43 protein-coding genes and 1 pseudogene (1 of these 44 cut by a window edge) are annotated in these 51,690 nt (G+C 59.8%); 29 read left to right on the forward strand and 15 right to left on the reverse strand.

Going from position 1 to position 51,690, the window contains the following annotated elements:
* Nucleotides 1-463 carry the 3' end of a radical SAM/SPASM family putative metalloenzyme maturase gene (locus NY78_RS16750; protein WP_047960252.1) on the forward strand. Its footprint begins 971 nt before the window's first position, so 463 of the gene's 1,434 nt are visible here — the last part of the coding sequence; the start codon falls outside the window, past its left edge; the stop codon is at nt 461-463.
* 10 nt (nt 464-473) lie between these two features.
* On the opposite strand, the gene NY78_RS16755 is transcribed toward NY78_RS16750, so the two are convergent.
* The 8 genes from NY78_RS16755 to NY78_RS16790 form a co-directional block, all read right to left on the reverse strand.
* On the reverse strand, nt 474-2,585 hold the full coding sequence (locus NY78_RS16755) for a molybdopterin-containing oxidoreductase family protein (RefSeq protein ID WP_043638393.1): 2,112 nt from the start codon (nt 2,583-2,585) through the stop codon (nt 474-476).
* A gap of 160 nt (nt 2,586-2,745) precedes the next feature.
* Entirely contained in the window at nt 2,746-3,174 is a 429-nt protein-coding gene (locus NY78_RS16760) for a DUF1772 domain-containing protein (protein ID WP_043638396.1), read from the reverse strand.
* A 15-nt stretch (nt 3,175-3,189) separates the two neighbouring features.
* Nucleotides 3,190-4,302, reverse strand: coding sequence for a DegT/DnrJ/EryC1/StrS family aminotransferase (locus tag NY78_RS16765; protein WP_043638398.1), 1,113 nt, complete (start codon nt 4,300-4,302; stop codon nt 3,190-3,192).
* Nucleotides 4,303-4,502: 200 nt separating this feature from the next.
* A complete protein-coding gene (locus NY78_RS16770) occupies nt 4,503-5,450 on the reverse strand; it encodes a Gfo/Idh/MocA family protein (protein ID WP_043638399.1) in 948 nt (315 codons plus the stop codon).
* Nucleotides 5,447-6,868, reverse strand: coding sequence for an NDP-hexose 2,3-dehydratase family protein (locus tag NY78_RS16775; RefSeq protein WP_043638402.1), 1,422 nt, complete (start codon nt 6,866-6,868; stop codon nt 5,447-5,449). The genes NY78_RS16770 and NY78_RS16775 overlap by 4 nt, the downstream gene beginning before the upstream one ends.
* Nucleotides 6,865-7,275: a sugar 3,4-ketoisomerase gene (locus tag NY78_RS16780; RefSeq protein ID WP_043638404.1), complete on the reverse strand. Its 411-nt coding sequence runs from the start codon at nt 7,273-7,275 to the stop codon at nt 6,865-6,867. The genes NY78_RS16775 and NY78_RS16780 overlap by 4 nt, the downstream gene beginning before the upstream one ends.
* A complete protein-coding gene (locus tag NY78_RS16785) occupies nt 7,269-8,243 on the reverse strand; it encodes a glycosyltransferase family 2 protein (RefSeq protein ID WP_043638405.1) in 975 nt (324 codons plus the stop codon). The genes NY78_RS16780 and NY78_RS16785 overlap by 7 nt, the downstream gene beginning before the upstream one ends.
* Before the next feature lie 8 nt (nt 8,244-8,251).
* The gene (locus NY78_RS16790) at nt 8,252-9,025 is read right to left on the reverse strand and encodes a class I SAM-dependent DNA methyltransferase (RefSeq protein WP_043638407.1); all 774 of its coding nucleotides are present in this window, start codon (nt 9,023-9,025) and stop codon (nt 8,252-8,254) included.
* Between the two features lie 130 nt (nt 9,026-9,155).
* Between NY78_RS16790 and NY78_RS16795 the strand changes: the two genes are divergently transcribed.
* The 14 genes from NY78_RS16795 to NY78_RS16860 all read left to right on the forward strand — a co-directional run bounded on the left by NY78_RS16795 (nt 9,156) and on the right by NY78_RS16860 (nt 22,760).
* Nucleotides 9,156-9,917 (forward strand): TIGR04283 family arsenosugar biosynthesis glycosyltransferase, encoded by a 762-nt coding sequence (locus tag NY78_RS16795; protein WP_047960253.1) that lies wholly within the window; start codon nt 9,156-9,158, stop codon nt 9,915-9,917.
* A complete protein-coding gene (locus NY78_RS16800) occupies nt 9,914-10,609 on the forward strand; it encodes a TIGR04282 family arsenosugar biosynthesis glycosyltransferase (protein WP_043638409.1) in 696 nt (231 codons plus the stop codon). The genes NY78_RS16795 and NY78_RS16800 overlap by 4 nt, the downstream gene beginning before the upstream one ends.
* Before the next feature lie 80 nt (nt 10,610-10,689).
* Nucleotides 10,690-11,424: a PTS system mannose/fructose/sorbose family transporter subunit IID gene (locus NY78_RS16805; RefSeq protein WP_231584027.1), complete on the forward strand. Its 735-nt coding sequence runs from the start codon at nt 10,690-10,692 to the stop codon at nt 11,422-11,424.
* 55 nt (nt 11,425-11,479) lie between these two features.
* A complete protein-coding gene (locus NY78_RS16810; RefSeq protein WP_043638503.1) occupies nt 11,480-11,803 on the forward strand; it encodes an HPr family phosphocarrier protein in 324 nt (107 codons plus the stop codon).
* 72 nt (nt 11,804-11,875) lie between these two features.
* Nucleotides 11,876-13,657 carry a phosphoenolpyruvate--protein phosphotransferase gene (gene ptsP / locus NY78_RS16815; RefSeq protein ID WP_043638413.1) on the forward strand — a complete coding sequence of 594 codons (1,782 nt, stop codon included), beginning with the start codon at nt 11,876-11,878 and terminating at the stop codon, nt 13,655-13,657.
* Nucleotides 13,658-13,771: 114 nt separating this feature from the next.
* Nucleotides 13,772-14,236: an SsrA-binding protein SmpB gene (gene smpB / locus NY78_RS16820; RefSeq protein WP_043638415.1), complete on the forward strand. Its 465-nt coding sequence runs from the start codon at nt 13,772-13,774 to the stop codon at nt 14,234-14,236.
* Nucleotides 14,237-14,299: 63 nt separating this feature from the next.
* Nucleotides 14,300-14,803: a hypothetical protein gene (locus NY78_RS16825; RefSeq protein ID WP_043638418.1), complete on the forward strand. Its 504-nt coding sequence runs from the start codon at nt 14,300-14,302 to the stop codon at nt 14,801-14,803.
* A gap of 4 nt (nt 14,804-14,807) precedes the next feature.
* The gene (locus tag NY78_RS16830; protein ID WP_043638421.1) at nt 14,808-16,196 is read left to right on the forward strand and encodes an FAD-binding oxidoreductase; all 1,389 of its coding nucleotides are present in this window, start codon (nt 14,808-14,810) and stop codon (nt 16,194-16,196) included.
* 1 nt (nt 16,197) lies between these two features.
* Nucleotides 16,198-17,385 carry a (Fe-S)-binding protein gene (locus tag NY78_RS16835; RefSeq protein ID WP_043638423.1) on the forward strand — a complete coding sequence of 396 codons (1,188 nt, stop codon included), beginning with the start codon at nt 16,198-16,200 and terminating at the stop codon, nt 17,383-17,385.
* A gap of 72 nt (nt 17,386-17,457) precedes the next feature.
* Complete coding sequence (gene secA, locus NY78_RS16840) at nt 17,458-19,974, forward strand: preprotein translocase subunit SecA (RefSeq protein ID WP_043638425.1); 2,517 nt, start codon at nt 17,458-17,460, stop codon at nt 19,972-19,974.
* A gap of 174 nt (nt 19,975-20,148) precedes the next feature.
* A complete protein-coding gene (gene motA / locus NY78_RS16845) occupies nt 20,149-21,003 on the forward strand; it encodes a flagellar motor stator protein MotA (protein WP_043638427.1) in 855 nt (284 codons plus the stop codon).
* Nucleotides 20,990-21,778, forward strand: coding sequence for an OmpA/MotB family protein (locus NY78_RS16850; protein ID WP_043638429.1), 789 nt, complete (start codon nt 20,990-20,992; stop codon nt 21,776-21,778). The genes motA and NY78_RS16850 overlap by 14 nt, the downstream gene beginning before the upstream one ends.
* A gap of 153 nt (nt 21,779-21,931) precedes the next feature.
* Nucleotides 21,932-22,273 (forward strand): DsrE family protein, encoded by a 342-nt coding sequence (locus NY78_RS16855; RefSeq protein WP_043638430.1) that lies wholly within the window; start codon nt 21,932-21,934, stop codon nt 22,271-22,273.
* 19 nt (nt 22,274-22,292) lie between these two features.
* Nucleotides 22,293-22,760: a hypothetical protein gene (locus NY78_RS16860; RefSeq protein ID WP_043638433.1), complete on the forward strand. Its 468-nt coding sequence runs from the start codon at nt 22,293-22,295 to the stop codon at nt 22,758-22,760.
* A 153-nt stretch (nt 22,761-22,913) separates the two neighbouring features.
* Here NY78_RS16860 and NY78_RS16865 read toward each other — a convergent pair whose 3' ends face one another.
* The 3 genes from NY78_RS16865 to NY78_RS16875 form a co-directional block, all read right to left on the reverse strand.
* Nucleotides 22,914-23,222 carry a hypothetical protein gene (locus NY78_RS16865; RefSeq protein WP_043638435.1) on the reverse strand — a complete coding sequence of 103 codons (309 nt, stop codon included), beginning with the start codon at nt 23,220-23,222 and terminating at the stop codon, nt 22,914-22,916.
* Nucleotides 23,223-23,315: 93 nt separating this feature from the next.
* Nucleotides 23,316-23,789 (reverse strand): hypothetical protein, encoded by a 474-nt coding sequence (locus tag NY78_RS16870; RefSeq protein ID WP_043638436.1) that lies wholly within the window; start codon nt 23,787-23,789, stop codon nt 23,316-23,318.
* A gap of 205 nt (nt 23,790-23,994) precedes the next feature.
* Nucleotides 23,995-24,786, reverse strand: coding sequence for a MogA/MoaB family molybdenum cofactor biosynthesis protein (locus tag NY78_RS16875; RefSeq protein ID WP_043638438.1), 792 nt, complete (start codon nt 24,784-24,786; stop codon nt 23,995-23,997).
* 99 nt (nt 24,787-24,885) lie between these two features.
* On the opposite strand from NY78_RS16875, the gene rfbA reads away from it, so the two are divergent.
* Nucleotides 24,886-25,755 carry a glucose-1-phosphate thymidylyltransferase RfbA gene (rfbA, locus tag NY78_RS16880; RefSeq protein WP_043638442.1) on the forward strand — a complete coding sequence of 290 codons (870 nt, stop codon included), beginning with the start codon at nt 24,886-24,888 and terminating at the stop codon, nt 25,753-25,755.
* Between the two features lie 179 nt (nt 25,756-25,934).
* On the opposite strand, the gene NY78_RS25290 is transcribed toward rfbA, so the two are convergent.
* Entirely contained in the window at nt 25,935-26,084 is a 150-nt protein-coding gene (locus NY78_RS25290) for a hypothetical protein (protein WP_197084268.1), read from the reverse strand.
* A gap of 199 nt (nt 26,085-26,283) precedes the next feature.
* Here NY78_RS25290 and NY78_RS16885 point away from each other — a divergent pair, with 199 nt between their 5' ends.
* The gene (locus NY78_RS16885) at nt 26,284-28,860 is read left to right on the forward strand and encodes a GAF domain-containing hybrid sensor histidine kinase/response regulator (RefSeq protein WP_043638444.1); all 2,577 of its coding nucleotides are present in this window, start codon (nt 26,284-26,286) and stop codon (nt 28,858-28,860) included.
* Here the strand turns inward: NY78_RS16885 and NY78_RS16890 are convergent.
* Nucleotides 28,857-29,357 (reverse strand): annotated as a pseudogene (locus NY78_RS16890) (ATP-binding protein); the annotation flags it as partial. The gene NY78_RS16885 and the pseudogene NY78_RS16890 overlap by 4 nt on opposite strands.
* A gap of 32 nt (nt 29,358-29,389) precedes the next feature.
* Here NY78_RS16890 and NY78_RS25900 point away from each other — a divergent pair.
* The gene (locus NY78_RS25900; RefSeq protein WP_156180973.1) at nt 29,390-29,659 is read left to right on the forward strand and encodes a helix-turn-helix domain-containing protein; all 270 of its coding nucleotides are present in this window, start codon (nt 29,390-29,392) and stop codon (nt 29,657-29,659) included.
* 702 nt (nt 29,660-30,361) lie between these two features.
* On the opposite strand, the gene NY78_RS16895 is transcribed toward NY78_RS25900, so the two are convergent.
* Nucleotides 30,362-32,281, reverse strand: a complete 1,920-nt coding sequence (locus NY78_RS16895; RefSeq protein ID WP_043638451.1) for a DUF927 domain-containing protein — start codon at nt 32,279-32,281, stop codon at nt 30,362-30,364.
* A gap of 133 nt (nt 32,282-32,414) precedes the next feature.
* On the reverse strand, nt 32,415-33,890 hold the full coding sequence (locus tag NY78_RS16900) for a hypothetical protein (protein WP_043638453.1): 1,476 nt from the start codon (nt 33,888-33,890) through the stop codon (nt 32,415-32,417).
* Nucleotides 33,891-34,117: 227 nt separating this feature from the next.
* Between NY78_RS16900 and NY78_RS23215 the strand changes: the two genes are divergently transcribed.
* The 11 genes from NY78_RS23215 to NY78_RS16955 all read left to right on the forward strand — a co-directional run.
* The gene (locus tag NY78_RS23215; protein ID WP_053062252.1) at nt 34,118-35,707 is read left to right on the forward strand and encodes a DNA methyltransferase; all 1,590 of its coding nucleotides are present in this window, start codon (nt 34,118-34,120) and stop codon (nt 35,705-35,707) included.
* A gap of 273 nt (nt 35,708-35,980) precedes the next feature.
* Nucleotides 35,981-36,364: a hypothetical protein gene (locus NY78_RS16910; protein ID WP_047960254.1), complete on the forward strand. Its 384-nt coding sequence runs from the start codon at nt 35,981-35,983 to the stop codon at nt 36,362-36,364.
* A 194-nt stretch (nt 36,365-36,558) separates the two neighbouring features.
* Nucleotides 36,559-37,179 (forward strand): DUF1819 family protein, encoded by a 621-nt coding sequence (locus tag NY78_RS16915; RefSeq protein ID WP_043638455.1) that lies wholly within the window; start codon nt 36,559-36,561, stop codon nt 37,177-37,179.
* A gap of 20 nt (nt 37,180-37,199) precedes the next feature.
* Nucleotides 37,200-37,790, forward strand: a complete 591-nt coding sequence (locus NY78_RS16920; RefSeq protein ID WP_043638512.1) for a DUF1788 domain-containing protein — start codon at nt 37,200-37,202, stop codon at nt 37,788-37,790.
* A 14-nt stretch (nt 37,791-37,804) separates the two neighbouring features.
* Nucleotides 37,805-41,353: a BREX system P-loop protein BrxC gene (brxC, locus tag NY78_RS16925; protein ID WP_043638458.1), complete on the forward strand. Its 3,549-nt coding sequence runs from the start codon at nt 37,805-37,807 to the stop codon at nt 41,351-41,353.
* Complete coding sequence (locus NY78_RS16930; RefSeq protein WP_047960255.1) at nt 41,350-42,417, forward strand: AAA family ATPase; 1,068 nt, start codon at nt 41,350-41,352, stop codon at nt 42,415-42,417. The genes brxC and NY78_RS16930 overlap by 4 nt, the downstream gene beginning before the upstream one ends.
* Nucleotides 42,410-42,943: a hypothetical protein gene (locus NY78_RS16935; RefSeq protein ID WP_053062253.1), complete on the forward strand. Its 534-nt coding sequence runs from the start codon at nt 42,410-42,412 to the stop codon at nt 42,941-42,943. Before NY78_RS16930 ends, NY78_RS16935 begins: the two co-directional genes overlap by 8 nt.
* A 4-nt stretch (nt 42,944-42,947) precedes the next feature.
* Entirely contained in the window at nt 42,948-46,394 is a 3,447-nt protein-coding gene (gene pglX / locus NY78_RS16940) for a BREX-1 system adenine-specific DNA-methyltransferase PglX (RefSeq protein ID WP_043638463.1), read from the forward strand.
* Nucleotides 46,395-46,406: 12 nt separating this feature from the next.
* Nucleotides 46,407-48,905, forward strand: coding sequence for a BREX-1 system phosphatase PglZ type A (pglZ, locus tag NY78_RS16945; RefSeq protein ID WP_043638465.1), 2,499 nt, complete (start codon nt 46,407-46,409; stop codon nt 48,903-48,905).
* Between the two features lie 14 nt (nt 48,906-48,919).
* Nucleotides 48,920-50,989: a BREX system Lon protease-like protein BrxL gene (gene brxL, locus NY78_RS16950; RefSeq protein ID WP_043638467.1), complete on the forward strand. Its 2,070-nt coding sequence runs from the start codon at nt 48,920-48,922 to the stop codon at nt 50,987-50,989.
* A gap of 1 nt (nt 50,990) precedes the next feature.
* Nucleotides 50,991-51,690 (forward strand): hypothetical protein (locus NY78_RS16955; protein ID WP_043638470.1); only part of this gene is annotated, 700 nt, incomplete at its 3' end.

A 51,690-nucleotide genomic window follows, 5' to 3' on the forward strand; every position in this document is an offset into this window, starting at 1 on the left:
CATCAAGCATGGCGGCATGTTCATTACCTGGGATGGCAAGGTCTCCCCGTGCCATTTCCTCTGGCGCAATTCCAGCTGCCATTTATACGGACGGGAAAAGCAGGTCTCGCAACGATTTTTCGGCGACCTGTCCCAGGGCAGCCTCCTGGGAATCTGGAACGATCCGGCCTACAGGCAATTCCGGACCGATGTGCTGCGGCGGCGCTATCCCCATTGCCCCGGCTGCAACGTGTATCCCTGCGAAGACATTGACTCGGCAGATTTCGCCAATGATTGCTACGGAGAGACCGTTCCGTGCGGCGACTGTCTGTGGAGCATGGGCCTGCTCCAGTGTATGGGCCAGGAGGATGTCGGGGAGGAACTCACGCAGCAGAATCTGGCGGAACTAGCCGCCGTGCGGCAGCAACTTGGGGAAGCTTCCAGGGGATACCCCGGCGGCGGCAAGGCCAGCGGGGCTCCTTAAACAAACCGCCTCACTCCTTCACAACCGCACACAGCAGTCCCCGCAGCTGGTACGAACCAAAGGCCGGGTCATAGGGCGGGCCGGCGTTGGTCAGAACGTTGGCCGCCGACTCCAGCTCGCCGAAATGGCCCGCGCCCCGTTCCGGGAACCACCAGCCGTGGTCGACGCTTACCACCCCGTCCATGATGTCCGGCGTCACCCGCACCCGCATACGGATGCTCCCGCGCGGACTCGATACCCGCGCCCAGTCGCCGTCGGCCACGCCGCACGCGGCCGCCGTCCCCGGCGAAAGCTCCACCAGCGGATCGGGCCGCCTCTTGCGCAGAAAGTCGATCTGCCGGCCCTCGCTGTGGAAAAATTCCAGCCGCCGCGCCCCGGTGGTCAGGACCAGCGGAAACTCCCGGGCCGTGTCCGGCGTCGAGACCGGGCTTTCCGGCGGTTCGTAATAGCTCGGCAGCGGGTCGTAGCCAAGCCGGGCCAGCGGCTTGGAAAAAAGCTCCACCCGGCGCGAGGGCGTGCGAAAGCCTTTTTCCAGGTAACGGCGGTAGCCCGGTGGGGCCAGGACCAGACCGCGCTCGGCCAGCTCGGCAAAGGTCACCCCGGCCGGGCGCAGCCGGGCGTCAAAGATGGCCTCCAGGGGCTCGTCCGCCCCGGTTAGCCCCAGGCGGCCGGCCAGATCGTTTAAAATATGCTCAATCTGCCGGCACTCGCCTGTCTGCACCAGCTTGCGGTGGGCGCCAACGCCGCGCGGCGCCACCAGCGGCAGCTCAATAATGCCGTCGATCTCCGGCCACATGGCCCCAGGCAGCACGTAATCGGCCAAGGCCGCCGTTGGCGTCAGGAAATGATCCGTGACCACCAGCAGATCCAGGGCTGTAAGCGACTCCAGCACAGCCCGGGAATCGGCCACCGTGGCCAGCGGATTGTTGCCAAAGAGCAACAGCGCCCGCACCCGATACGGGTCGCCCGTGCGCATGGCCGCAAAAAGCCCGGGAATATGGGCCGAAGGCATAAAGGCCCGGAAGCCGCCCAAAAGCTTGAACTGCTGCGCCCCGATGCGCCGCCCCAAGGCCTCGGCCGGCAACTCCTGGCGCAAGACCGGATACGCGCCGATCAGGTCTTCGCCAAAGACGTCCCCGCCCGGCACGTCGAGGTTGCCGGTCAGTCCGCGCAAAATGGCCACCGCCCGCACCGTCTGCAGGCTGTTGGGGTTCTGCTCGATGGACACGCCCCAATCGAGAATGGACGGCTTGTCCAGGGCATAGCGCCGGGCCGCTTCCAGCATCGACGCCGCCGGCACCCCGGTCACCGCCTCGGCCCAGGCCGGCGTATACCCGGCCACGGCCTGACGCAGTTCGACAAAGCCCGTGGTATGCTGCTCCACAAACTCCCGGTCGTACCAGCCCTCTTCGATGATCGCCCGGATCATGGCCAGGGCCAGCCCGGCGTCGGTGCCCGGCCGGATCGGCAGCCACAGGCCGCAGAGCTTGGCCGTCTCGCTCCGCCTGGGGTCCACGGCAATGCCGAAGGCCCCGGCCGCCAGGGCCTTTTTCACCGGAAACGACAGCTCCCCGTCCGGTCCCGAGACCAGAGGATTGTGGCCCCAGAACAAAATGGTGCGCGGCGGCGTGTCGCCGTAATAATCCCCAACCACAAAGCCGCCGTAGGTCAGATTGGAGACGGTGATGCGCGGGATAAAGCAGTTGGCCAGCCCCGGCTCATACCAGTTGGGCGTGCCAAAGGTGTTGGCAAAACGGATGACGTGGAAATAATGCGGCCGCCCGGTCCCCTGGCCCAAGGCCACCGACTCCGGCCCGGTCTCCCGACGAAAGGCATCCAGCCGCGCCGCTATGTCGCCCAAAGCCTCGTCCCAGGACACCGGCGCAAAACGTCCGCTCCCCCGCTCCCCAACCCGCCGAAGCGGCACGGTCAGCCGGTCCGGGTGATACAGCATCGCCGGCACGGACAAGCCCTTGACGCACATCCGCCCCAGATTAAACGGCGAGCCCAAGCCCGGCCGCACCCGCACCACCCGCCCATCCGCCACCGTCACCCGGGCGGCGCAGCCGCCGTGACAGCCGCGACAGATAGTAGAGTGGTCGCCGTCGTGGAAAGTCGTCATGGAAGAGTGCCTCCGGCGGCCGGGGGCGGCGAGAGCAGAAAAGGCAAAAGAGGCCTCCGGCGGCCGGGGGGGATAATCCCCCCCGAACCCCCTTGATGGGAAAGGGTATTGAGGAGGGGTGCGGTCTGGGCAAGGGGCGGGGGCATGGCCGGTTGTGCAATCAGGTCAGCGCCAGGAAGAAACAGACCACGGCCAGAAAGCCCAGGGCCGTGCGCGAGGCGTGGAGCAGGTTCCACTTCTCCAACAGTGCCCGGGTGACGGCGTCGGCCGTGTCCGGGTCGGCGGCCATGAGTGCGCGGTTGACCGGCATGATGTAGCGGTAGGTCACCACCCAGTTGGCAATGGAAAAGAGCGCGCCGGTGACGTAGAGCGCCTTGCCGGCCCAGTAGGCGGCCAGCAAACCGAAGAAAAAGCCGCCGATGGCCAGACTCGCCTGCATCCGCAGGGCTCGCGGGTAGCTGGCCTGCCACTGGGCCAGCATCTCGCCGTCCAGGAGCACCCGCCGGGCCGGATGCTCGACCAGATTGATGTACAGGGCCGCGCCGGTAAAGGCGGCCATCATGGCCAGGGCAATGGCTCCAAATTCCATACAGGCAGTCTCCGCTTACGCGCCGACCGCAGCCAGGGTGTCGCACAGGGCGGCAATGGCCGTGTCCTGTTCGGTATCGGTCAGCGACGGGTACATGGGCAGGGAGAAAATCTCCCGGGCCGCCAGTTCGGTGTGCGGCAGGTCGCCTTCACTGTAGCCCAGATGGGCATAGCCCGTCATGGTGTGGATGGGCCAGGGATAGCTGATATTGACGTTGACGTCCCGGGCCTTGAGCCCGGCCATGACGGCGTCGCGCTGCGGATGGCGCACCACGTAGAGATAGTAGGCGTGCTCGTTGCCCGGGGCGGTTTGGGGCAGGGTCAGCGACGTGCCGGCCAGGGCGGCGTCATAGCGGGCGGCCAGTTCCCGGCGACGGGCGATATAGGCCGGCAGATGGGCGAGCTTGCCCCGCAGAATGGCGGCGTGGATTTCGTCGAGCCGGCTGTTGTAGCCGTGCTCCAGGGCGTAATAGGTCTTTTCCATGCCGTAGAAACGCAGCTTGCGCAGCTTTTTGTCGATGGCCTCGTTGCTGGTCAGGACCATGCCGCCGTCGCCGTAGGTCCCGAGGATCTTGGTCGGGTAAAACGAAAAGGCGGCGGCATCGGCCAGGGAGCCGCAGACCTGGCCGTGGCGGGTCGCGCCGTGGGACTGGGCGCAGTCCTCGATGACCAGCAGGTTGTGGCGGGCGGCAACCGCAGCCACGGTCTCCATGGCCACGCACTGACCGAAAAGATGGACAGGCACAATGGCCCGGGTGCGCGGCGTGACGGCCGCTTCCAGTTTGTCGACGTCCATCAGGTAGGTGGCCGGGTCGATATCGACGAACCGAGGCACGCCTCCGGCGCTGACAATGGCCGAAACCGTCGGCACGGCGGTGTTGGAGACGGTGATGACCTCGTCGCCGGCTCCCAGGCCGGCGGCCAGCAGGGCCAGCATGACGGCGCTGGTGCCGTTGTCCACGCCAACGCCGTGGGCCGCGCCGCAGTAGTCGGCAAATTCCCGCTCAAAGGCGGCCACATTGGGGCCGAGAATGAGTTTGCCCGAGGCCAGCACCGCTTCCACGGCCGCCAGGATCTCGCCGCGCTCGGCTTCGTATTCTTTCAAATATCCCCAAACATTCACGGGCATAGTGTACACTCCTCACTCTCGTCATTCCCGCGCCGAAGCAGGCGGCGGCTCCGCATCAAGCATCAGCTTCGGCTGCCCCGGTCCCCAGCCGACCGGATTGCCGACCACCACCAAAACCCCTTAAAAAACTTCTCCCGTCGAGGGGTCCGGGGGGATCATCCCCCCGGCCGCCGGAGGCATCTTCGTCTTTCCCCCCTTCTCTACCCTTCTGCCGCAGCCTGTCGCAGACGCGCCAGGGTGCGGGCGTCGGCGAGCAGGGCGTCGGCGAAGGGCTGACCGTGGCCGGTGCGGATGGCGGCGAAGATGCGTTGGAAAAAGCGGGTGAAGGCGTCGGCCGGCGGGCTGGTCTGGGTTGACGGGCCGGCGGGGGTGTTGAGCTCCAGGGCCAGGGCCATGTTGGGCGGCGGGGTAAAGGCCCGGTCCATGGCGGCGGCCAGGGAGGGGCCGAGGATGTCCAGGCGGTTGGCGTAGCCGGTATCAAACCCGAAGGTGCCGGTGAAGCTTCGCCCTCCCGGGTAGGTCATCTGGCAGACGAAGGCGGTATCCACCTCCGGACCGCGCGACAAGATGCGGCAGGCGACGTGGTCCGGCTCGGCCGCAAAAAAGACCCGGCCGGGACTGGCGGCGTAGGCCCCGAGGTCAAAAAGCGCCCCGCCGCCGCAGTCGGCGCGGTGGCGGAAATTGCCGGCCGGCAGCGGCGGAAAGGAGAAGACGGCGGACAGGCGCGCGGGGGCGCTGCCGGCGGCGGCAAAAGCGGCCAGGGCGGCGGCCGGGCGCGGATGGTCGGCCCAGACCGTGGCTTCGGCCAGGACCAGATTTTTTTGGGCGGCGAGATTGGCGGCCTGCCGGGCGTCGGCCAGCTCGAGGAAGGCCGGCTTGTCCACAATGACGTGGCGGCCCGATTCCAGGGCGGCCAGGGCCAGGGCGGCGTGGCGGCTGTTTTCGGTGGAGACGTAGACGACCTCGGCTAGGCTGTGGGCCAGGGCGGTGGCCGGGTCGTCCTGCCAGGCCACGGGCAGCCCGGCCGGGATGTCGGGACGCCGGCCGCTTTGCGAAGCCACGGTCAGGGCCGTGACGCCCAGGTCCGGCAGGTTTGGCAGCACCCGGCGGGCAAAGATGTCCGATGCGCCAAGGACAAGCAGCTTCACGGCAGGGTCTCCAGCAGACCCAGGCAGGCCATGAGGTTTCGGGCCTCAATGCTGACGTGGCCATGCCGGGCCATGCGCCACAGTTGCCCAAGCGTCATCCAGATAAAGTGGCCGGGGAGGTCGAGGTGTTTCCCGGGCGGCAGTTCCACCACCATGTAGCGGTTCTGGAAATGGTGAAAGCGCCCGCCCTCTTCGGACTGCACAGCGTCGTAGCGCACAACGAGGTCCCCGGGATCGAGAAACTGCTTGAGAAAACGCGGGGCGCCCGCCCGTCGGGACCGGGCGGCCACTTCGGAGCAGGCCACGGTGGGACCGATTTCCATGCCGTCGCGGTTGCCGGGCTCCAGGCTCCCCCGGACCAGGAAATGGAGCACGCCGCCGTGGCGCTGGCACAAAAATCCGACCAGCCCTTCGCCCTTGTGGTGCAACAGCGGCTGGGACCAACGGGTGGATTCCCGGGTCTTGGCGGCCACGTCCACGCCGATGACGGAGAAATACAGTCCCGACTCGTGGCGGATGTCCGTATCCGTGACCATCCAGCCGCGCAGGGCGTCCAGGGGCAGGGGCGAGACGTGCATGGCGTGACGGGCCTTGCCGTCGGTCAGCCAGGCCATGAGGCGGTCCATGGTGTGTCGTTCCTTGTCCGAACGGCAAAACGACAGATAGATGTCCAGGCCGAAACCGGTGACGCCGTCGACCAGGCCGTAATTCGGCGGTTCGTCGGGATCGGCCAGGGGAATGAGCGAGACCACGGTGCGGGCGTCCATGTTGACGATGTTGTCGTGGGCCAGAAGGGCCTTGATCTGCCCGAGCGTCAGCCAGCAGAAATCCTCGTGCATGGGCACGGGACCATCCACGGCCACCACCATGTTGCGGTTTCGCTTGCGCAAAAACCGCGCCCCCTGTTCCGGCTGGAGCTGGTCGAGCAGCACCCGGGCCAGACCGGGCTCGGTGAAATATTCGAGGTAGCGCGGGGTGCTGCCCTGGTGCACCCGGGAATAATTGCTGTGGGTGGCCTGGACCGTGGGCGAGAGCTGGAGAATGTTGACGTTGCCCGGCTCCATCTTGGCCTGCATGAGAAAATGGAGCACGCCGTCGATTTCCCGGGCGAGCAGGCCCAGGATGCCCACTTCGGGCTGGTTGATAATGGGTTGGTCCCAGGTCGGCGCGGGACCGAAGTCGGTTTCCACCCGGATGCCCTCAATGGAGAAGAACCGGCCCGTGCGGTGGACCAGTCGCAAGGGCCCCGGGGCGTAGCTCCACTGGTCAAGGCCGGCCAGAGGGACCTGGCGCACCTCGAAACGATGGCAGCGGTCCTTGGCGGCGAACCAGTCCCTGACGGCGTCGAGACTGGGAAACACACCGGCCATGGCCCGGCACGATCCCAGAAACGCCCGACAAACAGCAGCGGTGCTCATGGCTTGGCTACCGCGGCCAGATAGTCTTCGTAGCTGCGGATCGAACGGCCCATGTCGTAGTGGGTGCTGGCCAGGACCAGACAGACCGCCCCGGGGGAAATGTCGCGGATGTCAATGAAGACCATGGCCGGAATGAAAAGGCCCCGGGCCGGATCGTCCAGGCGATGGGAAACGCGGGCAAAGCCGTCGGTGAGGTCGAGGCGCAGCGAACCGGCCACGCAGACCACCAGCTGGTCGGTGTCGCGATGGGCATGGCCGCCGCGCTCGGCCGTCATGTGGTGCATGTAAAAGACCCGGCGAATGGGAAAGGGGATGGTCTGGCCGGCTTCCACGGCCGACAGCGCCCCCCGGTCGTCGCCGACGGTCGGCACGTCGATGCTGCGGACCAGGGTGAGCGGACTTACCATCGCCGGGGCTCCCGGCCGCCAGTCTCCCCGCCGCCATGGACCTCGCGCACCACGAACTGCGGCGCGCGGTTGGCCTCAAGCAGTCCCCGGCCCACGTATTCGCCAAGCAGGCCAAGCATGACGAGCTGGATGCCGGCGAAAATGACCACCGTGACGTAGAGCGTGGTCCAGCCCGTGGGCACGTCCACGCCGAACAGCTTTTCCAGCAGGCTCCAGGCGGCCATGACCAACCCGAAGGCGCTGACCGCCAGCCCAAGCACGGCCGACAGGCGCAGCGGGGCCACGGAAAAATTGACGAACATGGTCAGCCACAAGCGCACGAGCTTCCACAGGGTGTAGCCTGAACGACCGGTCTGGCGCTGGCAGTGGGTCACCATCACCTGGGCGATATTGTCCGTAACCCGCAAAATCAGGCCATCGACATAGGGAGACGGGCCGGCGTAGTCGATGATGCGGTCCACCACGAAGCGGCTTAAGCACTTGAAGCTCGACAGATAGAGATGGGGCGGTTTGCCAAGCAGCCAGGTGGCGACCTTGTCGTGAAAGGCGCTGCCCCAATTGCGCAAGGGGTGGTGGCATTTTTCCCGAAACGCGCCGTAGACCACGTCGTAGCCGCCGGCCACGGCGGTTTCCACCAATCGGGCCGCCTCGGCCGGGGGATTTTGGAAATCGTCGTCCATGATCACGACGTATTCGCCGGCCGACTGGCACAATCCGGCCATGACCGCACTGTGTTCGCCGAAATTTTTCGCCAGCTTGAGATAGGTCACCCGGCCGGGGTGGCGGTCGCAGCAGGCCAGACATTCCCGGTGGCTGCCGTCGCGGCTGCCGTCGTTGACCAGCACCACATCCGTATGCGGCAGGGGCGGGCTGGCGAGCAAGGCATCGACCAGCCGGCCGATGGTGGCCTCGGCGTTGTAGACCGGGATCACGACAGTGAGCGTGGGTGGGGAGGAAACTGCTGTCATAGCCTATTTCAAGCGGATTGCAGGTTGTCGGCGACGGGTTTGCGGGCCAGGACGAAGATGGAAAGCCCGAACGGCAGCGCAAAACCATGCCTTACAATCATGTTATTTTCAAGGCGGCGAATCCCGGCCAGGACGGCGTTGACCGGTCCGGGCAGGGGAGCAAGATCGGACACCGGCGGCCGACCGCCCGGACGGGGACGTTTGCGCCAAAGCCGGACCAGGGCCGCAATGGGGAATAAAATCGTATTGGAATAGCTGCAGATGTCCAGGGTGAAACCGGCGGCGGCCAACAGCCGGCGCACCTCGCCGATTCGGTAGCGTTTGACCACGCCGACCGCCCGGTCGTGTTCGCTGTAAAGGGCCTCAAAGGCCACCAGATTGAGGATCAAGGCCCCGCCCGGGGCCAGCACCCGAAAAAGTTCCCGAAAGGCGGCCGGCACTTCGGCCGGCGGCACATTGGCCAGGACGTCCAGGGATACGGCCACGTCAAAGCTCGCGGCGGCAAACGGCAGGGTCGTGGCCGAGGCCTGGGTCAGGGCAAACGGGCCGCGCCTGCGGGCCAGGGCCAGGGCCGTGGCCGACAGATCAAGCCCCACCGGCGCAACATCGCGCAGTATTTCCAGGACCTTGCCTGTGCCGCAGCCGGCATCGAGCACCCGCCCCGGACCGGCCGCCAGCCCCCGGCACCGGGCAAAGGCCTGTTGCAACTGGTCATGCAGGCCAAGATACCACCAATGGTGTTCCTCGGACCCAAACATGGTGGCATATTCCGCTTCTTGCATGGACAACGCATCCTCTGACGGTCAATCTGCGGACACGGCCGCAGGGGGAGGTCGCAACGGCGATACTCTAGCGGTTTGCTCAAAAAAAATCTATTGCACCGAGTCACGTATCGCGCAGCACGAGGCCGTCATGTCGCCGTTGTCCGCTCCCCAGCCGCTTTTTTCCGTTATCGCCCCGGTCCTTGGCGAATCCGGCCGCATCAACGGCCTGGTGGACAATATCCGGACTGCCGGCTACGGCCTGCCCATCGAAATCATCATTGTCGACGGAGATCCGGGGCAAGCAACGCTTCGCGCCCTGACCCGCTCCGGCGTCACCGGCCTGACCTCGCCCCCGGGCCGGGGCCGGCAGCAAAATGCCGGGGCAGCCCTGGCCTCGGGCGAATATCTGCTCTTTTTGCACGCCGACACCCGCCTGCCGGCCGGAGCCTTTGAGGCCGCCGCCGCCCTGCTCGAGGGCCGGGCCGAACTCGGGGCCTTTTCCCTGGCCATCCGCTCGGACAACGTCCTGCTGCGCCTGATTGCCGCCGCAGCCACCTGGCGCTCGCGGCTTTTTTCCCTGCCCTACGGCGATCAGGCCCTGTTTCTGCGCCGGGATCTGTTCGAGGCCATGGGCGGTTTTGCCGACATCCCCATCATGGAGGACGTGGAACTGGTGCGCGCCCTGCGCCGGGCCGGCGGCCGGGTGGCCGTCTCGCCCCGGTGCGTCACCACCTCGGCCCGGCGCTGGCGGGCCGGGGGCATTCTGGCCACCAGCCTGCGCAATCTGGCCCTGCTGTTTTTTTTCTCCCTGGGCGTCTCCCCCCACCGTCTGGCCCGGCATTATCCGGCCATGCCCGAAAGTCCGGGCAGCCCCGGGGCAGCGGACACGACGGCCGGGAGCCGGCCATGAGCGGAGACGCCCTGCTGGTCATGGTCAAGGCCCCGCTGCCCGGCCGGGTCAAAACCCGGCTGGCTGCCGCCGTCGGCGACGCCGCCGCCCTTTGCGCCTACCAGGCCATGGTCGCCAACGTCCTTGCCGCCGTTGACGCCAGCGGCCTGCCGGCCACCATCGTCTATACCCCGGAGACCGCCCGCGAGGCCGTCGTCGCGCTGTGCGGCCCGGCCCGGCAATGGCAGCCCCAGGCCCCGGGCGATCTCGGGGCACGCATGGCCGACGCCTTGTCCCGGGCCTTGGCCGACGGGGCGCAACGGGCCGTGCTGATCGGCTCCGACCTGCCGCTGGTTACGCCCTCGCTCCTGCGCCAGGCGGCGCATATCCTGGCCAGGCGCCAGGCCGTGCTCGGGCCGGCCGCCGACGGCGGCTACTGGCTGATCGGGTTTCGCCGGGACGGTTTTTTGCCCGACGTTTTTGCCGACATGCCCTGGAGCACGCCGGCCGTGGCCGCCCTGACCCTGACGCGCCTCGCCGCCGCCGGGCGCACCACGGGCCTTTTGCCCGCCTTGCCCGACTGCGACACGCCGGCCGATCTGGCCCGCCTGGCCGGCCCGCCCTGGCGGGAACGGCTGGAGGCCACGCCCTTTGGCCGGTTTCTGGCCCAAGGGTCGGCCGCGATGTTTGACCAAAACCCCGGCTACCGTTAAGACTTCGGCGAAAAGAACACGACGCCGCGAGAGAGCGGGCGAAAGAGCAGGGAGCGCCATTGGGGACGCCAAGCGGTGAATTGAGCGCCAGGACCCTTGTGTCCTGCTTTTTGCGCTGCTACCTCGTGGGGGCTGCATTCAATACCCGCGGCCTCCAGCACGTGGGGCTGGCCTATGCCATGGAGCCGGGACTGGTGCGGCTCTATCCCGATCCGGCCGTTCGCAACACGGTTTTCGAGCGCTATCTCAAACTGTACAATACGCATTTTTTCTGGACGCCGCTTCTGGTGGGGCTTTTCCTCTCGCTGGAGGAAAAAATAGCCCAGGGGCTTGCGCCGGCGGAAATGCTTGACAACGTCAAGACCACAACGGCATTCACCCTCTCCGCCATAGGCGATACGTTTTTTTCCGCCAGCGTCATGGGCCTGTGGGGCATCTCGGCGGCCTGTCTGGCGGCCAACGGCCGCTACGGCCTGCTGCTGACGACGGCGGCGGTCCTGTTTGTGACCGCCCAGGCCTTCAAGGCCGTCACCTTTCGCACCGGCTACCGCGAAGGGTTTCAGGTGCTTCGGCGACTCAAACGCTGGGATCTGGTCAACCTCGGCCGGCGCATCAAGATGGCCAATGCCGTGCTGTTGGCCCTGTTTTGGATGCTGGCCCACCCCCGGACCGAGTCCGGAACCGCCCTGGCCGATGCGGCGCTGATCGGCATTCTGGCGGCCTGGGCCGCCACCCGGCCGTCCGTGGCCCGGGAGGTCGCCCTGCTGGCCCTGGCCGGGGGCTGGATTTTCGTCCGTTCCATGTGGCCGGCCTGACGGCCGGCAAAACCGCCCGGCGTTCGCGCCGGGACAACCGCCGACACGGTGGATGATGACCGAGCCATCCCTTATCGCCCCGACCACGGGCGCTGACGATATCCTGGCCGACAACGACGGCTACAGCCTGCGGGTCCGTGTCTTAAACGACCAGGGTCTGCACGCCCGTCCGGCGGCCAGACTGGCCCAGGAAGCCCAGAAATTCACCTGCGACGTCCATCTGCGCCATGACGAGGCCGACGTGGACGCCAAAAGCATCCTGGATATCCTCACCATGGCCGCCGGCCACGGCAGCGAACTGGAACTGCGCGCCCATGGCCCCGACGCCGTGGCCGCCCTGCGCCATCTTGGCGAACTGTTTCGCAACCACTTTCGGTAGATCGCCAACCCCAACACCCCCCGCGTCCCGACCGCCGCTCCGCGCCGCCGGTACGCCAAGGACCAGCCCGACATGGCAACCCTCAAAGGCATCCCCGTCTCCGCCGGCATCACCATCGGACGGGCCTTTTTCCTCAACCGCTCCGGGGCCGGACCGTTGCCCCGCCAGACCCTGCCCGAAGCCTTGGTCGGGCCGGAAATCGCCCGTCTGGAACGGGCCTTTGCCCAGTTCGCCCTGGAAATCGAGCAGGCCCGGGAACGCATCCCGGCGGAACTGCGCGAACACACGCTGATCATCGATTCCCATCTGATGATCTTAAAAGACCCGAAACTCTCGGGCGTGGCCAAACGTTACATCCAGTCTCTGGGCATCAACGCCGAATGGGCCTTGGACAAGGCCGTGGCCGATCTGGAAAAGGCCTTCGAGGCCCTGGACGATCCCTATTTCCGCGACCGCATCCAGGACGTGCGCACGGTCGCCGGCCGCGTCCAGGCCCGGCTGGCCGGCCAGACCGCCGAAACCCGGGCCATCGAGAGCCGGGTGGTGCTCATGGCCCACGACGTCTCCCCGGCCGACACCGCCTCCCTGCAGACGGACAAGATCATGGCCCTGGTCACGGTCCAGGGCGGCAAGACCTCCCACACCGGCATCCTGGCCCGGACGCTCGGCATCCCGGCCGTGGTCGGGGTGACGGAGCTTGAGCGCAAAGTGCGCGACGGCGATCTGGTGATCGTGGACGGGCTGCGCGGCGTGGTGGTGCTGTCGCCGTCCGAGGAGGAACTGGCCAGGCTCTCCGACCTCAAATACCAGTTCGAGGCCTACCAGGCCGGCATCATGCGCGGCTGCCATCTGCCCGGCGAAACCATCGACGGCTACCGGCTCAAGGTCAAAGCCAATATCGAGATGCTCGACGAGGTGGCAACCGTGGTCAACAACGGCGGCGAGGGCATCGGCCTGTACCGCACCGAATATTCCTACATGAACCGGGTCAAGCTCCCCACAGAGGAAGAACTTTACCAGGAATACCTGGATCTTGCCACGATCATGTCGCCGCGCCGGGTGACCCTTCGCACCCTTGACGCCGGGGCCGACAAGTTCGTGAGCACGCTTGGGGCGCTCGATGAGCGCAACCCGGCCCTGGGACTGCGGGCCATCCGCCTGTGCATGCACCATCCCGACATTTTCAAGACCCAGCTGCGGGCCATCCTGCGGGCCTCGGTGGCCGGCAATATTTCGGTGATGTTTCCCATGATCTCGGGGCTGCGCGAAATCCGCCAGGCCAAGGCCATGTTGGACGAATCCCGGGCCGAACTGCGCCAGGAAGGCCTGCGTTTCAATACCGAGCTGCCGGTCGGCATCATGATGGAGCTGCCCTCGGCCGTCATGATCGCCGAGGTGCTGGCCCGGGAAGTCGATTTTTTCAGCATCGGCACCAATGACCTCATCCAATATTCCCTGGGCATTGACCGGACCAACCGCTATGTGTCCCACATGTACCAGCCCCTGCACCCGGCGGTGGTGCGCTCCATCAAGCATGTGGTCGACGCCGCCCACCAGGCCGGCATCGAGGTGAGCCTGTGCGGCGAGATGGCCTCCGATCCCTTCTGCGTGCCCATCCTCATGGGAATGCAGATCGATTGCATCAGCTTAACGCCCCAGGCCATACCCGGCATCAAGCGCATTATTCGCCAAGCCACCATGGACGATTGCAAAAACCTGCTTAAATTGGTCCTGGAAAGCCCGTCCGTGACCCGGACCAACGCCCTGGTCCAGGAAACCATCTTCCGGCAATTCCCGGACGAGCTGATGTTTTATTCCTCCCTGCTTGACCGGGACGAAAATCCGGCCCATTGACCGCCCGGGCTGCCGGGCCGTATCAGGGGCCTTGCAAACGACGGTCTCCGAGCGGGCGCGCCCATGACGCCCATCGGGCGCGTATCGGGCGCGAAAGCGCCACACAAGGATGTCATGGCTGCGAAAGAATCGGGCGAAAAGCTCATTGCCCTCAATAAAAAGGCCCGTCACCTCTACGAAATTCTCGACAAATTCGAGGCCGGCCTGGTCCTGGTCGGCTCCGAGGTCAAATCGCTTCGGGCCGGGCGCATCAGTTTCAAGGACGGCTACGTCAAGATCCAGGAGGACGAGGCCTTTCTCATCGGCGTGCATATCGCGCCCTATGAAAATGCCGGCGACTTCGGGCACGTGCCGGAACGGCCGCGCAAGCTGTTGCTGCATGCCGGCGAAATCCACGAACTGCGGGTCAAGGTGGAACAGAAGGGGCTGACCGTGGTGCCGCTTCGGGCCTATTTCAAAAACGGCCGGGTCAAGATGGAAATCGCCCTGGTCCGGGGCAAGAAAGTGTTCGACCGCCGCGACGACCTCAAATCCCGGGATCTGGCCCGCGATGCGGCCCGGGAACTGGCGCGGCATTAGGGACGCCCTGTCCCTGCCCGCCCCGGCCGGCTTGCGGCCATGGGCACAACCAAGGAACCATGTATGGGCCGTTACGCGATCACACTGCTTCTTCTGTTGGCGCTGGGCGGCGCGTGTCCCGCCTGGGCTGCCGAGTCCGACGAACGGGTGGAGGTTTTTCTCGACGAGACAGCCGCCCTGTTCGGTCCGTCCGAGGCCGACATCATTCGCAACCTCGGCGCACCCCAGGAACGCCAGACCGTCCCCTTCACCAGCCCCCACGACGACAAACCCTACGAGATCATCACCCTGACCTACGACGGCATGGTGGTGTCGCTCTACAGCATGGAAGAAGGCCAGCGCCAGTTTTTCCACCAGATCCGCATCGTGGCCGCCCCGGTCTGCTTTGCCCGCAAGATCTGCCGGGGCACGACCAAAGACCGCCTGGCTGCGGTGCTTGGCCAGCCCGAAGAGGTGGAAGACAACCAGTGGCGCTACTCCGACATGAGCGGCTACAATGAGCTGGCCTTCACCTTTGACGCGGCCGGGGCCGTGGACACCCTGACCTGGACCGCCGAGGCAGACTGAGCCCATGACCCACGCCCCCCTCCTCGCCGCCGACACCCGCCGCTTTCTGGAAAAAACCTTCCCCGGCGATGCGGCCGTCACCTCGCCTGAGGAAATGTTCGTCTACGGCGCCGACGCCTCCCGCCGCCACGCCATGCCAAGCGCCGTGGTGCGGCCCTCGACCGTGGAGCAGATCCAGGAACTGCTGGCCTTTGCCCAGGCTAACCGTCTGCCCATCCTGCCGCGCGGCCGGGGCACCAACACGGTTGGCGACTGCGTGCCGACAGCCGGCGGCATCGTCGTCTCCACGGCGCGCTTAAACCGCATCCTGGAAATCGACGCCGACGACTTCGTGGCCGTGGTCGAGCCCGGCGTGGTCACCGGCGATCTCCAGGCCGCCCTGGCCAAGGAGCGGCTTTTCTACGCGCCCGATCCGGCCAGCGTGAAATTTTCCACGGTCGGCGGCAACGCCGGCACCTGCGCCGGCGGGATGCGGGCCGTCAAATACGGCGTCACCCGCGACCATATCCTCGGCATTGAGGCCGTGCTCCCGGGCGGCGAACTGATTCATTTGGGCGGGCGCACCCACAAAAACGTGGTCGGCCTCGACCTCACCCGCCTCTTTGTCGGCTCCGAAGGCACACTCGGGCTGATGACCAGGCTTACCCTCAAGCTTTTGCCCCTGCCCGCCGCCACCGCCACCCTGGCCCTGGCCTTTGCCGATGTGGACGCGGCCCTGACCGCCGCCGGCGACGTGTTTCGGGCCGGCATCCTGCCGGTCGCCCTGGAATTTATGGCTCGGGAAGCCATGGCCGCCGTGGCCGCGATCAGCGACGTGCCCTGGCCGGCCGAGGCCGGCGCGGTCCTCCTTATCCGGGTGGACGGCTCGCCTGCGGCCGTGGCCGCCGATCTCCGGTTGCTGGAAGCCGCCACCAGCCCGGCCGGACCGATCTGGACCCGCCCGGCCGCCGCCCGGGCGGACGAAGAGGCCCTCTGGGAACTGCGCCGGTTGCTCAACCCAGCCTCGTTTAAGGCCGCGCCGGACAAGATCAGCGACGACGTCACCGTGCCCCGGGGCCAACTGCGGGCGGCCGCCGCCGGCATCGCCGCCGTGGCTGATGAGCTGCGCCTAAAAATCCTGCTTTTCGGGCACGTCGGCGACGGCAACCTCCACGTCAATATCATGCACGATGCCGCCAATTTGGATGAAAGGGACCGGGCACAGACCGCCCGGGAACGCATCCTTAGCCTGTGCCTGACCCTGCGCGGCACCCTGTCCGGGGAACACGGCGTCGGGCTGGCCAAACTGCCGTTTATCGACCGCCAGCTCTCCCCCCTGGAGCGCGACCTCATGGCCCGGATCAAGGCCGCGTTCGACCCGCACGGCATCATGAATCCCCAGAAGGCCTACTAGCGTGTCCACGGAACTCACCCCCGTCCACTGTCTGCACGGCCAGGGCCGCCGGCCGGAATGCATCCTGTGCGGCCGCTGCCTGTCGGCCTGTCCGCTGTTTGCCGCCACCGGCCGCGAGGAACTGTCCCCGCGCGCCAAATTTTTCCTGGCCCGGGCCGTGGCCGAGGGCCGGGCCGAGCTGTCGGCTACGGCCGCCGAGATCCTCACCACCCAGTGCCTGTCCTGCGGCCGCTGCGAAAACGCCTGTCCGCTGGGCCTTTGCGGCCCGGATCTGGTGGCCGAGCTGCGCGCCTCCCATCCCGGCTTCGCCGGCTTTCTCTGGAAGCTGTGGATCGAGCGGGCCGGGCTCATGTGGCCCCTGGCCCGGTCGCTCGCCCGCCTCCTTCCCGGCTCGGTCCCCATCGAGGCCGTGGCCCGGGCCCGCGACTCCCTGGCCGCCATGGGGGCGGGCGACGCCCCCACGCCCTGGCTTGCGCCCAAGACCTTCGACATCCGCCATCTGGGCAAAAAAGCCGTGCTTTTTGCCGGCTGCGTGGCCGAGCACGCCAACCCGCGCTGGAAGGATGCGGCCAAGCGTCTCCTGGCCGGCCTTGGCGTCGACCTCCTGCCCGATCCGGGCTTTACCTGCTGCGGCTGCACCCTGGGCCATTCCGGCGCGCCCGAGGCCCAGGCCGCCATGCAACAGCAAAATATCGAGGCCTGGCGAAAGGCCGGCCGGCCGCTCCTGGTCGTCTTTTGCGCCACCTGCCGCTGCGGGCTTCGGGCCTACGCCCGAAAGGACCTGGGCTTGGCCATGGACGAAATCGGCCTGTGGCGCGACAACCTCGTCTCCCTGGCCGAACTTTTGGGCGACACCACCTTTGCCGTGGCCGAGGCCGCCCCGGCCGCCGTTCGCTACCACCGCCCCTGCCACGGGGCCGGCGGCAACCAGGACCTGGACTTTTTGCGCCGGGCCATGGGCGCACGTCTCGTCTTTCACGAAGACGAGACCCCCTGCTGCGGCTTCGGCGGCCTGACCAAACTCACCGCGCCGGCCCTCTCCGACGCCGTGGCCCAAAACGCCCTGGACATCTATGCCCCCAAACCCGGGGAACAGATCGTCACCGGCTGTTCCGGCTGCGTCACCCAGCTGCGAAGCCTCGCCCCGGACGGCGTCGTCGTCGGCCACTGGCTGGAGTGCATCGACTGACGCATCCGACCCACACCCGACAGCTTTTCGAGGCGGCCAAACGCCGCCTCGCATCCATAAGGAGTCCCGAGTATGTTGAAATCCCTTGCCCGGACGGTGTTCGGGTCACGCAATGACCGCTATTTGAAAGGCCTTCGCCCCATTGTCGAGGCGATCAATGCCTTCGAGCCCCAGGTCAAGGCCCTTGACGACGAGGCCATCCGCGCCCGTATCGTGGAGCTGCGCCAGGAAGTGAGCGACGGACGCACCCTGGACGACATCCTGCCCGAAGTCTTCGCCATCGTGCGCGAGGCCTCGGTCCGCTCCCTGGGCATGCGCCACTACGACGTGCAGCTCATCGGCGGCGTCACCCTCCACCAGGGCAAGATCGCCGAGATGAAGACCGGCGAAGGCAAGACCCTGGTCGCCACCCTGCCCGTGGTCTTAAACGCCCTGTCCGGCAAGGGCGTGCACCTGATCACGGTCAACGATTACCTGGCCCGCCGCGACGCCGCCTGGATGGGCAAGCTCTATGCCTTCCTGGGACTGACCGTCGGCGTCATCCTGCACGGCCTGACCGACGAGGAGCGCCAGCAGGCCTACGGCGCGGACATCACCTACGGCACCAATAACGAGTTCGGTTTCGACTATCTGCGCGACAACATGAAGTTTTACCAGGAGCAGCTGGTGCAGCGGCCGCTCAACTTCGCCATCGTCGACGAAGTGGACTCCATCCTCATCGACGAAGCCAGAACGCCGCTGATCATTTCCGGCCAGGCCGAGGATTCCTCGGTGCTCTACGCCCGGGTCAACGCGCTTATTCCCATGCTCCACCGCGAGACCCATTTCACGGTGGACGAAAAAGCCCGCACCGTGCTGTTGACCGACGAAGGCGTCATGCGCATGGAAGACGTCCTCAAGGTCGACAACCTCTTCGACGCCGCCAACATCACCCTCCAGCACCACGTGCTCCAGGCCTTAAAAGCCCACCACATCTTCCAGCGCGACGTGGATTACGTGGTCAAGGACGGCGAAGTCATCATCGTCGATGAATTCACCGGCCGGCTCATGCCCGGCCGGCGCTATTCCGACGGCCTGCATCAGGCCCTGGAGGCCAAGGAACTGGTCAAGGTCGAGTCCGAGAACCAGACGCTGGCCACCATCACCTTCCAGAACTACTTCCGCATGTACAAAAAGCTGTCCGGCATGACCGGCACAGCCGACACCGAGGCGGTGGAATTCCGGGAAATCTACGGCCTGGAAGTCATCTCCATCCCCACCAACCAGCCCATGGTGCGCAAGGACTTCCCGGACCTCGTCTACAAGACCCAGCGGGAAAAGTTTGAAGCCATTGCCGCCGACGTCAAGGAACTGCACAAGCTCGGCCAGCCGGTGCTGGTCGGCACGGTCTCCATCGAGAAATCCGAGATGCTCTCGGAAATGCTCAAAAAGACCGGCGTGCCCCACGACGTCTTAAACGCCAAGAACCACGAGAAAGAAGCCGAGATCGTGGCCCTGGCCGGCCACGCCGGCAAGGTCACCATCGCCACCAACATGGCCGGCCGCGGCACCGACATCGTGCTCGGACCCGGCGTGGTCGAGCTGGGCGGCCTGCACATCCTCGGCACCGAACGCCACGAATCCCGGCGCATCGACAACCAGTTGCGCGGCCGTTCGGGTCGCCAGGGCGATCCCGGCTCCTCGCGCTTTTATCTGGCCCTGGACGACGACCTCATGCGTCTTTTCGGCTCCGACCGCTTAAAAGGCCTCATGGACAAGCTCGGCATGGAAGACGGCGAGCCCATTGAAAACCGCATGGTGTCGCGGGCCATTGAAAACGCCCAGAAGCGCGTGGAAGCCCACAACTTCGATATCCGCAAACAGCTGCTGGAATACGACAACGTCATGAACCAGCAGCGCGAGGTCATCTACTCGCGCCGCCGCGAACTCATGGCCACCACCGAACCGGACGCCTTCGTCATGGCCAGCATCGACGAGATCGTGGACGAGATATTCGCCCCCCTGGAAGGCGCCAAGGCCGGAGCTGATCCCGAACTGCTGGCCGTCGCCGCCGCCCAGATCGAGGATATTCTCGACCTGAAAATTGAACTGACAAGCGGCGATCTCACGGAAAAAGAGACGGTCCTCGAATCCGCCAAGAGCCGCCAGCGCGAACTGTCCGACACGGCCGGGGCGCACTACAAGGAAGTGGCCCGCTACTTCCTCCTCGACAGCCTGGACCGCCACTGGAAGGAACATCTGCTGTCCATGGACCACCTGCGCGACGGCATTGGCCTGCGCGGCTATGGCCAGAAAGACCCCAAGCAGGAATACAAGCGCGAAGGCTTCGAACTGTTCCAGCAGCTCATCTACAGCATGCGCGACGCCGCCATCCGGTCCATGTCCCGGGTGCGCATCCGGGCCGAGGTGCAGGAAGAGGAGTTCCAGCACAAGAGCGATACCGCCAACGTGCAGTATTCCGGACCGGACGCCGACGCCGAACCGGCCAAAAAGGAACCCACGCGGCGCGAGGCCCCCAAGGTCGGCCGCAACGATCCCTGCCCCTGCGGCTCGGGCAAGAAATACAAGAAGTGCCACGGCGCAAAATAGCCGTACCGGTCCCGGGGCGAGGCCCAAAAGCGTCTCGCCCCTTGCCCGACGCGCCGGTTTTTTCTAAAGCAGGAGGGTAACGCCGCAGGCGTATTCTTCTGACACTCTCCGGGAGGCGCGTTTGCGTCGGCCGGTTTTTCCCGGGCCGCCCACGGCGCGCCCGACTGGTGGGCCATGTTCGCGATTATCGGCATTGTGGTGGTTCTCGCCTGCGTCTTCGGCGGCTTCCTGCTCGAAGGCGGCCATATGGGCGTGCTGTTCCAGCCCATCGAACTGCTCATCATCGGCGGCGCAGCCCTTGGCTCCTTTTTCATCTCCTCGCCCAAATCCATCGCCCTTGGCACCTTCAAACACGTCATGCACGTGTTTACCGGCAAGGAACCAACGGCCGGCGACTATTCCGACCTGCTCTCGCTCCTCTTCGAACTGATCAACATCGCCCGGCGCGACGGCATCGTGGCCCTGGAACCGCATGTCTCCAAGCCCGAACAGTCCGCCACCATCAACCGCTACCCGGGCATCGCCAAAAACAAACAGCTGGCCTATTTCATCTGCGACAACATCAAGTGCCTGCTCTCCGAAGGCATCGACGCCCACCGCTACGACGACCTCATGCGCACCGACATTGCCACCATGCACCACCACGCCATGATCGCCCCGGGAGCCGTGACCAAGATTGCCGACGCCCTGCCCGGCCTTGGCATCGTGGCCGCGGTGCTTGGCATCGTTTTGACCATGGGCAAGATCAACGAGCCGCCGGAAGTGCTCGGCCACAGCATCGGCGCGGCCCTGGTCGGCACCTTCCTCGGCATCCTCATGAGTTACGGCTTTGTCGGTCCCATGGCCGTCAACCTGGAATACCAGGCCAAGGCCCAGCAGCACATGCTCCACGTGGTCAAGGAAGTGCTGGCCGCCTTCAACTCCGGTTTCTCGCCGCTACTGTCCGTGGAAATGGGCCGCCGGGCCATCCCCGACGACGTGCGGCCGAGCATGGAAGACATGGAAGGGGCGCTTCGTGGGAAAAAATGACGGCAAGACCGTTGTCATCTACCGCGAGTCCGACGAGGGCCACGGCGGACACCACGGCGGTTCCTGGAAGGTGGCCTACGCCGACTTCGTGACGGCCATGATGGCCTTTTTCCTGCTCCTGTGGCTGGTGGTGTCGCTCAAACCCCAGACCAAAACGGAGCTGTCCCTGGTCTTTCAGGACAAGAACGTGCCGTCCAAGGAAAAAGTCCAGAACCTGGAAAAAGTGCCCACCTTCATCAGCCCCGACGCCATCAAGGGCAATCCGGAATTCAAGCTTTCCCAGGAAAACAAGCTCAAGTACGAAATCGCCATTCTGATCAAGGAACTCATCACCTCGGATCAGGCCGTCAAGAACAACTCCGGCGTCAGCAACGACTCCTCGGGCGTGCTCATGCAGGTCAACAGTTCGGTCATGTTCAAAGCCGCCTCGGCGGAACTGACCCCGGCCGCCCGAAAGGTCCTGGACGGAGTGGCCAAGATCCTGCGCGATTTCAAGATCAATCTCACCGTGCGCGGCCACGCCGACGACGAGGAAGGCTCCGGCCCCTATCCGTCCAAATGGGAACTGTCCGCGGCCCGGGCCGCTTCCGCCGCCCGCTACCTGTCGGAAAAGGCCGGCATCCCCACCACCCGCCTGCGGGCCGTGGGACTGGCCGACAGCCAGCCGCTGGTGCCGCCCACCTCGTCCGAAAACAAGGCCCGCAACCGGCGCATCGAATTCTTCTACACCAGCCCGGACATGCGCCCGGGCGAACGCTCCCAGGACGGGCCGTAGTTGCGAGGGACGTGAAGTGAAGAGATGAGAAGAGGGGAAGATGCCTCCGGCGGCGGGGGGATGATTCCCCCGGACCCCTGCAAATGGGGTGGGGGGTGAGGCGCAGCGCCGCCGGAGCAGCCGGCCCCTGAAAAAGGGAAACAAGGGGAAGCCATGCACTACGACATTGTGTTCCACCTCGACCAGGGCCAGGCCGAACTCGATATTGCCGTTAGCAACATCAGCAATGTCTTCAAAGCCCTGCCGGAAGAAAAATTTACCCTCGTCCTGCTGGTCAACGGACCGGCCATCAAGCTCATGGTCAAGGATACGGACAACTGCGCCAAGCTCCTCACACTGTGCGGCCAGGGGTTGGAGCTTCGGGTCTGCAACAACGCGCTCACCCATTTCAATATCGCACCCGAATCGCTGTGCCCGGCCTGCCGCATCGTTCCCGCCGGCATCCTCGAACTCGTCAACCTCCAACGCCAGGGCTTTGCCTACATCAAACCCTAGGACGAGGCCACGCCGGACCATGCCCCCAACACCCGCCGAGCTTCTTCAAAAGCACAAGCTTTTTAGCAAATTGAGCGGTCAGGTCGTCTGGAATCTGGCCGAAGAGGCCGGGGCCGGCGCAAGCCAGCTCGAGGCCTTCATGGATTTTTTCGAAGCCCAAAAGGCCCGGGCCGCCGCCCTTCTGGACGCCCTGGCCCGCGATCCGGACCTCTGGCTCATCCTCGATCTGGACGCCGCCGCAACGGCCTGCCCGGCTTGCGCCCGGCTGGCCGGTCTGGCCGTCCCGGCCACGCACCCGGCCATGCTCGACTACCTGCCGCCCTTTGGCCTGGGCTGCTCCCTGACCGGCCGTCCGGGCAGCCCGGACCAGACCCAGGCCGGGACCGCCGCGTCCTTGCCGCCGGCCCCGGTCCACAAGCTGTGCTGCGACCAGCGGCCCCTGACCCTGCTGCTGGCCGAACGCACGCCCGCCGCCGACGCATCCTAGCCCCGGCCGGCCGGCAGATGTTCCCGCCCGCCCCGCCCAGGGCCGCCAAACGGCAACGACCGCCGGCCGTCCGCGATACAGGCGGACAACCAGCGGTCGTCGTTGCGGGCAAGGCCCAGGACCGGCGTCCCTGGCCGGGACGCCGCAAGCGGCCTAGGGTCCGATGTAGATCGGCGGCAGGTACAATTGGATGCCCGGAGCCGGACGCGGAGCCGGACGACAGGCCCCGGCCTGCCAGAACGTGCCCGGCGGGCAGACCGGCGGCGGCGGCGGCGCATAGGGATACGGGTAATAGCCCGGCGGCGGGACCGGAACCGGGACATAGGGCACCGGCATGCAACCACGCGGGCCGTCCCAGAAATAGCCCGGCGGACAGGGCCGCCGCGCCTCGGCATCACCCGCCACGACCACGGCAGCCAGCACAAAGCCGGCCAGCAGGCAGAGACAGAGCAGTTTTTTCATAACCATCTCCTGGCTTGGGGCTGGCCGAAGGGATGGCCAAACCCCGCATTTGCCTTGTGGCACACTCCGCCGGTCCTTGGCAAGACGGACGGGTCAGGGAGTGCCCTGGCCAAGGCTTATCTGGCGGATGATGCCGGAAAGCCGCTCCATGGAGGCCTCAAACGCCGCCCGATTCTTGGCCTCGCCGCTCACCACGGCGGCCAGCGCGGCCACCGTCTCCCGCTCCACCCCGTAAAATCCGATCAAAAGCCCGAGATCGCGCCGCTCCTCCGGCCCAAGCCGCCCCATGAGCCGGTCCTTGAAGACGCCCATGACCAGTTCGGCATACCGCCCCATGTCGGCCAGGACCTGCCCGGCCTGCTCCCGGCTGATCAGGCCCTTCTCATAGCGCGCCGCCACCCCGGCCAACGCTTCGTGCCCAAGCACCAAGCCCTGCCCGGCCAACATGCCGATGGTCTGCAACATTGCCTCGCGCGACGGGTCCTTGGCCGTCTGCCCCAGAGCGGCCGAAGCGGTCAGGAGACAAAGAACCACAACCAGTCCGGCAAAACGCCGCGCAAATCCCATGCCCACCTCCTTGGATTCCCCTCCACCCTGCCGCAACCGAAAGCCGGCGGCAACCCCTTGCCCCGTCCGCTCCAGGCGCGCCCATCCAGGGGGTCCGGGAGGGATGATCCCGCCCGGCGGGTCCAGGGCAACGCCCTGGCGGGGCCTGGGGCAACGCCCCAGTAGGGTCTGGGCTGCGCCCCTGCTTCTTCACCTCCCCCTTCGCCTACGCCTGGGCGCAGTCGGCCGGGTCGCCGCGCAATTTGTCCAGGCCGTGGGGGATGGCGGGCATGAGGGCGGCCAGGGTTTCGCGCACGGCCTTGGGGGAGCCGGGCACGTTGACGATGATGGCCTGGCCAAGCGTGCCGGCCACGGCGCGCGACAGCATGGCGTGGCGGGTTTTGGCCAGCGAGGCCATGAGCATGGCGGTCTCGAAGCCGGGCAGGCGTTTTTCGATGACGGCCAGGGTGGCTTCGGGGGTGGTGTCGCGGGGCGAGAGGCCGGTGCCGCCGGTGGTGACGATGAGGTCGAAACCCTGGGTCAGGGCCAGATCGACGAGGAGCGCTTTGAGTTGGGCCGGCTCGTCGGGCAGGATATGGCCTTTGGCCAGGCTTATGGTCAGGGAGGCGGCGCAGGTTTCGGCAATGGCCGGGCCGGCGGCGTCGACGCGAAGGCCCTGGCTGCCTTTGTCGCTTAACGTGATCCAGGCCAGGGCAAGGCCCTGGCGGTTTGGGCTGAAACGGGTTTCGCCGGCCGGGAGGCTGCCCGGGGTGAGGACTTTGGCGCAAAGGACGCGGCTGGCCGGGACATCGTCCTGGCCGGGGCGGGAGTGGACGCCGATGAGTTGCAGGACCGGGCTGCCCCCCTCGGGCGTGAGCGTCGTCCCGACGGCCAGCCGGGGCAGGCGTCCGGCGGCAACCAGGCGCACGGCATAGTCGGGTGCGTCGGTTTCAAGAATATGAAGCCGTTGGTTGGCGGCGAGGGTCAGGCTGGCTGCGGTAGACAGGGAAAGTCCCATGGCGGCATCCTTTGCGGGCCTTGCGGTTTTTTGGTGGTTGGGTCAAAAGCGTGGCAACGATACGTCCGGCATGGACGGCTTATCAAGTGAGGAGAACGGATGAAAGGCATCATCTTGGCCGGCGGTTCCGGTACGCGGCTCTATCCCATCACGCGGGTGGTGAGCAAACAGCTTTTGCCCATCTATGACAAGCCCATGATCTATTACCCGCTGTCCGTGCTGATGCTGGCCGGCATCCGGGATATTTTAATCATTTCGACGCCGACCGACCTGCCTCGTTTTCAGGAGATGCTTGGCGACGGCAAGAGCCTTGGCGTGACGTTCACGTACAAGGTGCAGCCCAAGCCCGAGGGATTGGCCCAGGCGTTTTTGCTGGGCAAGGAATTTATCGGCAAGGATTCGGTCTGTCTGGTGCTTGGCGACAACATCTTTTACGGCCAGGGGCTGGCCACGGTCTTGCAGCGAAGCGCCCGGCTGACGGACGGCGGCGTGGTGTTCGGCTACAAGGTGCGCGATCCCAAGCGGTATGGCGTGGTCGAGTTTGACGCGGAAAAAAACGTCATCAGCATCGAGGAAAAGCCGGAGCATCCCAAGTCCAAGTTTGCGGTGACTGGACTGTATTTCTACGACAACGACGTGGTGTCGGTGGCCGAGGGGCTGACCCCTTCGCCCCGGGGCGAGCTTGAGATCACGGATCTCAACAACGTGTATCTGCAACGCGGCAAGCTCAAGGTGGAGTTTCTCGGGCGCGGCTATGCCTGGCTTGATACCGGCACCCATGAGTCGCTGCTCCATGCCTCGAGCTTTGTCCAGGCCATCCAGGAACGCCAGGGCGTGCTGGTGGCCTGCATCGAGGAGATCGCCTACCGCATGGGCTATATTGATGCCGGGCAGGTGGAGCATCTGGCCAAGGACATGCTCAAAAACGATTACGGCCAGTATCTGATGGAGATGATCCGCGAGGCCTAGGCTGGTGCGGCTTGTTGATTTTCGGGCGGGGAGCGGTCTCCCCGCCTTTTTTTGGGTCGTGAGCCGAAGCCCGGGGAGGAGTACAGCCCCGGGAAGACGTCGCCGTCCGTCGAACAAAAAAAAGCCGCCCGGAGGCGGCTTGCAATCGGAACGATCCGGCGGGGAGCGCCGGCCGTGGCCTAGTGGTGGTCTTCTTTGAGGAACTGGCGGATACGGACGATGGCCGTGGCGACAATGATGGCCATGTAGATGTAAATAGCCGTAACCCCGAAGAAGCCCTGCTCGGTGGAATGGCCCATATTCGTGATGAGTTCCGAAACCATGCTCATAGCCGCTACTCCTTCGGATCAGGTGGATCGTGAAATTGGTGACGAGGAAGATACACCGGGGGCAGTCTTTCCGTCAACCTCTCCCTGCGATTTGTCCGGGAACGCGCCTGGGCAGCCTGTCGGCCTGCCCTACGACGGAGCGAAAGACTCTTCCGTTTTTGCGAAAGTCGGGTTAGAAAATGGACTGGAGAGGTGTTCCGTGGCAAAGCCCCTAGACCAGCCGCCCGTCCGGGGCTTTTTCCCAGCCCTTGCGGCCGGCTGTGCCACATCACTTGTCCTGGCCCTGGGCCTGCTGACCGCTGCGGACTGGTACCGGATGCATCTGTGGCTGGTCTGGGAGCCCTGGCGGCTCAACATCTTTTATCTGACCGTGGCCGTCTGCGTGCTCCTGCCCGGAGGGCTGGTCGGGCTGCTCGTGGACCGCGAGCGCCGGCTTCGCTGCAATCTTTCGGGCCAGGGCGCCGAGATCCTCCGGGCCAGGGCCGATCTGGACCGGACCCACCGGGCGCTTGTGGCCTTAAGCTCCATCAATCATGAACTGATTCGGGCCACGGACCGCGAAGGCCTTTTCAGCCGCATCGGCCAAATTCTGGTGGAGCAGTCCGGCTACAGTCTGGTCTGGGTAGGTATAATCGAGCCGGGACCGGAAAAACGGCTGCGGGTGGCGGCCCGGGCCGGCCAGGACAGCGCCTGGCTCGACACCTTGGACGCCCACTGGGATGCGTCCCCCCGGGGACACGGCCCCACCGGCACGGCCGTCCGGGAGGCGCGTCTGGTCATTATGGCCAACATGCAGGACGAACCGTTTTTCAAGGATTGGCCGAACCGCCCGGCCGGGCTCGACCGCTATCACAGCGCCTTGTCGTTGCCGCTGCGGGTGGCCGGTCGCCCGGCCGGGGCCATCACCATTTACGAAACGGCGCAGCGGGATTTCAGTGACGAGGAAGTCGGGCTGCTCACCCAGATGGCCGACGACGTCTCGTACGGGCTGGAATTTATGCGGCTCGGGCTTGGCCGCGAGCGCACCTCGAAACTGTTGCGTCAGGCCCTTCGGACCGGTGCGGCCATGTCGCGCACCGCCCTGGAACTGGCGGCCGGCGGCCAGGACCTGCGCGCCCTGGCCAGCCACGTTCTCCAGCACGCCCTGTGGCTGACGGGCAGTCCTTTGGGCGCCGTCGGCATCGTCGTCCGACCGACCGGCCGCCTGGACTGGCTGGCCGTGACCCAGGCCGACGGCACGATCCGGCCCCTGCGGCCTGAGGAGTGCGACCTCTTCCAGGATGACGGCGGCCGGTTCGGCGGTCCCTTTGCGGCCACCTTAAACGAAGGCGTCCCGCTCCGTGTCGACCGACCGACCACGCTGGAAGGTTTTGGTCCGGCCCAGCCCGGCCTGGAACGGGTGTCCCGGTTTCTGGCCCTGCCGTTGCGGCCAACCGGCGAGGAGCCACGGGGCCTCATTTTGCTGGCCGATGCCGCCGCCCCCTATGCCGACCGGGATATCCGGGCCGTGGGCCGGCTGTCCGTGCTGTTCGAGATGGCGGTGACCCGGCGGCAGGTCGAGGAAGAACTGATCTCGGCCAGACGCCGGGCCGAGGCGGCCAGCGAAGCCAAAACCCAGTTTTTGGCCAATATCAGCCATGAACTCCGCACGCCCATAAACGGCATCCTGGGCATGGCCCAGCTGGCCGTGCTTGAGGGCAAGGCCGTCGGCGAAACGGAATACTGGCAGACCGTGCGCGACGCCACCGACCGGCTGGTGGAGATCGTGGACAATCTGCTGGAATTGGCCAATGTCGAATCCGGCTCCCTCTCGCCCATGCTGCGGGAATTCGGCCTGCGCCGGCTGCTTGACTCGCTTCGCAGCTCGTTTTCGATACGGGCCGGGCTGGCCGGGCTGACCTTTGATCTCAATGTCGACGCCACCCTGCCCGATAAGCTCTTGGGCGATCCCTTCCGGCTGCGCCAGATTCTCTCCAATCTCATCGACAACGCCATCCGTTTCACCCCGGCCGGGGGCATCTCGGTGCAGGTGCGCCGGTATGAGCCGACCCAGTCCGGGGGGACGCGCCGGGTCTTCGTCGCCGCCGATTTCAGCGGCGTGAGCCTCGTTTTCAGCGTGACCGACACCGGCATCGGCATCGCAGCCGACAAACTGGCCGCCATCTTCGAGAGTTTTGCCCTGGGCGAGGACTACCTGACCAAGCGCTACGGCGGCACGGGCATGGGGCTGTCCATTGCCCGCCGGCTGGCCGAGCTGCTTGGCGGCAGCATCTGGGTGGAGAGCCAGCCGGCTTATGGCAGCACGTTTTATCTGACCGTGCCCATGTGGCCGGTGGTCGCGGAACTCGACGCGCCCCCCTCAGGAGAGGCCGAGATGATCCCCCTGCCGCCGCTTCGGATCATGGTGGTGGAAGACGAGGCCATCAACCGTCTGGCCCTGGCCCGGGGGCTGCGCAAGCTCGGCCACGACGTCATCGAGGCCGGCAATGGCGAGGATGCCTTGCGCCGCCTGTCCATGGAGCGGGTGGACGTGGTGATTATGGACGTCCAGATGCCGGTGATGGACGGGCTGACCGCCGTGGCCCACATCCGAAACGGCGAGGTGCCCGGCACCAACCGCCGCCTGCCGGTGGTGGCCCTGACGGCCTACGCCCTGGAAGGCGACCGCCAACGCTTTTTAAACGCCGGCATGGACGAGTTCGTGACCAAGCCCTGCGACATGGACCAGCTGCTGCGCGCCGTGGCCAAGGTGGTGGAGATCAAGCCGGCGGGTTAGGCCAACCGCTGCCGGTCCAGGCTGCGCAGATTGACCGCCTCGGCCAGATGCTCCACCCGCAGGTCGGCGGCGGCGTCGAGATCGGCGATGGTGCGGGCGATGCGCAAAATCCGCGTGTGCGACCGGGCCGACAGGCCAAGACGCCGCACAGCACCCTCCAAAAAGGCATGGCCCTCGGCCGAAAGCCGGCAATGGGTGGACAACGAGCGCCCGGACAGCCGGCCGTTGACCGTGATCGGCATCCCGGCATAGCGCGCCGCCTGCACCTCCCGGGCGACCAACACCCGCTCCCGCATGACGGCCGAGGTGACCGGCGAGGCCTCGGCCTTGAGGTCCTTGTACGGCACGGCCGGCACCTCCACCTGCAAATCGATGCGGTCGAGAAGCGGCCCGGACAGGCGCGCCCGGTAACGCCGCACCTCGGCGTCGCCGCAGGTGCAGGCGTGGCGCTCGTCGCCCAGGTAGCCGCAGGGGCAAGGGTTCGGTACAGATTTCAAACTCAATTTATTCAGCATTATTGAATAGTTATATGACTTTACACTTTGAATTTCCCAAGACAATCTTCTGCAAAGGATACCCCGCAGCGCCCCGCTTTCTTGGAGAGGAAATCCGAAAAAAACGGATGGACCTCGGCCTTCAAATAACTGACTTGGCCGAAGCTCTGTCCGTTGACGAGAGCAGTATCCTCAACTGGGAAATACGCGGAGTCAAGCCAAAGAGGGGAAACTTGCGGAAGATTGAACAGTTCCTAAAAAAAGGTACGGCAGGGGTGGGGTGGGATAGAATCTCTGGTAACTAATCGAACCGGCAGCCGTCTTAACTCATCAATAGTATTGCGAAACTCCTAAGCAGCTTTAGCTTCTTCGGTAGACTCAGTTTTTGTACTATCGCAATTCTTTAGACAAAAAATGGATTTAACAAAGATATTGTAATGCAAGTCTCTCTGCTCTTGCGACTCGAAGGGGACAAAATTGAAAACTACATCCCAGTTGTGTCTCGATTTTTTCTTTTCCAAAGTGATGTCCTTCTTTGATAGTTAAGGACATCTTAGTGTAAAAATCCGGCCCGAATTGGCCCCGTTAATTGCGTCGAATGGGTCCTCTGTCGTCGCCCTACCCAGTCATAGCCAATGTGCCCCCCCGGTGACCATTTGCCCATTTTCCCGAGAGTGCCCTAATCCAGCACGGCCGGGGGGGCATAGGCATGGGCAAGGCGAACAGCACTATTCGGGTTAGGTGGCATTTTGTTGGCCAACCTTAACCCATCTCGTATTCTGCGCAGAAAGGCACACAGGGAGTTTTTATTTGCAAATAGGGCGCTAGGCCGTCTGAGGTGGAAACTGCCCTGTGCTTGGCGTACACGCGGAAAATGGCCAGACCTTCGATACGCCAGGGCGCGGTGCATTTCTCGTGGCAGTCAGCACTCGGGAGGCTCTTGAAAGCCAAACAGCCCCTGGCCGTTATGGCGCAGGGGCTGTCGTCTTTTGAATGGTCCAGCAGGGCTAAATGTCGGTGTAAAAGTCGTCAGTTCCGGTCGAACCGACATGAGAATCCCAGCCGTCCTCGTTCCCATGAGGCAGCATTTCAGGAGCAATATTGTTTTCCTGTCCATTCTCGGCACCCTCCCCGCGACGACGGAAGGTGTCCTTAAAGCATTCACTGAAATCCAAATGAAGAACGCGGTGGTGGATACCATTCACGAACTTGCGGGTACCAATGCGGTCAGGATCACTGCTCAGGACAATCCCGCGTTCATGGAGGCGCTTCCAAAGGCGACCCTTGGTTTCAAGGTTAAATCCCTTGGACTTAGTTTTGTTGTGAGCGATTTCGTAGCTGGTGGCGGGCAGCAGGTAGAGGTTATTGCCATTGATCCAGCCCATGCAAAATCCATTTTTTTGCCACTCACCGTTGACGTTAGACCAGCCAATAAATCCCTTACGTTCAAAAGAATGGAATTCGTTGGGGTTAATGAAGTTAAAGTGGCCCGCTCCGTCGGTCATGGCTTCGATAACCTGATCGAAGAAGAAGTCAACAGCATCATCAAAGTAGAAAACCTGATTCTGGTTGTATCCGAGTTCAAGGAAGACAGCCTTCGCATGGTCCATAAACATCGATGCCTCGGCATCAGTAATAGCGCTGATGCTCTTTGCGTAATACATGAACATCCCAAGACCAATAAAAAGCTTCGCAGTATTGTCAGGAGTCCTGGAATGGATAGCGCGAAGTTCGCCGAACTGCTCACGCATCTTCTCGAATTGAGCAGGGATGAAATCCTTAAGACTGTCGTAATTAGTAGCAAGCCACTTGATGTAACCAGCCATAGCATTTTCAAAAATGCCGTCCTTGGCATACTGCTGCATCTCGGTGAGTTCGTTGGAATCAATATCCCCCTTGTTGAGCTGGACGACGAAAAGACGAGCAAGAAGGCTGTCACCCCTCGGCAACGTTTCGCCGCTGGTCATAATCATGGCACGGGAAAAAAAGCTCCGGGCCAACGCGTTTTGAAACATCCGTTGACGACCGGCGGTATTCCCCTGTCCACGGAAAATACGCTCCGCCTTTTTCTCCAAGTCCTTGTAACCAAAAGAGGACTTTTCGTTGCGCAGGTAGGCAAAGTCGTCGATGACGAAAAGCGCATCCTTGGCAACAAAGGCCATGATTTCGAGGGCGTTCTCGGTGGAGGTCCAGTTGCCGGGCAGGTTATCGTGGAACTCCCGTCCATAGTGGCTCTGGCAAAGCATGGTCAGCTGGGACTTGAAGGACCCGGTCGCGCCGTAAAGAAACACAGAGAGATCAAGAGGCACCATGCCCTGGAGCGGGGCCAGGTAGGTCGCCCCCAGGAGGGGGAGAATGACTTTGCTCGGGTTCATCTGGGCAAGAGCCAGGCAGGACTGGACAGACTGGACAAGTGCTTCGTGGTCATCGGCCGGGTTAATGGAGATCTTGCTCAAGCGAGGATCTTCAATGGAGACTTCGTAGGCGGCGGCGTCCATGTCGGTGCCAATCGCGGAGCCATTCGTCAGGTAGGTGTGTCCGAGACCGTGGGTGGATTCAGTCCAGCCCGTGTGGCTCACGACCGTCTTTTTCGGCACCACTCCGCTGATCACGCGAATCGCCAGGGGCAGGAGGTGCTTCACCTGCTTGATGGGATAGACCATGGCGAGCGAACCGTACTCACTGATCCAGCGCAGAGAGTCGAACTTGTCGGACGGAACACAAATGCTCGGGAGGGGAGAACCGTCGCAAAGGGCCGCTTCGATAAGGAAATAAATCTTGGAATTGATGCCGTCGGTGACAGTCCTTTCTTCAACAATCACGGAAGAAAAGTTACAAAGCTTGTCGTTGTTGTCGTCATCCCCGTGAACCTGCGAGATACACCCTTCAATAATGCCAAAGTTAAAGTTGCCGTGCGGATTAAGCATGTCAATCTCCTGTTGTTTGCAGTGGGATCATTGCTTCCAATGACCCCACTGTAGCCCAGGAGTGGGAGGCGAGGAGGCCCCGATTTTAGGCCCTGGTGGATCCTTTTTGGGGGGGGCTTGATCTCGAAAATGGTTAATGGTTGGACCGTTTTTTCTTTTTGTAGTTGGCAATCCACCGTCCAATGGATTTCTTCGAAACACGGCTATACCCGTAGTCGTTAGCGACTTGTGACAAGAAGTCTTTGTGCAATTCGCGGTCAAGCTTTAAATATTCCAAAGTAAGCATGTCTATGTGCTGTAGAGAAATCTTAACAAAATGTTCTGAATTTGCATTATAATAATCACGCATCCGCTTTCTTCTGTCTTGACTGCATGTGGAAAGCTTTTGAGCTGAATAACGTCGTGAGTCAAATTCAGGGCGAATTTTCCCAATCATGACGTTGTAGAGCAAAGCGGCCTCTTCTTCTGCTTTGGGGAGGATTGTATCCATTCTCATTGGGAGTTTTTCTTCAATAATTGTATTGTATTCTTTGTAGATATCGACGGTTTGCTGTCCAAGTTCTTGAAACTTGTCGGAGTGGGTCTCGATCCCTATCACGCTTAGCCGGCCTACTAGCGCATTAAATTTACAGAGTTGTTCGGTGAAAATGGTATCTGACAATATCGATTCCCACCAAGCAGTGAGCCTCAATACACCTGCAGGCTGCAGTTCTCGTGGTTCAATGATAAATCTATTCCAGTGGTATAGAATTTTGGAACATTTTGCTTTGATCTTTTCTTCAAGAATCATGAGAGCCTGAACAGTCTTGAGCTTTATCAATTCCTGAGAATCACATGAAAATTTGGCCAGAATATTGATAGAACCTGTGTTGATGAAATTGATTACGGTCGTGTAGCCAGAGTCTTCGGCGCTTGCGGGAACAATATTGTATGATGCTCTGTCTCTTCCAATGAAGATGTTGCCAAGAAAATCAGAGAGAACATCCTTGTCCTTGGCTTTGATGACATTGACGCCATCCACTTCATGTTCTTCTAGGTCAATAAAGATCGTATAATAAAAACAGACAAAACGAATAAATTCGTAGGCGAAGACCATGTCGTATGACTGTGTTTTAATTTGCTTGATTTCTTCAATGATGGTCTCTTGTGATGGAATTTCAAAGTAGTTGTCTGGATTTGATTCGAATGTGCCGCACAGTTGGTTCAGAAGAATAATATATTCGCTAATAAGGAGAAGGAATTCCGCAGGAGCTGAATTGCGAACAGGAAAAGCAGACGGGTTAAGCAAAAACAAAACTTTCTGTAGCTGAAGGGTGCAATAGTCGTAGAAGTTATCAATATTATTTTCTTTGTCTTTAAAGATAGCCTCCGCAACCAAGTCTTTGCCCATAATGGAGATGAGCTTGGAGCAGATTTCAAATGGGAACTTCGCCATGAGTTCCATAGTGTTTGCGTGTGAAATTCTCCCAACCTCTGTGTCGGTGACGCCATGGGCGGGGACTCGGTCAGAACCAAGGAGAATCGCTGCTGTCATTGAACGGTCTTTGGAGAAGGAAAAGCGCGCGAAACCCAGGTTCAAATCCGAGGTGGACTGTGCGTCTGCAGGCATAAGTGAATTCCTCCTGGCGACATGTTTGATCGAGGGGCCTTACCACGGGCCAAAAGGCTTGCAAATGGCAAAATGGTTTCGGCGTAGGCCCGCGATAGTCGTATGTATCTTGTTTTGCAGTAATTTTTTCAAAGGATCCGTGGGCTAGTTTTCGTTGATCCCCATTGAGGACCCCATCCCGCCTAGCATTGGCTCCAGCTTGAACGCAAAAGCAAAGGAGCCAAGACATGAACACCATCACTTTCATTGCTACGGCGAACATTGTTCCCAACTCTGGTTATTCTCGCGCTGTTATGGATCAGGACTTGATTGAATTTATCCGCAATAGCATTCGCCAGAACAACGGTCTTAAGCCTGGGAATGCTCTCAAGGTCCGCCAGATTCCCAATAACACCTTTGAAATTATTGATGGCCATATTCGTTTTGAGGCCGCCAAGCAGGAAAATATCGATGAACTTCCTTGCATTGTTGTGGAAATGGACGACGACGAAGCCTACATGGCCTTGATCCACGAGAACAAGTGCCAGGAGATGACTGCCTTGGACATCGGTATTCATGCTCTGGGATTCGAGGCGCGTGCGGGTGGCCGGGGCAACAAGAGCGACCTCACGCTTTACGCCGAAAAGATCCGTAAGCACCCCCAGAACGTCCGTTTGTACCGTGATGGTGCCAAGGTGTACAAGCGCATTGAGGCTGAACTGACCTACGAGGATAAAATGAAGCTTCGCAGCAAGGCCACTGTTTTGTGTGACTTTAAGAATCTTAATGATCGGTCTTGGTTGGGTTTGTCCAAGATCGTGGTCAACGGTAAGTATGGCACCCCCGATCTGAAGAAGGGAATCCGTCTCGTGAAGAAGGTCATGGAGATGGATAACGGTGATGAATGGATCGACGCCTTTTTGCCCTATGAAAAGATTATTAAGCTTTCTATGTTGAAGCATACGAGTTTTCACATCATTGCTCCTGTTTTTTATGAGCTTAATCGCCTTAAGCAGTTCTATGAAAACAATCCTGGAGCTGGTAATATTAATGAACTTTACGATTGGCTTGCCGAGCATGGCCTTGAAACTGACCAGAATGGCGTTGAACGGCTTAAATTTCGGAACATTGTCAAATACTGTAATTCTATCATGAACGTGAACAACAAGGAGATGGCTTCGTGGGTCGAAGGCGATTGCCTCGAACACATCCATGAAATTCCTGATGGTTCTGTGGCTCTTCTGCTGACTGATCCTCCCTATGGTTGTACGTACCGTTCCATTTCTGACAGGACTAACCGGACCATCGCCAACGACAATCCCGAGGATGCGACCCGTATTCTTAAAGAAAGCCTTGAGCAGCTCTACCCCAAGATGAAGGATGATTCGTATATCGTTGTGTTTAGTGGCGACAAGATGCTGGCGGACTTCATTAACGTTATCAAGACGGCTGGCTACCATTACGAGGGAGTGGCTATTTGGAAGAAGTCCCAGCACACGCAAGGGTCTCTTATCTGCGGCCTTCGCCCCATCACCGAGAAAATTATTTATGCCACCAAGGGGAAGCCTGTCCTGTATAATGCTATCAATGACCACTTCGAGTATCCCAACGCTAAGAACGAGTTCCACCAGACCGAAAAGCCGGCGGGTCTCCTTCGGGAGTTGATTGGGGCCATGACTGTTCCCGGGGACAGCGTCGTTGACTGCTTCGCTGGTTCCGGCTCCACGGTGGTCCAGGCCAAGGCGATGGGGCGCAATTGGTGGGGCTGTGTCCTTGACTCCGATGACTACCAGAACGGGTACATGCGCCTGAATGAGGAACTGCCTGAAGCTGCTTAACATACTTACTTGGTATTGAATGGTCTGGATTGGTTGGAAAATTTTGGTCCAACATCGTCCTCCCCTTGATAGGGTGCGTGTTTCCGAGTAATCCTAAGAAATGGTATCCCAAGAGTCGCTTGTCATCCGGGTATGGCCGTAGGGACCGATACAACGTCAAAATGCCGGCTTTCCTCTCTGAATGAGGAACCGGCATTTTGGCGTTCCCATTGGTGAAGTGATGAAGAGAGGGGCGTTGGCCTGCCCTTCCCCTGCCAACCCAAGGAGAAGCTGATGCTGCCGCGAAGAGCCGTTAAAACGTTCCTGTTGGCTATCCTGCTGCTGGTCGGAATGTCCGCGTCGGCAATTGCCCACGAAAATGGCGACAACGACAACTACCGGCTCTACGATGAAAAAGGGCGGTATCAGGGCAGGGTCCAAGACGATAAGATGTACGACGCCCGTGGTCGGTACGAGGGACGTTTGAAGGAAAGCTCGGATGGGAAGACTGTCCGAATTTACGACAACAAAGGCAACTATCAAGGGCGCGTCAATAACGACAAGATTTACGATTCTAAAGGGACTTATGAAGGTCGTGTGAAAGAAAGTGACAAAGGCGACTCTTATAAAATTTATGATAATAAAGGCAGCTACAAGGGTCGAGCAAAGAAGTATTAATCCGGCCAGCGAGGCTATTTTTATAGTAAACGATTATAAGGCAATTTCTTACAATATTGCCTCGGCAACGAAACGATGTCTAGATGGATTGTAGATATGTCTTTGTTTGTTTTTATGGCCAAGGCCTAGCGGCTAGAGGTAGAGTTTTGCGCAGGGCTAAATAAGAATATTTTTAGGAGCATAAGTAATAGTTGATGGCTAAGAAGTGTGACGATAAATATCGCATGTCGTTTACAGTTATTGGGCTATTGCATGCCGAGTCATTGTTTGTTGCAGAAAAGTATTTAATTTTAAAGGACTGGAATTCTGTTGGAGATTTAGTTGTTGCGAACAATTTACTACAAGCCAGAACGCTGAGTACTCTCAAGCGAATTTGCCGAGAAGTCGTCTCTCGGCTTAAAACGTTAAGCCTTGGTGAACTAGAATTTTTGATTGATGCTAGCCACCAAGATCAAGCCTATCTCCTCTGGATTGCTGTTTGCCGTCGGTACAGATTTGTCGCTGATTTTGCAACAGAGGTGCTTCGAGAGCGGTACATCTCTCTAAAAAGTGATTTGACACACGAAGACTTTGATTCGTTCTTCAACCGCAAATCCGAATGGCATTTGGAACTTGATGAGATCACTCCGGCGACACGAAACAAATTGCGGCAGATCCTGTTTAGGATGCTTCGTGAAGCCAATCTCTTGACGACCAATAATATCATACACGCAGCCATGCTCAGCCCAAGACTGTTGGAGCTGATCTGTCAAGGCAGACGCAGGGACGTTATGTGCTTCCCTGTATTTGAATCAGAACTGAAAGGGATGTCGTAGTGACAGTACATGTAGCCATAATGTCGATGCAGGACCGATTTCAGCATCTCTTTGCAGTGATCTCGGGCCAGCGATTTCTCAATAAGCAAGGTCTCGGTAACGAGGTTCCGTTCTTTATCTGTCCTTTCAGGCCGGAAGAATCTGTCGAAATGGAGCGGCTCCAACGTCAGCTGGTCAATCGCCTTGAGCAGGCCGGAGTTCGGATTCTGGAGATCAATCTGTATGACCTTTCGATACAAATCCTCAAAGATCGCGACATCTGGAATCAGATTGTCGAGATGGAGGATTCTGTCTCCAAAGAACAGCTCAAAGAGTTGTTGCAAGGCGTACTGGACCCTGAAGCTCATCTTATTCCGGCCATAGCAAACAAGATGGCCAGTGCCGATTTCGAGGTTCTTTTTATGTCCGGTGTGGGCGAGGTATTCCCCTACATCCGTTCGCACAATGTTTTGAACAATTTGCAGAGCACGGCGAAAGAAAAGCCTACCGTCATGTTTTTCCCTGGAGCCTACACCCACTCCCTGGAATCCGGGGCATCGCTTGATCTCTTCGGAAGGCTGCATGACGACAAGTACTACCGAGCATTTAACATCTTTCACTGTGAAGCATAACCGAGGAAAGTGTAATGACTCTTAAGAGCATTTTTGACAAACCGGTTGACCGCCCAATCGAAGGGGTCATCAAAGCTGACGATGAAGCCAGCCTTCGCCTCGAGATAGAAGAATACGTACTGACCAACGAAGTCGAGAAGCGGCTTGAGTCGTTTCTGGATGCTTACAATAATTATGAAGGTGCCAATGGCGTTTGGGTTTCCGGCTTCTTCGGGTCCGGTAAGTCCCATCTGCTGAAGATGCTGGCACTCTTGCTCGAGAACCGCCAGATTGACGGGGCCGCGACTCTTGACCTGTTCCAGCCCAAGTGTGGCGTCAACGAAATCCTGCGCGGTGATCTCAAGCGAGCTGTCGCCATCCCGTCGAAAAGCATTCTGTTCAACATCGACCAGAAAGCCGATGTGATCAGCAAAACCCAGTTCGATGCGCTCCTCGCAGTTTTCGTCAAAGTTTTTGACGAAATGTGTGGTTACTACGGCAAGCAGGGGCACATCGCCCAGTTTGAACGCGACCTCGACAGCCGTGACCTGTATGGACAGTTCAAATTGGCCTATGAATCCACATCGGGCAGAGCATGGCAAAAGGGCCGCGAGCAGGCCCTGCTCGAATCGAAAAACATTGCCAAGGCCTATGCCCAGGTGGCCGGTGGTGACGAGGCATCCGCCATGGGGATACTCGATAAATATCGCAGCCAATACCGTGTTTCCATCGAAGACTTTGCTGAACAGGTGCATGCGTATATCAAGCGACAATCCCCCGAATTCCGTCTGAACTTTTTTGCCGATGAGGTTGGTCAGTACATCGCCGAGAACGTCAAACTGATGACGAACCTCCAGACCATCGCCGAAAGCCTAGCAACTAAATGCCGAGGCAGGGCATGGATCATCGTAACAGCCCAGGAAGACATGGGAACGATTGTCGGCGAGATGGGCAAACAGCAAGGCAACGACTTCTCGAAGATTCAGGCGCGGTTCGCTAACCGCATGAAGCTGACCAGCGCCGATGTGGCGGAAGTCATCCAAAAGCGTCTGCTCATGAAAACCGAAGAAGGCGTTCGTCTTCTGTCGGACATTTATCACGCGCAGTCCAATAATTTTAAGACCCTGTTCGATTTTGCAGACGGTTCGCAGACCTACCGGAATTATCAGGATCGGGAGCACTTCATTCACAGCTATCCGTTCATTCCGTACCAGTTCGCCCTGTTCCAGTCAGCCATTCAGAATCTTTCGCAGCATAATGCTTTCGAGGGCAAGCACAGTTCGGTGGGCGAGCGCTCCATGCTGGGTGTGTTCCAGCAGGTGGCGATCCAAATCGGGGGGCATGAAATCGGTCAGCTTGCGACCTTCGACCTAATGTTCGAAGGCATTCGCACCGCACTGAAATCCAATATCCAGCGAGCCATCATTCAGGCGGAAAAACATCTTGTTGGGCCTTTCGCTATTAGGCTGCTGAAGACGCTCTTCCTGGTCAAGTACGTCAAGGAGTTTAAGCCGACCGTTCGTAACTTGTGCGTCTTGATGCTTGACGGCTTCAATCAAGATCTGCCTGCGCTAAGAAAACGTGTCGAAGAAGCCCTCAGCCTCCTGGAACAGCAGACCTATGTGCAGCGAAATGGCGAGTTCTACGAGTACCTGACCGACGAGGAAAAAGACGTCGAGCAGGAAATCAAGAACACGGAAGTGGAGTCGTCAGACGTTGCCGCCGAGCTTGAGAAAATCGTTTTCGACCACGTTATCAAACATCGGAAGATCCGCTACGACGAGAATGGCCAGGACTACCCGTTTTCCAGAAAGCTCGATGATCGGCTACACGGGAGGGAATACGAGCTTGCCATCCATGTCATCAGCCCGTTCCATGAAAATTCCGAAAATGAGTCCATTTTGCGAATGCAAAGTATGGGTCGTGATGATATGCTTGTCCTTATGCCTGTGGATGAACGCCTCATTCGCGACATCCTCATGTACAAAAGGACGGAAAAATACATTCGACAAAACATTTCTATCACGCAACAGGAGGCGGTGAAACACATCCTGACCGATAAAGGATTCCAGAACAGAGAACGGTACGCCGAGTTAGAACAGCGCGTTCGAGCACTTATGGAGAATTCTAAGCTGGTAGTTGCTGGGACAGACATTGAAGTTGGGTCAGCTGATGCACAGAAAAGATTAGTACGCGGATTTCATGAGCTCATTTCCCGTGCCTATCCGAACCTTCGGATGCTGCGCAGCATCACCTACACCGAAAATGACATCGCCAAATGCCTTAAGCATTCGCAGCAGGGTTTGGTCGGCAACGACGCCACCTCCCTGGCCGAGTCCGAGCAGGAGCTCTTGGCGTTCATTCAGAGCAACAACCGGGGCGGCGTGCGTACCACTTTGAAGAACTTGCTGGAGAAATTCGAGCACAAGCCCTACGGCTGGAACTATGCCGCCGTGCTTTGCACTCTGGCCAAACTGTGCGCTCGCGGCAAGGTCGAGGTGCGCGCCGACGGCAACCTGCTTGAAGAAGACGAGCTGGAACGGGCGCTGCGCAATACCCATGGCCATGGCAATGTAGTGCTGGAACCCCAGGTCGAATTTACTGCGTCTCAGGTCCGCGCCCTCAAGGAGTTCTTTGAAGACTTCTTCGACGCTCTGCCCCGCGCCAGTGAGGCGAAGGCGCTCGGTAGGGAAACCGGCGCAGCGCTCCACGATCTCACGCATCAGCTCACCCCGCTAGCGGCCCAGGCTTCCTATTATCCGTTCCTGAATGCACTGACACCGGTGCTTGAGAAGCTCAAGGATCTGTCCGTCAAGCCCTATACCTGGTACCTGACCGAACTCTCTCGCCAGGAAGACGCGCTGCTCGATATGAAGGAAAGCGTCATCGATCCTGTCCGGAAGTTCATGAGCGGCCCACAGAAAGGCATCTTCGATAACGCCCGCAACTTTGTTCAAACCCAGGAGCCCAACTTCGCCTACATCGAAGACGACGAGACCGCTCAGGTGGTTGCCAGCTTGACCGATTCGGAATGCTTCAAGGGCAACCGCATGCAGCAGGTGAAGACGCAAGTCGAAACTCTGCAGGAGAAGGTCGCTGCCCAGATCGAGGCTGAGATTGCCAAAGCCAAGGAGACGGTCGCCGCTCTTAAAGGACGTATTTGTGGCATGGGTGAGTTCAGCTCATTGACCGACGAACAGCAGAAGCAGATCACCTGTCCGTTCAGCGAATTCAACGCGACCATTGAACGGCAGAAGCTGATTGCCGTTATCCGCGACACCCTGCGCCGATTTGAGGAAAGCGAGTACCAGCGCCTGCTTTCGCAGATGACATCCTGGGCGCAAACGGCACCAACACCCGAGCCTGCGCCGGAGCCAGACGGAAGCGCCACGAAGGATGAAGGTGCGGAACCAACGCCACCGGCCAAGCCAGAACCGCACATCGAGTATGTGCTCAGCCGCACACTTAAGGTCACATTCGACAAAGCTTGGCTGGCCGACGCGACTGATGTGGAACGCTACCTGGAATCCATGCGAGAATCTCTACTGGAAGAGATCCGCAAAGGAAAAAGGATTCAAATATGATAGAGCGTCTTGAATTGAGAAATTTCACGGTCTTCACCGGCCTAACACTTGATTTCTCGCCCAAGATCAATGTGATCATCGGCGAGAACGGAACCGGAAAAACCCATCTGCTCAAGACGGCCTATGGGCTTTGCGCCGGTGCGCCGCTATTTAAGCACAAGCCCGACACCAGTGAAGATGAACTCGGAGCGGCGCTGACTGCCAAGCTGCTGCGTCTCTTCATGCCGTTGGACGACAAGCTCGGTAAGATGCATCGCCAGGGCGCGACAGACCAAGCCTATCTGTCGGCCCGGTTCGCGGGGGGGCAGAAGATCGCTGCGACCCTCTTCAACAACTCGAAGGCGCTGGCCGTCCAGAATTGCGCCAACTACGAGCAGTTCCAGGCCGATGCCGTTTTTATCCCGACCAAAGAAGTTCTTTCCTTCATGAAGGGGTTCACCAGCCTGTACAAAAAATACGAGCTTTCCTTTGACCAAACCTACCAAGACATCTGCCTGCTGCTGGACCTCCCCGAGGTTCGTCCGGAAACCCTCCACGAAAAATCCAAATGGGCCATGGAGCAAATCGATGGCATCTGCGGCGGCCGTTTCGTTTTCTATGGCGGCGGCAAGGTCACCTTCAAAACCGAGAATACCGAATACTCCGCCAATATCATGGCTGAAGGATTCCGCAAGGCAGGGATACTCTCACGCCTGCTGGAAACCGGCGCGATCCAGCCGGGTGTCAGCGGTCCGCTGTTCTGGGACGAACCCGAATCCAACCTGAACCCTAAGCTGATGAAGCTGCTCGTTCAGATTTTGCTGGAGCTGTCACGAAACGGCCAACAGATCATCCTGGCGACCCACGACTATGTATTGCTCAAGTGGTTCGATCTGCTCATGGATAAGGGCAAGGATGACCACGTGCGCTTTCACGCGCTATATCGGGATGATCAATCTGGAGATGTAAAAATTGACAGCACAGATGATTATCGTAAGATCGAAAAAAATCCGATAGCTGAGGCGTTCAATAACTTGACGATAGCTTATGCGAAATCACGTCTAAATGGGGCTGCGAGTGAATAGTCTTCAAGAAGATGGCCTTCAGATTGATTTCGTTGGTGCTCAACACGTGATGAAATTCGACCAGAATAATCCAGATCAACCTGATTATCATGACCTGCAGAACATGCCTAGAGTTGACTTCATTGTTGAGATGGAGAACGCCATTTTTTTTATTGAAGTGAAAGATCCAGGTCGACCTGATGCGATAGATGTCGGCGGCGCAAAACTTCTCAAAAAGATTGTAGAGGGCACCCTCGAAGCTTCACTGATTGAAAAATACCTCTTTTCATTTTTCTTTCGCTGGGCGGAGCGCCGCTTAGAAAAGTCAGTCCACTACGTCTCCCTAATTACTCTGGAGAGCCCATTACTACAGCCCATCATTGATGGTCTTGAAAGGCAATTGACCAACTTTTCGAAGAAATCCGTTCGATGGGATCGAGAGCCATTAGCGAGCTGCCAGGTTCATAACATCGAAACATGGGAAGCCATGTTCCCAGATTGGCCGGTCACACGCTTGGCCCCTGCTGCTGCAGCCGGAGGAGCATAAATATATGGAAACCACAAAACTTAAAAAATTCGCCCAGTTTGCCCGGCGCAGCCTGCTGGAGCAGGTCTCCGCCAAGCTAAAATTGGTGCAGTTCGAGGACAGCGCCGCCCGGCGCGAGCACGCCGACGCCATCAAGAAACTCGAAGAGGCGATTAAGAACCACGGCAAGGATCAAGTCATCGAGCGGGTGGCCTACATCTGGTTTAACCGCTTCTGCGCCCTGCGCTTCATGGATGTGAACCGCTACACCCGTATCGGCGTAGTGTCGCCTTCCGAAGGACAGTTCCAGCCCGAAATTCTGGCTGAGGCAAAAATGGGGCATATCGACGACGAGATGGTGCACGACAAGGTCCAGCAGCAAATTGTAGCCTTGCTCGACGGCAAAGTGCCCAGCCGCGATCCGCAGGGCGAGGCCTACCGCATGCTGGTGGTTGCTGCATGCAACTTCTGGAACAAGGCCATGCCGTTCCTGTTCCAACGAATCAATGACTACACCGAGCTGCTGATGCCCGACGACCTGCTCTCGGGAAACTCCATCCTGGCCTATACCCGCGAGGCGATGACGCCGGATGCCTGCGAGGATGTCGAAGTGATCGGCTGGCTCTACCAGTTCTACATCTCCGAGAAGAAGGACGAGGTATTCGACGGCCTGAAGAAAAACAAGAAAATCACGCCCGAGAACATCCCAGCCGCCACCCAGCTTTTTACTCCTCACTGGATCGTCCGCTACCTGGTGGAGAACTCCCTCGGCCGCCTCTGGTTGCTCAACCGCCCCGGCTCAAAGCTGGTCGAGAAGATGGACTACTACATCAAGCCCGAACAGCCAGAGACTGACTTCCTGCGCATAAACAAGCCGGAAGAGATCAAGATCTGCGACCCGGCCTGCGGCTCCGGCCACATGCTCACCTACGCCTTTGACCTGCTCTACGCCATCTACGAGGAGGAAGGCTACGAACCCGTCGATATCCCGGAGAGGATCATCACGAATAACCTTTATGGTATCGAGATTGACGAACGCGCTGGGGAATTGGCCGCCTTTGCCCTGACCATGAAGGCCCGCGCCAAGCAGCGCCGGTTCTTCAACAAGGGCGTGAAGCCGAACATCTGCGTGCTGGAGAACGTCCGTTTCGACGACGGTGAGCTGAAAAACTACATGGACTTTGTCGGACGCGACCTGTTCACCGCGCCACTGCAAACCACGCTGCGCCAGTTCGAAGAGGCCGAAAACTTCGGCTCCCTGATCCGTCCCGGTGTCACCGAAGTGGACGGCATGCTCAAGATTCTGGAGTCGAAGAATGTTTCCGGGCATCTGTTCCTCAGCATGACCCACCAGAAGGTATTACAAGCCCTGCGGCAGGCCGATTACCTGATCCCGAAATATCATGTGGTGATTGCCAATCCGCCGTACATGGGAAGTGGCAACTTTAATCCACGACTAAAGAGTTGGCTATCGAAAGACTATAAAGTCACGAGATCCGATCTTTATGCGATCTTCATTGAACGTTCATTCGAGTTTCTCCCAGTAGGCGGACGTCTCGCAATGGTTACTATGCAAAGCTGGATGTTTACTCGTTCATATGAGGAACTTAGGAACACCATCCTTCATAAATGCCAGATAAACACCCTGGCGCAGCTTGGTACAAAAGCATTTGACGAGATTACAGGAGAAATAGTACAAACATGTGCTTTTGTTCTGCAACCTGGAGGTCCCCAAAAACAGTCGACCACCTTTATTCGGCTCGTTGAGGGCGATAGTAGCAAGAAAGATATGATGCTTGTTTCTGGGGCAAACCGATTTGAATTTAATCAACTCGAGTTTTCGAAAATCCCAGGGAAAGTGATGGTTTACTGGACTGGTGATTTAATCGTCGAGATATTCGAAAAGTTTCCGCCAGTTGGTCAGTTCGGAGAGTTCCGCGAAGGTATACACACTGGCGACAACAATACATTCCTGCGCTATTGGTGGGAAATTAGTTGGTCAAAGGTCTCTCTATCTGAAGACAGCTATAATTCCATCGATCGAAATCAGGTCAAATGGATACCGTATAACAAAGGTGGCACACCTGTTCGTTGGTACGGAGGAAACGAGTGGGTCATCTCCTTTGATAAAAAATCGCGTGATGCTATGGAGAAACTAACGGGTCACGTACGACCAAGCCAAGGGTTTTATTTCAAAAAAGGCGCAACATGGCCAGATGTTAGCTCTGGCAAATTCGGCGTTCGATACTATTCGAATGGCTACCTGTTCGACGCAAAAGGCCCTGTTTTTGTGGGGAGCTATTTGTATCGTGTAATTGCGATACTGAATTCGAGCACATTCACATATCTTGCAAGTCTATTGATGCCTACATTGGCATTCAAATGTGGCACGGTGAGAAATATTCCTGTTCCAAACATTTTGCAATTAAGCGCATTGGATAGTATTTCAAATGAATTAATTTGCATCGCAAAAGAACGGTGGGACGCATCCGAAAGATCATGGGATTTTGTCGGGTTCAATTTGACGATTCGTAGCAAGGGTTCTTCTTTGATAAGCAACCTAGTTAGCGAGAAAAGGGAAGCTTTTCTGCAACAAGAAAATAAATATTGTGCCCTTGAACTTCAAAATGACCAAATAGCATCAGAGGCCTATGGGTTGGATGGACTTGCTAGTGGCGAGAACGAATCCACAGACCGTATTATCGATGAGAATGACCTCTCTGAATCTATTCGCGAGCTGGTCTCCTACGCCGTGGGCTGCATGTTTGGCCGCTATGCCCTGGACAAGCCGGGGCTGATCCTGGCCAACCAAGGCGAGACCATTGAGGACTACCTAGCACGGGTTCCGGAGCCCAGCTTCCCGGCTGACGACGACAACGTCATACCCATGCTCGACGGAGACTGGTTCACCGACGACATCGCCGAGCGCTTCCGCAAATTCCTGCGCGTGGCCTTTGGGGAAGAGCACTACGAAGAAAACCTCCAGTTCGTCGAGCAGGCGTTAAACATCAAAGGCAAGCGGAATTACAGCATTCGCGACTACTTCCTTGGCGAGTTTTACACAGACCATGTGAAGCGTTACAAAAAACGCCCTATCTACTGGCTATTCTCCAGCCCCAAGGGCAACTTCAACGCGCTGATCTACATGCACCGCTACCGCCCGGATGCGGTCAGCGTGGTGCTCAACGACTACCTGCGCGAGTTCCGCACCAAGCTCACCTCCCACAAGAACCATCTGGAGGCGGTCAGCATCAGCGCCAGCGCTTCCCAGGCTGAGAAGACCAAGGCCTTGAAGGAGATTGAGAAGATCACCAAGATGATCGCCGAGATGGAGGAGTACGAGCGAGAGGTGCTTTACCCGCTGGCCACCGAGCAGGTGGAGATCGACCTCGACGACGGGGTGAAGTTCAACTACTCCCAACTCGGCGTTGCTTTGAAGAAGATCCCTGGCCTGGACGCGAAAGAGGATTAAGGAGCGACAGCAGTGGAAAGCCGTATAGTCCAGGCCCTGACCAAACTTTTCGACCGACACCGGATTGTCTTCTGGTACGACGCTAAGCAGGAGTTGCGCCACGACTTCGAAGAGCTTCAACTTCCCGACGTCGAAAAGCTGGAGCTGGTCAACAACGAGTATGGCATTAAATACAGGCTGCTGCGCGAACAACCGGAACAGAAATTCCTGCTCTACCGCGAAGGCCCTCAGCCCGCCGATCTGGATAACTGGCTGCTGGATGTGCAACTGGCCCACGGCGAGTTCCGCACCGATCAGGTGGCCATCTGGCTGTCCGAACTGGAGCTCGGCTTGGAGTTCACGGATGTGGTGCAGCCCCATGCGGAGTTCTTTCAGGCGATCAAGCGCAAGGACGCCCTCAAGAAGCAGCTGAAAGCCGACGACACCGCCGGACAGATTCGCCTGAAGATGCTGGCGGTATGCACCGGTAGCGAGCCGCGCATGGATGCGGTGGTGGAAAACCTGCTGCAGGAGCTGGCTGATGGACGGGACGAGAAGATCAAGCTGGTCGGTCGGTGCTGCCTGGACAGTTTCCTCTGGGAACAGATGACCCGCTGCTATGGCTACAAGTCCGACGAACCAAGCATCCGCGATTTTGCCATTGAGCTGTTCAAATCCTGCTATGCCATGGGCACCGATGGCCAGGTGAAACTGATCGGCGATGCCCTGGTGTTTCTCAAGCGTTGGAAAGACAGCCGTCAGTTCGAAGGCGGCTTCGAAACCCTCTCGGGAGAATGCGCCGATGTCCTTGGGATTGAGCAGGATCTGGCCAAGCGGGATTTCCGCGAGCTGATCGAACTGGATTACTTCCGCCTGATCGACCTGAAAATTATCAGCGACCTGGTGCGAGCGGTGGCAGCCCGTACGGCCTCAAGCGGTGACGTGGCGATCTGGGTTCGACAACGGCGACAAGGTCACTGGTATCGCGAATATCGCCATCTGTACGAGGCGGTCGATTACGCCGCCCAGTTTACCCATGCCCTGGGCGAGGCTAGGCTCACCATGGACAGCCTGGCCGAAGGCGTGCAGCGCTACAGCCGCTTCTGGTATCAGCTCGATCAGCTCTATCGCAAGTTCACCTACCATGTGCGCATGTCGGGGCAGGCGTCGCTGATGGGTAGCCTAACCGAGCAGATCGAAAATCTCTACTCCAACAACTATCTACTGAAGCTGGGCGACCGTTTTCAGACCTTTGTGGATTCGGCATCTAAGTGGGAAGCCTTCCCCGTGCGCACGCAGAAGGAATTTTTCGAGCATTGGGTCCGGCCATTCCTGCGTAAGGACAATAAGGTCTGCGTGATCATCTCCGATGCCATGCGCTATGAGATCGGCGACGAGCTGCTGAGCCTGATCCGTCAGGAGGACCGGTACAGCGCTGAACTGGAACCGGCGCTTTCGATGCTGCCAAGCTACACCCAGCTCGGCATGGCGGCGCTTCTGCCCAACAAAGCACTGGCGATTGCCGATAACGAGACCGGCACCGTGCTGGTGGATGGGCAAAGTTCACAGGGTACGGCCAACCGCATCAAGATCCTCAGCCAGGCAATCAGTCAACGGGCTACCGCCTGCAAGGCCGATGAACTGATGGCCATGAAAGGCGAAGACTGCCGGGCGTTGGTGCGCTACCATGACGTGATCTACGTCTACCACAACCGGATCGACGCCACCGGCGACAAACGGGATTCCGAGGAGCGGGTTTTTGAGGCGGTGGAAGATACCTTGCAGGAGCTGATCCGCCTGATCAAGAAGCTGACCGGGGCCAACGCCAACAACTTGCTGGTGACCTCGGACCATGGCTTCATCTACCAGAATCGCGCCATCGACGAGAGCGATTTTTCCGGGGTCGATGCCGAGGGAGACCAGATTCTGTTCCGCGACCGCCGCTTCGTGCTTGGCAAGGGGCTTGCCGAGGTATCCAGCCTGCACAAGTTCACCCCCGAGCAGCTTGGCCTTGGCGGTGGGGTGGAGGTGCAGATTCCCAAATCGATCAACCGCCTGCGCCTGAAGGGCTCCGGCAGCCGCTTTGTGCATGGCGGCGCGTCGTTGCAGGAGGTGGTGATCCCGGTGCTCAAGATTAACAAGAAGCGCCAGAGCGATGTCACCGCCGTCGAGGTGGACATCCTGCGCGGAGCCAGCTCGGTGATTACCTCTGGGCAACTAGCAGTGACCATGTACCAAGCCAGACCAGTGACGGATAAGATCCAGTCGCGTGAGCTCCGGGCTGGCATCTACACCGAGGCAGGCGACCTAATCTCCGACAGCCACGACCTGACCTTTGATCTGAGCTCGGACAATCCCCGGGAGCGGGAGCTGCAGGTGCGCTTTGTGCTGACTCGCAAAGCCGACGAGGCCAATGGCCAGGAGGTTATTCTACGGTTGGAGGAAAAACACGCTGGGACTTCACATTACAAAGAGTATAAATCGCTCCGGTACTTGGTGCGGCGCTCATTTACCAGTGATTTTGACTTTTAAAAGACGGGTGACCGATGATCGAACTTGACCAGAAAATCAACAAACACTTCCCGGGACTCGTTGTCCGCAAGGATCTCGTCAAGACGGTCAAGGGCAACGCCATCGTTCCCTCCTACGTGCTGGAATACCTGCTGGGACAGTACTGCGCCACCAGCGATGAGCCGACCATCCAGACCGGTATCGAGACGGTCAAAGAGATCCTCGCCAAGCACTATGTTCACCGGAATGAAGCCGGGTTAGTCCGCTCGAATATCAAGGAAAAGGGGCGCTACAAGGTCATCGATAAGATCAGTGTGGCCCTGAACGATAAGGTCGATGTCTACGAAGCGGAGTTTTCCAATCTCGGTATCAAGAAGGTTCTAGTCGACTCGGGTACGGTCAAGGCACACCCCAAGCTGCTAGTTAGCGGCGTGTGGTGCATTGCCGACATCGAATACGAATTCATCGAGGACAAAAACGCCAGCCCATGGGTCTTGTCGGCCCTCAAGCCGATCCAGCTCTCCCATTTCGATTTCGACGGATATGTTGAGGCCCGCAGGCAATTTTCCACCAACGAGTGGATCGACCTACTAGTGCAAAGCATCGGCTTCAACCCGGAGATGTTCGGCAAGCGAAGCAAGCTGATCCAACTGGTCCGCCTGATCCCATTTTGCGAGCGCAACTACAATCTGATCGAACTTGGCCCCAAGGGGACCGGCAAATCTCACATCTACTCGGAGTTCTCGCCTCACGGCATCCTGATCTCCGGCGGAGAAGTTACGGTTCCCAAGCTCTTCGTGAGCAACTCTTCCGGGAAGATCGGCCTAGTCGGTTACTGGGACTGTATCGCCTTCGACGAGTTTGCCGGAAAGCAAAAGCGTGCGGACAAGTCCCTGGTGGACATCATGAAAAACTACATGGCCAACAAGTCCTTTTCACGGGGCGTCGAGACGCTGGGCGCGGAGGCCTCCATGGTGTTCGTGGGCAATACCCAGCACACCGTGCCCTACATGCTCAAGCACTCTGACCTGTTTTGCGAGCTGCCCGACAAGTTTTACGACTCTGCGTTTTTGGACCGCATCCATTTCTATATCCCGGGTTGGGAGGTCGACATCATCCGGGGCGAAATGTTCTCCAACGGCTACGGTTTTGTGGTGGACTACTTGGCTGAGATCCTTCGCTCGTTGCGCAATCACGATTACTCGGACCGTTACAAGGAGCACTTCTCCCTCTCCTCCGATATCTCGACGCGGGACCGCGATGGCATCAACAAGACATTCTCAGGCTTGATGAAGATCGTTTTCCCGCATGGGGGAGCGTCCAAGGAAGAGGTCGAAGAACTGCTACGGTTCGCGATTGAGGGCCGCAAGCGCGTCAAAGACCAACTGATGCGTATCGATTCCACCTACGGTAACGTCAGCTTTACCTATCTAGGCACAGATGACCTTGCCAAGCCTGTCACCACGCTCGAAGAGGAGGAATACCCCAGTTACTACCACAAGACCATCGCCGAGAGTGAAGACGGGGAAATTTTAGAAGCTGCGCAAGAGGGCTCACCCCCAGTGCCATCCGAACTATTGGCACCGGCCGAGCCCACCCTCAAGGAAAAGCATCTCACATTCCAGGAAAACCAGAAGGGCCTCTCCTTCGATACGCTGCTCGGTCCTTATCTCAAGGGGTCGACTGCGATCACCGTCACCGATCCGTACATCCGCCTATTTTACCAGATGCGCAACTTCATGGAATTTTTGGAGACCGTGGTCAAGCACAAGGCTACGGAAGAGGAAGTATCCGTGCATCTGATGACGACGGAAGACGAGTTCAAAGGGGAACAGCAGAAGGAAAACTTCGAGAAAATGAGGGAGTCCGCCAGTTCGGTGGGTATGAACTTCACCTGGGAGTTCGACGGCACCGGTTCCATCCATGCTCGCCATATAGTGACCGACCACGGCTGGAAAATATCTCTGGATCGTGGCCTTGATATCTTTCAGCACTACGAGATGAACGATGCCTTCACCTTCGCCAATCGCCTGCAGCAATACCGCCCATGCAAGGCGTTCGAGGTGACGTTCATTAAACACAAGCGGGAAGTTGAGGGGGAATGACATGAGCGGGATATCGGCATCACTGGCCAAATGGTTTTCAGAGCGCCCCCAGTGGATCCAGATTGCGGCTGCTCGGTTACTTCAGCAGTCTGAGCTTACTGACAAAGACGTATCTGAACTCGCAACCCTGTGCCAGCAGGAAGCCGACGGTAAGCTGCCCAAAACGACCTGTTCCTTTCCCGCTACCGCGTTCTCCCAGGGCGCAGCAGGCACCCTGCGTTTGTGTTCAATCAGTGATGTCGAAGGAGTAAACGCCCTTGCTCCGAAAAAAACACTTGAGTTTGGTAAGGGCAATATCACGATTGTTTATGGCAACAACGGATCAGGCAAATCCGGTTACGTCAGACTTCTCAAGCATGTATGCGGAGCCCGCGAGACGGGTACCCTTCACCGCAATGTCTATAAGCCCGGCTCTGCCGTACAGAAAGCCTGCATTGCGTTTGAGCAAGCCGGCATTCCGAAGACTCATACCTGGTCAGGACAAGGTGTCTGCGATGACCTTAATAGTGTTGACATTTTCGACACCTCGTTTGGTAAGGTCTTTGTCAGCAGCGAAGATGAGGTGAGCTATGAGCCGCCGGTACTATCGTTTTTCAGCTCGCTTATCGTCGCATGCGAAAAGGTCACATCGGCCCTCGACGCCGAGGCCAATCGGCACCAGTCCAAAAAGCCGAACATCCCGGCTGACAAAAAGGTAATTC

The sequence above is a fragment of the Desulfovibrio sp. TomC genome (assembly GCF_000801335.2).
Taxonomy (GTDB): domain Bacteria; phylum Desulfobacterota; class Desulfovibrionia; order Desulfovibrionales; family Desulfovibrionaceae; genus Solidesulfovibrio.

What these genes read in the sequence shown, in the direction of transcription:
- NY78_RS16855 (WP_043638430.1), top strand. Translation starts at nt 21,932, where the DNA reads ATGCACTACGACATTGTGTTCCACCTCGACCAGGGCCAGGCCGAACTC.
- NY78_RS16755 (WP_043638393.1), bottom strand. Translation starts at nt 2,585, where the DNA reads ATGACGACTTTCCACGACGGCGACCACTCTACTATCTGTCGCGGCTGT.
- NY78_RS16765 (WP_043638398.1), bottom strand. Translation starts at nt 4,302, where the DNA reads ATGCCCGTGAATGTTTGGGGATATTTGAAAGAATACGAAGCCGAGCGC.
- NY78_RS16910 (WP_047960254.1), top strand. Translation starts at nt 35,981, where the DNA reads ATGCTGCCGCGAAGAGCCGTTAAAACGTTCCTGTTGGCTATCCTGCTG.
- NY78_RS16825 (WP_043638418.1), top strand. Translation starts at nt 14,300, where the DNA reads ATGGGCCGTTACGCGATCACACTGCTTCTTCTGTTGGCGCTGGGCGGC.
- motA (WP_043638427.1), top strand. Translation starts at nt 20,149, where the DNA reads ATGTTCGCGATTATCGGCATTGTGGTGGTTCTCGCCTGCGTCTTCGGC.
- NY78_RS16775 (WP_043638402.1), bottom strand. Translation starts at nt 6,868, where the DNA reads ATGAGCACCGCTGCTGTTTGTCGGGCGTTTCTGGGATCGTGCCGGGCC.
- NY78_RS16860 (WP_043638433.1), top strand. Translation starts at nt 22,293, where the DNA reads ATGCCCCCAACACCCGCCGAGCTTCTTCAAAAGCACAAGCTTTTTAGC.
- NY78_RS16915 (WP_043638455.1), top strand. Translation starts at nt 36,559, where the DNA reads ATGGCTAAGAAGTGTGACGATAAATATCGCATGTCGTTTACAGTTATT.
- NY78_RS16800 (WP_043638409.1), top strand. Translation starts at nt 9,914, where the DNA reads ATGAGCGGAGACGCCCTGCTGGTCATGGTCAAGGCCCCGCTGCCCGGC.
- pglX (WP_043638463.1), top strand. Translation starts at nt 42,948, where the DNA reads ATGGAAACCACAAAACTTAAAAAATTCGCCCAGTTTGCCCGGCGCAGC.
- smpB (WP_043638415.1), top strand. Translation starts at nt 13,772, where the DNA reads ATGGCTGCGAAAGAATCGGGCGAAAAGCTCATTGCCCTCAATAAAAAG.
- NY78_RS16865 (WP_043638435.1), bottom strand. Translation starts at nt 23,222, where the DNA reads ATGAAAAAACTGCTCTGTCTCTGCCTGCTGGCCGGCTTTGTGCTGGCT.
- NY78_RS25290 (WP_197084268.1), bottom strand. Translation starts at nt 26,084, where the DNA reads ATGAGCATGGTTTCGGAACTCATCACGAATATGGGCCATTCCACCGAG.
- NY78_RS16930 (WP_047960255.1), top strand. Translation starts at nt 41,350, where the DNA reads ATGATAGAGCGTCTTGAATTGAGAAATTTCACGGTCTTCACCGGCCTA.
- NY78_RS16870 (WP_043638436.1), bottom strand. Translation starts at nt 23,789, where the DNA reads ATGGGATTTGCGCGGCGTTTTGCCGGACTGGTTGTGGTTCTTTGTCTC.
- NY78_RS16785 (WP_043638405.1), bottom strand. Translation starts at nt 8,243, where the DNA reads ATGACAGCAGTTTCCTCCCCACCCACGCTCACTGTCGTGATCCCGGTC.
- brxL (WP_043638467.1), top strand. Translation starts at nt 48,920, where the DNA reads ATGATCGAACTTGACCAGAAAATCAACAAACACTTCCCGGGACTCGTT.
- NY78_RS23215 (WP_053062252.1), top strand. Translation starts at nt 34,118, where the DNA reads ATGAACACCATCACTTTCATTGCTACGGCGAACATTGTTCCCAACTCT.
- NY78_RS16895 (WP_043638451.1), bottom strand. Translation starts at nt 32,281, where the DNA reads ATGCTTAATCCGCACGGCAACTTTAACTTTGGCATTATTGAAGGGTGT.
- NY78_RS16795 (WP_047960253.1), top strand. Translation starts at nt 9,156, where the DNA reads ATGTCGCCGTTGTCCGCTCCCCAGCCGCTTTTTTCCGTTATCGCCCCG.
- NY78_RS16900 (WP_043638453.1), bottom strand. Translation starts at nt 33,890, where the DNA reads ATGCCTGCAGACGCACAGTCCACCTCGGATTTGAACCTGGGTTTCGCG.
- secA (WP_043638425.1), top strand. Translation starts at nt 17,458, where the DNA reads ATGTTGAAATCCCTTGCCCGGACGGTGTTCGGGTCACGCAATGACCGC.
- NY78_RS16780 (WP_043638404.1), bottom strand. Translation starts at nt 7,275, where the DNA reads ATGGTAAGTCCGCTCACCCTGGTCCGCAGCATCGACGTGCCGACCGTC.
- NY78_RS16920 (WP_043638512.1), top strand. Translation starts at nt 37,200, where the DNA reads ATGTCGATGCAGGACCGATTTCAGCATCTCTTTGCAGTGATCTCGGGC.
- rfbA (WP_043638442.1), top strand. Translation starts at nt 24,886, where the DNA reads ATGAAAGGCATCATCTTGGCCGGCGGTTCCGGTACGCGGCTCTATCCC.
- brxC (WP_043638458.1), top strand. Translation starts at nt 37,805, where the DNA reads ATGACTCTTAAGAGCATTTTTGACAAACCGGTTGACCGCCCAATCGAA.
- NY78_RS16830 (WP_043638421.1), top strand. Translation starts at nt 14,808, where the DNA reads ATGACCCACGCCCCCCTCCTCGCCGCCGACACCCGCCGCTTTCTGGAA.
- NY78_RS16875 (WP_043638438.1), bottom strand. Translation starts at nt 24,786, where the DNA reads ATGGGACTTTCCCTGTCTACCGCAGCCAGCCTGACCCTCGCCGCCAAC.
- NY78_RS16810 (WP_043638503.1), top strand. Translation starts at nt 11,480, where the DNA reads ATGACCGAGCCATCCCTTATCGCCCCGACCACGGGCGCTGACGATATC.
- ptsP (WP_043638413.1), top strand. Translation starts at nt 11,876, where the DNA reads ATGGCAACCCTCAAAGGCATCCCCGTCTCCGCCGGCATCACCATCGGA.
- NY78_RS16760 (WP_043638396.1), bottom strand. Translation starts at nt 3,174, where the DNA reads ATGGAATTTGGAGCCATTGCCCTGGCCATGATGGCCGCCTTTACCGGC.
- NY78_RS25900 (WP_156180973.1), top strand. Translation starts at nt 29,390, where the DNA reads ATGACTTTACACTTTGAATTTCCCAAGACAATCTTCTGCAAAGGATAC.
- NY78_RS16790 (WP_043638407.1), bottom strand. Translation starts at nt 9,025, where the DNA reads ATGCAAGAAGCGGAATATGCCACCATGTTTGGGTCCGAGGAACACCAT.